Below are 45,852 nucleotides of genomic sequence, written 5' to 3' on the forward strand. Positions count from 1 at the left end.
GAATTACTTCACTGCTGCCGGATATGTCGCAGGTTAAAGGCGGGACGCTTTAGGCAATGCCGACGCCCGCCGGGCTGGGCGGTTGAGATCGACCAGCAGACGCCCGAACTGGTGTTCTTTCAGCATGACAGCGGCACGCTCCTGTTCATCTGCCGCCCGGCGGGCCCGGCCCTTGCTGATGGCGCGCCGCTCGCCCGGAATGGGCCGGAGGTCCTCCGTCAGGCCTTCCGCTGGCGGCATTGACCACAAGGCGCCGCGCCCCCGCTTCCTCTGGTCCAAAATATCCTCGGGGGGAGTCCGGGCCTCGGCCCGGACGGGGGGCAGACAGCCCCCCGCAACTGCGCCGCCAGGCGTCACGAAAAAGCCCGGCACATTGGCCGGGCTCTTCCTGTCTGTCCAGGGGCGCAAATTCAGTGCAGCTTGCTGCCCGCCTGGGTGATCGCCTCGTCGATCAGCTTGTTGGCCTGGGCCGCGCTGATCTCTTTGGCGATGACCTCGCGCGCCACCGCGATGGCGACACTGGCGGCCTGGTCGCGCACCTCGTTCTCTGCCGCAGTCTGGGCCGAGGTGATCTGATCGTCCGCCGCAGCCAGACGCCGCATGATCGAAGCTTCGAGATCGACCTTGGCCTGATCGGCGGCAGAATTGGCCTCGGCCCTGGCGGTTTCGACGATGCGATCCGCCTGCGCCTGCACCTCTTTCTGCTTGCGCTCGTAGCTGGCCAGCAGCGACTGCGCCTCGTCCCGCAGCTTGCGCGCCTCTTCCAGTTCCGAACGGATGCCATCGGCGCGCTTGTCCAGCATGCCCCCCAGCAAGCCGGGAACCTTGAAGTAGACCAGTGTCCCGATGAACAGGATGAACGCCAGCAGCACCACGAAATTGGTGTTGTGCAGCGAAAAGAACGGGCCGGTTGCGGCGGCCGCCGGGCTGGCGGCCAGCGCGGCAAGGGTTGAGATGGTGAAAGTCTTGCGCATATCCCTACCCCTTGACCCGGTCTTCGACAGCGCCGTCGATGGTGCCCTTGTCGGCCTTGAAGCCGAGTGTGGTGACCAGTTCGGCAGCGACGTCCTTGGCCACGGCCCGGATGCCGTCGACGGCCCCGGCGCGAATCTCGGCAATCGCTTTTTCGCCTTCCGCAGTCTTGACGGAAATCTGGGTGTCCGCCTTGGCGATGGCGGCGTTCAGATCGGCCTGGATTTCGGCCTTGGCCTCGGCAGCGATCCGGCCCGCTTCGACGCGGGCATCGGCCAGCGCCTTGTCATAGGCCTGCTCGGCTTCTTCGGCCTTACGCTTCAGATCATTGGCGGCGGCAATGTCGTTGGTGATCGTGCTCGCCCGATGTGCCAGAACTGCACCGATGCGCGGCAGCGCCACCCGGTTCAGGATCAGGTAGATCACGACAAGCGTGACGACCAGCCAGAAGATCTGGTTGGGGAAATGCGCGAAATCGAGCTGCGGCATCCCCGCGCCCGACGCAGCGTGATCCGCAGCCTCTGCCACGGCACCATGCGTTTCAGTAGCCATGTGATCCTCCTGGGAACCCAATGTTACCACGGATGAGGGCCGCTTCAGACCCCCATCCGCGTGTAAGGATGGAGAGCCTGGATCAGACGGCGAACATCAGCAGCAGGGCGACGAGGAAGGCAAAGATGCCCAGGGCCTCGGCGAATGCGATACCGATGAACAGCGTTGCGGTCTGCGAGGCAGCCGCCGACGGGTTGCGCAGGGCGCCGGACAGGAAGTTGCCCGCAACGTTACCCACACCGATTGCGGCTGCGCCGGAACCGATTGCTGCGAGGCCTGCGCCGATATGTGCCAGATCGCCTTCCATGATACTCTCCTTAGTTTGGTAATTGGTGATTTCAGATGATGAGCGCGAACGCCCGGGTTAAGCGGTAGGCTGCGCGCTTGCCACGCACGACCTTAGTGCGACGGGTGCAGCGCATCCTTCAGATACACGCAGGTCAGAATGGTAAAGACGTAGGCCTGGATGAACGACACCAGCACCTCAAGCCCGTACATCGCGGCGACGGCGACCACCGACAGCGGCGCGATGGCGGCGATTGCGGCAAAGCCTGCGAACACCTTGATCACGGCGTGACCGGCCATCATGTTGCCGGCCAGACGCACCGAATGGCTGACGGGCCGCACGAAATAAGAGATCAGTTCGATGATCGCCAGCACCGGACGCAGCGCCAGCGGCGCCGATTTCACCCAGAACAATTCCAGGAAATGCGCACCGTTCTTGACGAACCCAAGGATGGTGACGGTAAAGAACACCGCAAAGGCCAGCACCGCAGTCACCGCGATATGGCTGGTGGTGGTAAAGGCCATCGGCAGCAGGCCAAGGAAATTGGCAAAGACGATGAACATGAACAGCGTCATGACATAGGGGAAATACTTGATCCCGTCCTTGCCGGTCACATCCTCGATCATCTTGTAGACAAAGCCATAGGCCAGTTCCGCAACCGACTGGGTCCGGTTCGGGATCGTGGCGCGTTTCGAGGTGCCGAGGATCAGCAGCACGACAATGGCCAGAACCGTGATCGCCATCCACAGGGTCACATTGGTGATCGTGTACCAGTGGACCTGTTGAATGCCGGCCTCGAAAAGATTGATCGCGACTGAGCCTCCAGCCTCGACCTCCAGCGCCTGCTTGGCAGTGAGAGCGACTTCATGCCCGCTCTCCGTCAGCCCTGTAAGCCCTTCCCCCCCGGAGCCGGGTTCACCCAGAGCCACGACATTATCATACGCCTGAAAGAGCGGTTTCACGATGAACTGATCCATCGGGTGAAAGGCGAGACCGCCCTCTGCCCCGTGTGCCGCCGCTTCGCCCTGCGCTTCCGTCGCCATGTCAGCCCTCTTTATCTCGTTCGGCCTGTTCGGCCATTTGTTTTGCCTGCACCTCTTGCGCGGTGCGCAGCATTGTCTTGATCCCGGCCGCGAAGCCGATGAACGTGAACACGATCAGCCCCCAGGGCAGCGTTCCCGCCAAAATATCCAGCCCGTAACCCAGCACCGCCCCGATCCCGAGACCGGCCACCAGCTCGGTCACCATCCGCCAGGCGATATTGGCCTGGGAATAATGCTCGTCCTTGCGAGGGCCCGGTTCCTGCGCCTTGCGCGCCACCGCCAACCGCTCCTCAAGCTGCGCCATGCGCTCCTTTTGGTCAGGTTCGGCCACCGAAACACCCCTTCGGACATCCGCGCTGTTGCTATGCGCCATCGGGGCCTGAGTCAAGCGGCCGGGAAATCCCGCCCGCCACCAACCAAGCATTTGTTTTCAATTGGTAAACTTAGATGCCCCGTGTCTTCTCCGAGCGCCAAAACCGGGCGTCGGCCCATCGCACCCCCTGCCCGGCTCATTCAACCGTCCAGTTGAACGATTACACGCCCGACCTTGACCGCCCCGGCGTCGCACGGCTTATGGGGGCGATGACACGCGATCTCGATCAGGTCTTTTCGGCCCTTGCCGACCCGACGCGGCGGCGCATCCTCGCCATGCTGCTTGAGGATGACATGGCGGTCACCGATGTTGCTGAGCCGTTCGAGATGTCGCTGGCCGCCGTATCCAAGCATCTGGGTATCCTGACCCGCGCCGGGCTGATCAGCCAGGACAAGCGTGGCCGGATCACCTGGTGCAAGCTGGAGCCGGGCGGGCTGCATGCCGCCTCGGTCTGGATGCAGGGGTTCGGCCAATTCGAGCCGGTAAACCTGGATGATTTCGAACGCTTCCTGGCGGCCGAGCTGACGCTGGACGCCGACCCGGGCCTCGACACAGATGAGAGCGTGATGGAATAATCACGAGTCCCGAAATTGCCCGCGCCTTGCCCGAATGCCGCCCTATTCCGCCGATATCCCGGTCTCATGACCACATCCTCCCCCCTTGCGCCGCATGGCGACCTCAACGGCGCCCCGGCGTCGGCCTCGCAACCTCGCCCAGCGCTTCAATACACTGCGCCAACCACCCCCGCACCGACGTGCCCGACCGAGCAACCGGCAGCGCCGATGTTCGGCAACATCTCGATGCGCGACCACGCAGCCTGTCGATTCGCCCAATACCGCCGCAAGTCCGAGGCCCCGCGCCAGGCGAAGACCGGCCGGGGCACCGACATTCTGGACAGTATTCTGTTGTTGTTTGCGGTCTGCGCCCTGTTGCTGCCAACCACTGTCGGATATGCGTTGGCGACCGCCGCCGCACAGAGCCTGATCGGCCTGCCCTTCGCAGTGCTGATGTTCGTCAGCCCCTTTGCCCTGATGGCGCTGCTGCCGCTGCGCTTGATCCATCTGGCATTGGACGGGCTGTTCGGCATCCGCCTGCGGATAAGCCTGCTGGCGCCGCTGTCGCTGGTCTGTCTGGCGATGTTCCTGATGCTGGGACCGCTGAACATCCGGCCCGCGCTGACGGCCACCGCCATCGCCCCGGTCAGCAGCATGCCATCCTTGTCCTGATCCGAACCCGACCAGTCGCAGCACCGGTAGAAGCGCGCCCCTGCCGGGCGCGCTTGCCGGGCGCCTAGCCCTCATCCTTTAGCAACAGCACCAACGCCACGATGGTCAGCCCGACCCCGCTGAGCACCAGCAGCGGCGGCACCTCGTGGCCCAGCGCGATTTCCCAGACAATCACCCAGGTCGGGGTGAAATAGGTATAGGCCATCACCTTGGCCGAGGGCAGATGCAGGGTGGCGAATTGCAACAGGGTAAAGGTCGTGGCGCTGGCAATGACCGAGACATAGGCCAAGGTGATCCAGACGATCGGCGGCAGCGCCATCCAATCGGTGCTCAGGATATCCGGCCAGGCATAGGCGCTCAGCACCAGCCAGCCCGCCACCAATGTGCCAAAAGTGAACACCACCGGCGGCTCGCCCCGGTTCAGCTTGGCCACCAGCGGCGTATAGATCGCATGCGCCAGACAGCCCCAGAAGAAAATCGCCTCGCCGCGGCCGATCTGCATCTGCAGCAGGGCGTTCAGATCGGCGCGAAAGATCACCCATAGCGCCCCCGCCGCGCCAATCGCCAGCGCCAGCGCCATCCGGGGCGTGGTGATCTGGCGCAGCAGGACCCAGCCCGCCAGCGCCGACATCACCGGGGTCAGGGTGAACACCGCCGAGGTTGACACCGCCGAGGCGGTTTTCAGCCCCTCGAACATCAGCACGAAATAGATTGCGAAAATGCCACCCAGCAGCGGATAGCGCCAGGGCGCGCGCAGAGCACTGCGCGGGATCCCGGTGGTGGCCGCGGCAACGCTGCCGACGATGATCGCTGCAATCAGGAACCGCACCGCATTCATCGCCGAGGGCGAGACATGCGGCGCCGCCAGCGCGCCGAGCGAAAACGACCCCGCCACCAGCACCGAAAAGGCCAGCATCGCGACATGGCCTTGCATCGGCCGCCGGACTCGAGAGGCGCGGGCTCTCACGCCGGATGATCCATCTTGAACCAGTCCTTCAGAAAGGTCAGGAACGCCTGCACCTTGGTGGTGCGGTGCAGATCCATATGGGTGACCAGCCACAATCGGCTCTGCCAATCCGCGATCGCCGGATGCACCTCGATCAACTCGGGGTTATGCGCCGCCAGATCGCGGCGCAGAAAGCCGAGGCCAATCCCCGACAACACCGCCTGTTTCACCGCCAGGTCATCGCCCGACCGGAACACGATCTGCCGTGCCGGCACGCTGTCGCGCAGCCATTTGGAAAACGGCGCCCGGCTGGCCGGGTCATCCGAGCCGACAAAGCGATGCTGCGTCACCTCGGACTCGGTTTCCGGCTGGCCGTGACGGGCGATGTAATCGGGGCTGGCGTAGATCGACCAATCCAGCTGCATGAATTGCTGCACCACATTGTCGGGCTGCTGTGGCGGGCTGCCCGCCCGGATCGCCACATGCGCCTCGCCATATTCCAGCCGGAACAGCCGCGACGAGGTCAGATAGCGCAGGATCACATCCGGATAGGTGGTCTGGAACGCCGCCAGCGCCGGCACCAGCAATTCGCTGAACCCGCTGAGCGTGGTGATCACCAATTCGCCGGTCACCGCATTGCCACGGCCCTTGATCCGCCCCGCCAGCTGACCGAACTGATCGTCGGTGGCCTGCGCCACCCGCAACAGGTCCTGGCCCGCCTCGGTCGGGGTATAGCCCCGGGCATGGCGCTGAAACAGTTTGACCCCCAGCCGGGTTTCCAGCGCATCAACATGGCGAATGACGGTGGCATGGTGCACCCCCAGCGCTTCGGCAGCGCCGGATACCGTGCCCAGCCGGGCGACGTGAAACGCGGTGCGGATCTCATCCCAATTGTCCATGGCCCCTCCACTCTGTGCGCTAGAAAACTCAGAGTCGTATCAATGCCTGTTGCGTGCGAATGTGCAAGGGTCTCGTATCGCCGCCTTTGCGGTCTTTGTCCGCCGGGTGCAACTGATCCTCGACCAGCGCGCGGCGTGATCTCGCCGAGCGGAGCGAGGCGGTGGTGGAGGACGACCGGGGCGATGATCAGATCACCACCTATCGCCCGGCCCTGAACCTGACCGGCAACGGCGCCGGATCGATCCCCGTTGTCGCGGCCTATACCAACGGCCCCGGGTCCCGGCGCCTTGTCGAGGCGATCAATGCCTGGCTGACAGCCAGCCGCTGAGGCGGCCCGTTGCCATGGTCAGACCCCGCCAAGCTTGACTCGCCCGCGACAGGCTTTTACACGCAGCCGCAGCATCCGGAGGAGTCACACCTTCCGGTCTCTGATCAACAGGGATCGCCCCCCACCAGCGTGTTACGCCCGTGGGGGCATTTGCGTATTGTGCGCTTCGATCCTAAATCGGAGCATATGGGAACCGGCGAAAGGGCCATGAAACGTGTTTGAAAACCTATCCGAACGCCTTTCCGGTGTCTTTGACCGGCTGACCAAACAGGGCGCCCTGTCCGACGATGATGTGAAAACCGCGCTGCGCGAGGTCCGGGTGGCACTGCTTGAGGCCGATGTCTCGCTGCCGGTGGCGCGCGACTTCATCAAGGCGGTGCAGGAGAAGGCGACCGGCCAGGCGATCACCAAATCGATCTCACCGGGCCAACAGGTCGTCAAGATCGTGCATGACGAGCTGGTGCATGTGCTGACCGGCGACAGCGATCCCGGCAAGCTCAAGATCGACAATGCCCCGGCACCGATCCTGATGGTCGGGTTGCAAGGCTCGGGCAAGACGACAACCACCGCCAAGCTGGCCAAGCGGCTGAAAGAGCGGGACGGCAAGCGGGTGCTGATGGCCTCGCTCGACGTCAACCGCCCGGCGGCGATGGAACAACTGCAGATCCTTGGCGTGCAGATCGGCGTTGACACCCTGCCGATCGTCAAGGGCGAGGATCCGGTCAAGATCGCCAAACGGGCCAAGACGCAGGCCAGCCTCGGCGGTTATGATGTCTATATGCTCGACACCGCCGGGCGGCTGCATATCGACGCCGAGCTGATCCAGCAGGCCGCCGATGTCCGCGACGTGGTCAACCCACGCGAAACCTTGCTGGTGGTCGACGGGCTGACCGGTCAGGTCGCGGTCGAGGTGGCACAGGAATTCGACGACAAGATCGGTGTCACCGGCGTGGTGCTGACCCGGATGGATGGCGACGGGCGCGGCGGTGCCGCCCTGTCGATGCGCGCCGTCACCGGCAAGCCGATCCGCTTTGTCGGCCTCGGCGAGAAGATGGAGGCGATCGAGACTTTCGAGCCCGAACGCATCGCTGGCCGTATCCTCGGCATGGGCGACATCGTGGCGCTGGTCGAAAAAGCACAGCAGACCATCGAGGCCGAACAGGCCGAACGCATGATGAAACGGTTCGCCAAGGGCCAGTTCAACATGAACGACATGCGCGAACAATTAGGCCAGATGCTCAAGATGGGCGGCATGGAGGGGGTGATGGGCATGCTCCCCGGCATGGGCAAGATGACCAAACAGGTCAAGGACGCCGGGTTCGATGACAGCGCCATCAAGCATCAGATCGCCCTGATCCAGTCGATGACCAAGAAGGAACGGGCCAATCCGGCCCTGCTACAGGCCAGCCGCAAAAAGCGCATCGCCAAGGGCGCCGGGATGGAAGTGCAGGATCTGAACCGTCTGATCAAGATGCACCGCCAGATGGCGGACATGATGAAGAAGATGGGCAAGATGGGCAAAGGCGGGATGCTGAAACAGGCGATGAAGGGGATGATGGGCAAGGATGGCGGCGGCATGCCCGATCCGGCCCAGATGGACCCCAAGGCGCTGGAAGCGGCGGCCAAGCAGATGGGCCGGACGATGCCCGGTGGCAAGATGCCCGGTGGCTTGCCGGGTCTGGGTGGTGGCGGCGCGCTGCCCCCGGGGTTGAGCGGGTTCGGGAAGAAGAAGTGAACCTTGCGGCGGCATATCTCTCGGTGATCGGCCTGTCGGCCTTGCCGGCGCTGGCGCTGGCGCAGGAGGTCGATCCGCGCGCGCTGGAAAGCTGTGCGCGCGACGGCGCGAGCTTTGTGGCGATTGCGAAATGCCTGCCCGAGGAACATGTCGGACTGCAAATGCTCGACACCATCGCGCGCGACAGCTTTTTCGGCGCTGCGGGCACGGATCTCTCTGAGCGCTGCCTCGGGCTGAACGACGGCAAATACACCGGTGCCTGGTCCTGCGCCTCAAGCGCCATCGACGCGGCGGTGCAGCTGGGCCACCGCCTGCCCAAAGGCAGCCGGATCGACGACCCGTTGTTCAACGGCCTGAACCGCCCTGAATTGATGGCCCGCCTGGAGGAGTCCGAAAAGGCGGCCAAAGCGCTGTTTCCCGAAAAGACCCTTTGGGGCGGCAACATGTATCGGGCGCTGAAATGATGCGCCCAGCGCCCCTGAGCTATCCCGAGATCACCACCGAGCGGCTGCGCCTGGTCTGCCCCGCCGCGCCGGATTTCGACGCGACCGTGGCCTATCTGATGCCCGGCGCCCGCCGCTTCATCAACCAAAACCCGGACGAGGATTCAGTCTGGTGGTCGATTGCCACCATCATCGGCCATTGGCACTTGCGCGGCTATGGCCATTTCGCGGTCATCGAAAAGGCGACCGGCATCCATGTCGGGCTGGTCGGCCCCTGGTTCCCCAAGGGCTGGCCAGAGCCGGAACTCAGCTGGCAATTGCTGGAGGGCTCCGGCGGCAAGGGGTATGCCTCCGAAGCCGCGCGCGGGGTGCTTGACTGGCTGTTTCGCGACAAGAGCTGGGCCTCCTGCATTTCTCTGGTGCAAGAGCACGACGCCCGCTCCAGTGCGCTGGTCGAACGGCTCGGCGCACGGGCCGAAGGGGTGTTCCATCACAAGATGACCGGCGACATGCGGATCTGGCGCCACCTGCCCAAGACCAAGGCCGGGCGCAAGTTGCTGGAGGGGTTGGCATGACATCCATTCCCGTGCTGACAACCGAACGCCTGACCCTGCGCGGCCCCGACGCAAGTGATGTCGCGCCGATCACCACCTTTTACGCCTCTGAGCGGTCGCATTTCGTCGGCGGCCCCAAGGATGCCGATGGGGCCTGGCGCCAGCTTGGCACCGAAATCGGCCATTGGACCCTGCGCGGCTATGGCCGCTGGATGGTCGACCTCAGCGCCACCGGGGCGACGGTTGGCATCGTCGGCCTCTGGAACCCGGTCGGCTGGCCCGAGCCGGAAATCGGCTGGGATCTGTTCGACGGGTTCGAAGGCAAGGGCTATGCGACCGAGGCCGCCGCCGCCGCCCGCGCCTATGCCTATGACGTGCTCGGCTGGTCCACCGCGATCAGCCTGGTCGCCCCGGACAACACCGGCTCTGCCGCCGTCGCCAGCCGCCTCGGCGCGGTGCTGGAATCCAGCTTTGACCACGCCAAGCTGGGCCATTTGCAGGTCTGGCGCCACCCCGGCCCGGATGATCTGGAAAACGGCGGAATGGGGGCCTACGCATGACCCCCGTCTTTACCCGCCCCTCCGCCAGCACCGGAGGCGCCGCCAATGCCGCATAAATCCATCCCGGTGATCGAGACCAAACGCCTGGTCCTGCGCGGCCCCGAGGCCGACGATTACCCGAATTTCAAATCGACCTTCACCTCGTATCGGGCGCGGTTCATGGGCGGGCCGCTGAACCCCTATGAGACCTGGATGCTCTATGCCGCCGAGATCGGCCATTGGCAGATCCGCGGCTATGGCATGTGGATGATCCACGACAAGCGCAGCGACAAACCGCTGGGCATGGCCGGCGGCTGGAAACCGGCGCAATGGCCCGAGGCCGAAATCGCCTGGATCATCTGGCCGGAAACCGCAGGGCGCGGCTACGCGTTGGAGGCCACCCATGCCGCCCGACGCTATTTCTATGACACCTTGGGCTGGGCCGGCGCGGTCAGCTACCTCGACCCGAAGAACCTCGATTCGATCCGTCTGGCCGAACGGCTGGGCGCCAAAAAAGACCCCGAGGCGGCGACGGTTGATGGCAATGACATCTGTTACCGGCATCCCGCCCCAGCGGCGCTGCGCAACAGCCAACTGGCCGACGGCATTGCCCTGGAAATCGCCCATTACAGCGATCCGAAATACCAACCGGAGGGATACGCCCTTGACTGACACTTCTGCCAACGACCCGGTCGCCCAGGCCGCCGCGCTGCTGAAAGAGCACCGCCAGAGCATCGACCGGCTGGATGCCATCCTCGTCTATACCCTGGGCGAGCGCTTCAAACACACGCAGGCCGTGGGGAAACTCAAGGCCGAACACCAGCTTCCACCGTCAGATCCCACCCGCGAAGCGGCGCAGATCGCCCGGCTAGAAGATTTGGCCGTCCGGGCCGATTTGGACCCGGAATTCGCCAAGGAATTCCTGAACTTCATCATCGCCGAAGTCATTCGGCATCACCAGAAGCACCAATCCTAGGGCGGGGATCATCCCCCCCGAAACCGCCATTCAAAGGAGAACACCCAATGGCCATGAAAATTCGTCTCGCCCGCGGCGGGTCCAAGAAACGCCCCTTCTACCGCATCGTTGCCGCCGACAGCCGGATGCCGCGCGACGGTCGCTTCATCGAAAAGCTGGGCACCTACAATCCCTTGCTGCCCAAAGACAGCGAAGAGCGGGTGAAAATGGACATCGAGCGGGTGCAATACTGGCTCGGCCAGGGCGCTCAGACCACCGACCGGGTTGCCCGGATGCTGGAAGCCGCCGGCGTGACCGAGAAGAAGACCCGCTCGAACCCGAAAAAAGGTGAGCCGGGCAAGGCCGCACAGGAACGCGCCGCCGCCAAGGCAGCAAAAGCCGCCGCACCTGCCGAAGACGCACCTGCCGAAGAGGCCGCCGCCGAGTAATCGGATCGGTTGCAAAACCGGGGCCGCAGGATCGGGGGACAGCACCGCCCCCCGATTCCGCGCCCCGGAAAGCCTGGCGCCTGCGCGCGCCGGGCGGGATCGCGGCCCCGGCCGCGCTCCGATTTCGACATCCAGAGCCAGCTGACCCATGCGCACCCTGATCCTGATCGCAATCGCCTTTGCCGCAGGCATGGTGTATGAACACAGCCGCGAGGCCGAGCGTTGCGTGGATCGTGCCGGGGTCCTGGCCGACCTGCTCTGCAAGGGGGGAAAATGAGCGAACTGGTCTGCGTCGGCGCCATCGCCGGATCCTTCGGGGTTCGCGGCGAAGTGCGGCTGAAAAGTTTCTGCGCCGAGCCCGAGGCGGTGGCCGACTATGGCCCGCTGACCTCTGAGGATGGCACCAAGAGCTTTACCATCACCTTGACCCGGGTGATCAAAAACGGCTTTGCCGCCCAGATCAGCGGCATCGCGACCAAGGAACAGGCCGACGCGCTGAAAGGCATGCGCCTGTTCGTGCCGCGAGACCGGCTGCCCGCATTGCCGGATGATGAATATTACCACGCCGATCTGATCGGCCTGACGGTGCGCGACACCGGCGGCACCGAGCTCGGCCAGGTCAAGGCGGTGATGAATCACGGCGCCGATGACCTGCTTGAGGTGCAGATGCCCGGCAGCTCGCAGACCTTTTTCCTGCCCTTCACGCTGGCCTGTGTGCCAACCGTCGATCTGGCTGGGGGCCGGATTGTTGCCGACCCGCCCGAGGGGCTGCTCTGATGCGGCTGATCGTGCATGCGGGTTTCCACAAGACCGGAACCAGCAGCATCCAGCAGACCCTGGAGGCCAATCGCGCGACTCTCGCCCCGGCCTACCGGGTGATGCTCAAGGCCGACATGCCCGGCCTGACCGAGGCCGCCCGCGCCTATTCCCAGACCATGGACGAGGTCGAATGGGCCTTGTTCGTCTTTGAAGCGGCGCGGGTGTTCACCGGATTGGAGCGCAGCGATCCGCGCCCGGTCCTGATGTCGAGCGAGGATCTCTCCGGCCATATGCCATTCCGCCACGGGCAGAATGAGTATGCCGCCGCGCCGCGGCTGATGGCCGGGCTGGCCGAAATTGGCCGCGAAAGCGGCGGTGCGTCAGATATCGATTTTCTATTCACCACCCGCGCCGCCGGACCTTGGGTGAAAAGCTGCTATGCCCAGCATCTGCGTGCCACCCGGATCACTGACGACCTGGACAGCTATGCCGCGCGGGCGTTGCCACATGCCGACCTTGACGCGATGGTTGATCGCATCGCCGCCGCCGTGGACCCGGTGTCGGTGCATCGCGCCCGGCTTGAGGATATCGGCGCCAGGCCGCTGGGGCCGCTCGACGCGCTGCTGGATCTGGCCGGGGTCGATCCGGGCTTGCGCGCCAACCTCGCCCGCCTGCCCCCCGCCAATACCGCGATGCCGCCCGAGGTGCTGAACCAGTTGCTGGCGCTGAACCGGTCGGATCAGGATTGGGCCGCGATCCGGGCACAGAAAAAGACTCTGGTCCGGCAGGTGCGAAAGGCCGCGCGGTGATCCCGCGGGTGGTCATCCATGCCGGGTTTCACAAGACCGGCACCTCCAGCATTCAGGCGGCGCTCAAGGCCAATCACCCGCGGCTGGCGGCACATGTGCAAGTCCTGCTGAAACCGCAGCTGACCGCGCTGCTGCACGCCGCACGTGGCTATTCGACCTGGCGCGACCCGCTGACCCTGGCGAAATTTACCAGCCGCGCGGAAACCCTGGTGGCCGGGCTGAGCGGACTGAAACAGCGCCCGCTGATCCTGTCGGCAGAGGAACTTTCCGGCCATATGCCGGGGCGGGCGGGCATCGACGATTACAGCGCCGCGCCGGAGCTGATGGCGGATTTGACCGCCGCGATCCTGCGCCGGTTTCCGCGCGCCGAGATCCGCTTGGTCTATTCGACCCGCAGCGCGGAAAGCTGGCTGCGCTCGGCGCATTGGGAACATGTGAAAAGCTCGTCCCTGACCGACGACCTCGCGACCTTTTCCGCCCGTCTGGCCGGGGCCGCCGATCTGAACGCCGCCGCCGAAACCGTAGCGGCCCGGATCGCGCCGCTGCCGGTCACCTGCCTGCCGCTGGAACGCAGCGATGATCCGGTGGCCGCGCTGCTGCAGCAGGCCGGTGTCGACCCGGCCCTCAGTGCCACGCTGACCCCGGCCAAACACCGCAACGCCGCGCGGCCCGACGCATTGGACGACCTTCTGGAAATCAACCGGACCATCGCCAACCGCGATCAACGGCGCGAATTGAAACAGGCGCGGCTGCGCCGAAAGGCACCCCAAACATGAGCCTGACGAAATCGCATGGACGCAAATCCATCCGCGAAAACCTGAAACCGCAAAGCCTGATGGATGAGCCCACCAATCTGGCCGGGGTCTGGACCGCGCGGATTATCACGTTGTTTCCGCAGGCTTTTCCCGGGGTTCTAGGCGAAAGCCTGACCGGCAAGGCGCTTCAGGACGGGCTCTGGCAGCTCGACGCCATTGATCTGCGCGACTTTGGTCTGGGCAAGCACCGCAACGTCGATGACACCCCCGCTGGCGGCGGCGCCGGCATGGTGCTGCGCGCCGATGTCCTGGGTGCGGCGATCGACGAGGCGCAGTCACGCAGCCGGGGGGCGGCGCCGCTGATTTATCTGTCGCCGCGCGGGGCAAGGTTTGATCAGGCGATGGCCCGCAATCTGGCCCGCGCCGATGGCGTCACGATGATCTGCGGCCGTTTCGAGGGCGTCGATCAGCGGGTGCTGGATCAGTACAACGTGCAAGAGGTCAGCCTCGGCGATTTTGTCCTGACCGGCGGCGAAATCGCGGCACAGGCGATGATCGACGCCACCGTGCGGCTGCTGCCCGGGGTGCTGGGCAATGCCGCCTCGACCGAGGAAGAAAGCTTTGCCGACGGGCTGCTGGAACATCCGCAATTCACCAAACCTGCCGAATGGCAGGGCCGCGCCATCCCGGATGTGCTGATGTCCGGCCATCATGGCGAAATCGCCAAGTGGCGCCAGGCCCAGGCGCAGGCGATCACCGCCGCCCGGCGCCCCGACCTCTGGGCCGCCTATCAGGCGCGGCTGAAGCGAGGCGAATAGACCCGGCTTTACCGATGGCACGGCGCCCGCTAGGCATGACAGCAACATCGTGCAACGGATCGCCACCACATGTTCTATGGAAACTTCAAAGACGGACGCGGCGAAAAATTTATTGCCGCCCTGGCGCTGTTCAAGGACATCTTTGGCGCGGTCTATGCCAATGACAACCTGATTGGCCTGCAACGCAGCACCGGGTTCCTGCAAGATCCGCGCTTCAAGGACGCGATGCGCGCCCATAGCCGCACCAAGCAAGAGGCGTCGCTGGGCTGGCGGCTGCACACCCTGTGCTGGGCCGCCGGTCAGGCGCTGAAGCTGAAGGGGGATTTCGTCGAATGCGGGGTGCTGACCGGGTTCAGCATGGGCGTGGTGTCGGATTATGTCGATTTCGTTCAGACCGGGCGGCGGATGTATCTCTACGACACGTTCGAGGGCATTCCCGAGGCCTATAATTCCGAAGCCCGCTCAAACGCGGCGATCGAAAAGATGAACGCCGCCGGCAAGGAAACCATCTATGACATCGCCCGGCTGCGCTTTGCCGATACGCCCAATGTGCAGCTGGTGCGTGGCATCGTGCCCGACAGCTTTGCCGAGGCCTGCCCGGACCAGATCGCATTCCTGCATATCGACATGAATTCCGCCGCCTCGGAAATCGCCGCGCTTGAGGCGCTGTATGACCGGGTGGTGCCCGGCGGCTACATTGTCTTTGACGATTACGGCTGGACCGGTTACGCGGCGCAAAAACATGCCGAGGATGACTGGCTGGGCGCCCGTGGCCAGCGGGTGCTGGAATTGCCCACCGGTCAGGGACTGGTGGTCAAGCTGGGCTAGGGTCTGACCCCATGGCACGGCGCTTGCGCGCCACCCGACAAAGCACTATACGCAGCCCGTCCGGGGCTTGTTCGAGTCGCCGGACCTGTCTTATTTCGCCAAGGTCTCGGGCTGCTTCGGCCCCGACGGCGGATCGGACAGGCAGATGAACAGACAAGTAGGCATGACCTCCGGCGGGCGCCAAGGCGGACCCGAAAGAAGACCAGGAGCTCTCATTCCCGCACATCTTCGCGGAGCAACCGCGAGCAGCTAGGAGTAAGGTCGAATGGACCTGATCGCACAACTCGAGGCGGAACAAGTCGCCTCCCTCGGGAAGGACATTCCCGATTTCAAGGCCGGCGACACCGTGCGCGTCGGCTTTAAAGTGACCGAAGGCACCCGGTCGCGCGTCCAGAATTACGAAGGCGTCGTCATCAGCCGCAAGAACGGCCATGGCATTGCCGGATCGTTCACGGTGCGCAAGATTTCCTTTGGCGAAGGCGTCGAGCGGGTGTTCCCGCTGCATTCGACCAATATCGACAGCATCGAGGTTGTCCGCCGCGGCCGTGTCCGCCGGGCCAAGCTCTATTACCTGCGTGCGCGTCGCGGCAAATCTGCCCGGATCGCCGAGGTCACCAATTACAAACCGAAAACCACGGCATAAGGAGCGGCGCGATGAAAAAGGATATCCATCCCGAATATCACGTCATCAACGTCAAAATGACCGATGGCACCATCCTCGAAATGCGCTCGACCTGGGGCGCCGAGGGCGATCAGCTGGCACTGGACGTTGACCCGACCGTGCACCCCGCCTGGACTGGTGGCGGCACCCGCCTGACCGATGCCGGTGGCCGGGTTTCGAAGTTCAAGAACAAATACGCCGGCCTCGGCTTCTGAGCCTGCCAACAGCGTATCGAACGAAAGGGCGCGGGAGAATTTCCCGCGCCCTTTTCGCATGCCCGCGCTATTTCGACTGGGACTTGCCCGACACCTTCAGCAGCATCCGCCGCGGCACGAACGGCGTGACGAAGCGCAGGAAAAAGCCGAGCATCGGGCGATCAAACGCCACCAGCTTGCCCGCCATCATCGCGTCATAGCCCTTTTGCGCGGTCACCCTGGCGCTTTTGCCGCCCGCCTTGACCATCATCGTGCCCTCCATGTCGGCGACCTTGGCAAATTCGGTCTCGACATAGCCCGGCGTCAGCACGGTGCAGGTCACGCCCTTGCCGCGCAGCTCTTCGTCCAGCGCCTGGCTGAACGAATTGACGAAGGCCTTGCTGGCGAAATAGACCGCCTGGTTCGGACCGGGCAGGAACCCGGCAGTCGATCCGACGTTGAGGATCCGGCCCGCGCCCGTCGCGACCATATCGCGCGCCACCACATGGGTCAGGCTGATCAGCGCCCGGATGTTGACGTCGTTCATCCCCAGTTCGGCGCTCAACTCGCGCTCGATATGTTGACCATGACCGCCAAAGCCGGCGTTGTTGATCAGGGTATCGACCTTGAGCCCCGCCGTCTTGACCGTCAGGTAGAGCGCCACAGCAGCGCCCTCGACGGCCAGATCGGTGGCAAAGACATGCGCGGCGATGCCATGCGCCGCCTCGAGCTCGGCCTTCAGCGCGTTTAATTCCGCCTCGCGCCGGGCGACAAGGATAAGGTCGCCGCCACGCGCGGCATGAATCCGTGCCATTTCGCGGCCAATGCCTGAGGAGGCGCCGGTGATCAGGGCTGTGTTGGACATGGGGGCTCCACATGATGTCAACGTTTGTTGACACCCAGCTAGTGTGCCCGGACCGCGCTGTCAACACACGTTGACTTTCTTCTACTGCCGCGTAACTAGACGGCGCAATGACACCGATGACCACAGGCGAAAAACTGTTGCAGCAGGCCCGGCTCCAATTCTGGACGCGGGGGTACTCAAATGTGTCGGTGCGGTCGATTTCCGCCGCCGCCGGTGTCGATGTGGCGCTGATCGCGCGCCATTTCGGCAGCAAGCTCGGGCTGTTCACCGCCTCGCTGGACCACGGCTATGATGCGCTGAGCCTGCCTGCGGATCCGGCGCAGCTTGAGGAATATGTGATCGCGCTGTTCAGCCAGACGCCGCGTGGGGCCGCCGCCCCCTCGCTGATCCAGATGATCACCAGCAATGCCCATGACGAGACGGTCGGGCCGATGGTGCGCGATCTGCACCGGACCCGCCTGCAAGAGCCGCTGGAACGGCTGATTGGCCGCGCCGACCGTGCCGCCCTGTTCATGGCGGCGCTGATCGGATTTGCCGTGACCGAAAAGACCCTGCATCTGGCCGCCATCGCCCGTCCCGGCAGCCCCGCCTATGAGACGCAGCTGCGTCAGCTGATCCGCGCCGCGCTGCGCTTTGAAGACTGAGTTGACGATGCCCGACGCCCCCCTGAACCTGATCCTGGCTGTGGTCGCCCTGCTGACCGGGATCGCGCTGCTGCGGCCCCGGCTGCGCAACCGGCGGACCTGGCGGGCGATGGTGACGCCGCTGGCCTCGATCATCGGCAGCGGCTTTCTGATCATTGGTCCGGTGCTGGAAAAATCCTTTGGCTATTTCGCACCGCTGGCGATGCTGGCACTCTGCGCGCTGGCCTGGGCCTATGGCGGCGCGGTCCGGGTCAATATTGCACGCATCGGCGATGGCGACGACCCGCGCCCGGCGCTGGACCAACGGATCGAAACCGTCGCCTCGGCGATGCTGGCCTTCGCCTATATGATCTCGGTCGCCTATTACCTGAACCTGTTTGGCGCCTTCGCGGTCAGCCTGACACCCTGGGATTCCGCCCTGTCGGCACGGATCGTGACCTCGGCGATGTTCGTGATCATCCTGGTGACCGGCTGGACCTCGGGCTTTGCGGCGCTGGAGCGGATGGAATATTCCGCCGTTGCGGTGAAACTGGCGGTGATCGCGGCGCTGCTGGTCGGTCTCAGTTTGTTTGCCTCGGGCAAGGCGGTGTCGGGCGATCTGGTGTTCAACCCGCCCGAACTGACCGGCTGGGCGGCGCTGACCCTGACGATGGGGTTGCTGGTCACCGTGCAGGGCTTTGAAACCAGCCGCTATCTGGGTGCGACCTACCAATCGGCGGTGCGCATCCGGTCGATGCGCTGGGCGCAGTCGTTGTCGAGCGCGATCTACCTGTTCTACATCGTCGCGCTGGCCTATGTGTTTCGCAAGGACCAGCTGCAGTTTTCGGAAACCGCGATTGTCGACATGATGGCGATCGTCGCACCGGTCCTGCCGGCGCTGCTGGTGGTCGCGGCATTGGCGGCGCAATTCAGCGCTGCGGTCGCCGACACCAGCGGCTCTGGCGGTTTGATCGCCGAGCTGACCCGTGGCCGCATCCACCCGGCGCTGGCCTATGCCCTGCTGACCGCCGTCGGGCTGGCACAGACCTGGGCGGTGGATGTGTTCCAGATCATCACCTTTGCCTCACGCGCATTTGCCGCCTATTACGCCCTGCAGGCGGGTCTGGCCGCCCTGGGCGATTGGCGCGACGGGCGGCGCGCACGGGCCATTGCCTTTGGCCTGCTGGCGATTTTTGGCGCGGCGATCGTCGTTTTCGGCCAACCGGTCGAGGGCGAGGCAGGGCAGTAGCGCCACATATCCCGCCCAGCCGCTTGAAACCGGCTTTATTTGCGGCTCAACACAACATATAGTTGCGCGAACGAAAAAGCCCGCCGGTGAGCGTGGCAGGAAAGGGCTCGGGCATGGCTCATATTATCGTCGTGGGGAACGAAAAGGGCGGCGCGGGGAAATCCACCGTCTCAATGCATGTGTCGACCGCGCTGGCGCGGATGGGCCACAAGGTCGCGGTGCTTGACCTCGACATGCGGCAAAAGACCCTCGGGCGCTATATGGACAACCGCACCCGGTTTCTGGCGAAAGAGGGGCTGACACTGCCCTCGCCGGAATTCCACGAATTGCCGGATGCCGACCCGTCCAAGCTGCAGCCGGGCGAAAACCCCTATGATCACCGGATCTCGGCGGCGATTGCCGCGCTGGAACCGACGGCAGATTTCATCCTGATCGATTGCCCCGGCTCGCACACCCGGCTGAGCCAGGTGGCGCATTCGCTGGCCGACACGCTGATCACCCCGCTGAACGACAGCTTTGTTGATTTCGACCTGCTGGCGCATATCGACAATGACGGCGAGCGCATCCTCGGCCCCTCGGTCTATGCCGAAATGGTCTGGTCGGCGCGGCAGCTGCGCGCCCAGGCCGGGCTGAAACCGCTGGATTGGGTGGTGCTGCGCAACCGGCTGGGCGCCCAGGCGATGATCAACAAGATGAAGATGGAAGGCGCGATCACCCGCCTGTCCAAGCGCATCGGCTTTCGCGTCGTGCCTGGCTTTACCGAGCGGGTGATCTTTCGCGAATTGTTCCCGCGCGGGCTGACCCTGCTCGACCTCAAGGATATCGGCGTCAAGGGGATGAACATTTCCAACGTCGCCGCCCGGCAAGAGCTGCGCGATCTGATCTCAGCCCTGAAACTGCCCGGCGTCACCGTCGATTTCTGAGCCGCCGCAGGTATCTGCAACCTGTCCTCGGATTGATTGACCCCCGACAGAGGTAATGACATCATCACCGCATTGGCTGTGGCGTGCCGCCACTGGCCATCACGGTTAGGACCCCCATGGCCAACGCCCTGTATCGGCAGGTTTCTCGCGACCTGCTAGACCGGATTGCCGACGACGGTTTCGAAAAAGGCGCGATGCTGCCGAGCGAGGCCGAACTCTGTGAGGAATACGGCGTCAGCCGCATCACCATCCGCGCCGCCATCGGCCAGCTTGTCGAAAAGGGCCTGCTGGTGCGCCGTCCCGGCGTCGGCACCTTTGTCACCGGCCGCCGCAGCACCGCACGGGAATTCAACCTGGTCGGTTTCCTCGAAGAGGCGCGGCTGTTTGCCAGTGAACCGCTGACCAACACGGTGATCGCCGCCGATGCCGATCTGGCCAAGATCCTCGACCTGCCCGACAACAGCCCGGTGCGCCACATCCGCACTGCGGTGCACCGCGAGGGCGAGCCGCTGACCGTCGCCGATGGCTATTCCGCCGACAGCCCCGACACCCGCCTGTCAGAAGAGGACTACCGCCGTCCCGTCGCCTCGGCCTTTGCCATCGGCATCCGCACCCGGCGCAAGGTGCATCGCGCCGAACAGGTGCTGGAACCCTTTGCCGCCACCGGTGAGGTGGCCCGCCTTCTGGATCTTGACGAAGGGACCCCGATCATCCGCGCCCGGCGGGTCTATTTCACCCTGCGCGACAAGCCGATCTATTATCTTGAGGTGCATTACCACCCGTCGCGCTACAGCTTTAACGTCGATCTGGTGCTGCGCGATGGCAGTGCCGAGATCGGCTTTATCGCCGCCACGCCCGGCACCGGCTAAGGCAGGGGTGACGCGCAGGCAGGAGGAGGTCGGCGCGTCACATTCCCCCAGATTTCTCAGGTCCCGCAGGAGGAGCCATGACCGCCCAACCAATGTCCCACGATCCGCTGGCAAGGGCCGGCAATGCCCTGATCCGGTTCTTTCGCGCCCTTGATGACAGTGACTACGAAACGATGGTGGCACTGCTGGACGGCGAATGGCACCGGCAGGGCAAGGTGCTGAGCGACCGCGCTTCGCTGCTGGCGGCGATGCAGGGCCGCTCGACCACCCGGCGCATTCATCACCTGCTCAGCAATATCGGCGGCACCATCGCCGACGACGGCGAAGTCACCCTGACCGCCTATATGCTGGTGCTGCAACATGACAGCGGCGCGCGGCCTGAGGGCCCGTCACCGATGCAGGGCTTTTCCAGCATCCGCACGCTGACTGCCCGCATCGCGCAAACCGACAAGGGCTGGCAAATCCGCTGGCTGAAAAGCGGGCCGCAGTCGTTTGCGGCCTGAAGGGAGGATCAACAATGCGTTGGTGCAGATTCGATACGGGCGGCAGCCCGCGCTATGGGCTGGTCGAGGGCGACATCATCCGCGAGGTCGCTGGCGATCCGTTTGATGGCTATGACATCACCGGCAGCGTCCACAATCTTGAGGCCGTTCACCTGCTGGTTCCGGTGGAGCCGCGCACCTTTTACTGCGTCGGGCTGAACTATGCCAAACACATCAGGGAAGCGGCGGATCGCAATGGCACGGTGCCCAACCTGCCGACCCAGCCGGATGTCGGCTATCGCGCCAACAATGCGCTGATCGGCCATGGCGCCGACATCGTGATCCCGCAGGATGCGAAAAAGGTGCATTACGAGGGTGAGGTGGTCGCGGTCATCGGCAAGACCACCCGCAAGGTGAGCGAGGCCGAAGCGCTGGATCACGTTCTCGGCTTTACCATCGGCAATGATGTCTCGGAACGGCTTTGGCAGAAAAGCGACCGCACCCTGTGGCGGGCCAAGAATTCCGACACCTTCAAACCGATGGGCCCCTGGATCGACACCGAAGCCCGGCTTGAGGATATGTATACAACCGTGCGGGTAAACGGCGAACAGACCATCCGCTTCAAGACCGACGAGATGATCTTTGGCGTCGCCCGCTTTATCTCGGTGATGAGCCAATACATGACCCTCTGGCCCGGCGATGTGATCTGGATGGGCACCGATGGCACCTCGCCCGATCTCAAACCCGGAGATGTGGTCGAAATCGACATCACCGGCATCGGCACATTGAAAAACCAACTGGTGGCAGAGGCATGAGCATGGGCGAATGGGGCGCGGATTTTGACACCCACAAGACGCAGATCGCCGGGATCCTGACCGCCTGGGGGATGCCCGCCGAAAATGCCGAAAAAACCGCCGAGGTGATGGCCTGGACCGATCTGCACGGCATCGACAGCCACGGAATCTCGATGTTGACGGTCTATCACCGACATCTGGGCAATCGGCGGCTGCGGATGGAGGCGACCCCGGCGATTCAATCCGAAGGACCGGTCAATGCGCTGATTGACGGCGACGGTGGCCTCGGCCATGCGCCCGCTCAAATGGCGATGGCGGCCGCGATAGGCAAGGCCAGCACATTGGGCATCGGCATCGCTGTGGTGCGCAATTCGGCGCATTTCGGCGCCTGCGGCTTTTATGCCAATATGGCGGCCGAGGCCGGGCTGATCGGCATGGTCACCACCTCGGCCAGCCTGATCCAGGTCGCACCGACCGGCGGCGCCGAGGCGCGCTTTGGCACCGATCCTCTGGCCTTTGCGGCCCCCGGCGCACCGGGGCGACCGTTCTTGCTCGACATGGCGACAACGACGGTGGCGGCTGGCCGCATCCGCAACAAGGCGAACGAGGGGCTGGACTGTCCGCCGGGCTGGGTGCTGAGCAAAGACGGCCTGCCCTCCACCGATCCGCTGGAAACCCAGAAAGGTGGCTACCTGACCTCGCTCGGCGGTTCGCCCGAAGGGTCGAGCTACAAGGGCTATGGCCTGTCAGCGATGGTCAATATCCTGGCCGCCGGCCTGTCCGGCGCGACCTTTCCGACCGACCCGCAGCACGCCAAGAAACCGCAGGGCATGGATATCGGCCATTTCTTCCTGGCCATCGACCCCGGCATGTTCCGCCCGGTCGAAGAGTTCCGCGCCGAGGTCGCCGCCTTTTGCGAGGCGCTGTCGGCCACCCCGCCGATTGATCCGGGCCAGCCGGTGATGGTCGCCGGGGATCCTGAACGCCGCCACGCCGCCGAACGCAGCGCCAAGGGCATTCCGGTGGCGCCGGGGCTAAAGGCCAAGCTGCGCGAGATTGCGCAGGAAAGCGGCGCGGCCTGGCATCTGGGCTGACCTGCAAGGATGCAATATGTTAGGCTGTGCGGAACCATCAGAGAGGTTCCGCCGTGGCCCGTCGCATCCTGTTGTTGCTGTTTCTTGTTCTGGCGGCGCTTCCCGCCCGGGCCATCGACCGCGCGGCGGTTGAGCGGCAATTCCAAGCCTGGTTGCAAACCACCATCTGGCCACATGCCCGGGCCAAGGGCGTGTCGCGCGCGACCTTCGATGGCGCCTTTGACAGGGTCCGCCTGAACTGGGACCTGCCCGATCTGGTGCCCCCCGGAACCAAACCGAAAACCCCGAAAGACCAACGCCAGACAGAATTCGGCGCCCCGGCGAAATATTTCAGCCGTGGCGCCCTCGACGGCGCCACCTCGGTCGGTCGGCAAATGGCCAAACGCCATGCCAGGGCGCTGGCCGCCGTCACGCAGAAAACCGGCGTGCCGGGGCGGATCATTCTGGCGATCTGGGGCCGGGAAAGCGGCTATGGCCGCGCCGCGATTCCGCATGACGCGTTTCAGGTGCTGGGCACCAGGGGATTCATGTCGACCCGCGCCGCCTATTTCACCGCCGAACTGATCGCCGCGCTGCAAATCGCGCAGGCAGGCCATGCACCACAGCGGGCGATGAAAAGCTCTTGGGCCGGGGCGCTGGGGCAGCCGCAATTCATGCCCAGCAGCTTTCTTAAATACGCGGTGGACGGCGACGCCGATGGCCATGCCGATATCTGGCGCTCCGAGGCCGATACCATCGCCTCGATCGGCCATTACCTGGTCCGGCATGGCTGGGTAACGGGACGCGACTGGGGGTTTGAGGTGCGGGTGCCCGCAGCCATCTCCTGCACCCTGGAGGGCCCCGATCAGGGCCGCAAGATTGCCGATTGGGCGGCGCTGGGGATCACCCGCGTCTCTGGCAAGCCCTTCCCGGCGCATGAATTGAAAGGACAGGGATTCCTGCTGATGCCCGCCGGACGCCATGGCCCCGCCTTTATCGTCACCCCGAATTTCTATGTGCTGAAGGACTACAACATGAGCGACCTCTACGCCCTGTTCGTCGGCCATGTCGGAGATCGCATCCGCTATGGCGTTGGCGATTTCAGCGGCAGTTGGGCCAGGCTCGACCCGCTCTACCGCTCAGATATCGCCACGATGCAGCGGGCGCTTGAGGGGCTGGGGCATGATGTCGGCGGTGCCGATGGGCTGCCGGGGTTCAAGACCCGGCGTTCGATCGGGCGCTGGCAGGAAAGCCGGGGCCAGAAAGCCAGCTGTTTCCCCGAGGCCAGGATGAAAGCCCAGCTCAAAAACTAGACCGCCCGCACCGGGGAGGGCGCGGGCGGTCAATCCGTCGGCGGTTCTGCTTCAGGCGGCGGTGGCGTGTCTCAGCGCATCCGCAACAAAGGCCGGTTCGAACACCTTGTCGGCATAGACCTGACAGCGGATCATCTTGCGATGTTCCTGCGGTGTGTAATCGGCAATTGCCGTGTGCAGGGTGCCAATGTGATCCCAGATCAGCACGTCCCCCTTGGCCCAATCATGCTGGTATTGGTATTTTTCCTGCAGCTGATGGGCAAAGATGAACTCAAGAATCTTGTCACTCTCCGCGCGATCCATGCCTTCGATATATTCGGCATAGCCGGGGTTGGCATAGAGGATCTCTTCGCCAGTGATCGGATGGATCAGGAACAGCGGATGGCGAACCGCCGGGCGCTTGGCCCGCGCCTCAGCCGACAGCGGCGGCCGTTCCGACCCGGGGCGCGCCCGCATGTTTTCCCAGAACTTGTTGAAGTCATGGACGCAAACTGCATCCTTGAGGCGGGTTTTCAGATCCTCGGGCAGATCCAGATAGGCCTGGCGCATATTGGCAAACAGCGTCGCGCCCAACGGCTTGCCCTCGCGCATCGGCACCTCTTCGGCATGCAGCACATTCACAAAGCCGACGACATCCATATAGGACATATCGGTGTGCCAATCCTGCCCGGCATCGGCGAGGCCGATCGGCTTGCCGTCTTCCTTCATGTTGGACAGGACCATCACCTCGGGCTGGTCCGGATGGGTATACTGGCCGCTGACCGAAACCTGCAGCGTGCCGAACCGTTCGGAGAATTGCTTCAGCGCCGGGGCATCCAGGCTTTGGCGGGGAAAGCAGATCACCCCGTGGCGGCCCAGCGCGCTGACGATATCGCCAAAATCCGCGTCGCTCAGCGGCTGTGACAGGTCCACTTCAGACCCGATGGCGCCCATGATTTGGCCGGTGGGTTCAATCTTCATCGCTTCCTCCCAGAATCGCGCACGGGCTGCCGCCCACAAAGGTTATAACATCATACCCTATTTAGCGTGGATGGGAATAGCCTGCCTGCCGGAAGGTTAGTAGACGCTCTCAGATATCGGCCTCGCGCACCGCGTCGCCCCAGGGTGAGGTGATCTCGCTGCAGCCCATATTGCGCCCAGCCTGGCGCATCACCCCGCCGGTGCAGGCCCAGTTCAGCGGATAGACATTGCGCGGCCGCTCGGTGAGCTTGTGCGCCGCCGCAAGCGCCACCCGCGCCTGCGCCGGAATCGCCTCATCGGCGACCAGCGTGGTGGTCGAATAATCAATCCTGGGGTGATGGAACGCCTGCTCCAACGTCATGCCCCGGTCGCTGACCAGATGCGCCAGCTGTGCCACCGCCCCGACGATCTTGCGCCCGCCCGAGGCGCCAAAACCATAGCCGCCGTCGGCATTGGTCGCGACCATCGGGCAGATGTTCATCAGCGTGGGCACATCGGGCGCCAGCGAATTCGGTTTGCCCGGTTCGGGATCGAACCACATGATGCCGTTGTTCATCATCACCCCGGTCGATTGCGACAGGGTGCAGGCGCCAAAGATCGACAGCAGGGTCTGGGTCCAGGCGACGATGTTGCCATGCCGGTCAACCACCGAGAAATGCGAGGTGCAACTCTCGCGACCCGGAATCTCGCCATCATGGCCCATGGTCGCGATGCGGTGATCATAGGCCCCCTTCAGCGCCGTGGCGATCGCCGACCAGCCTGCGGCATCCGGGCTGCCGCCAGCGGCGGGTTCCGGAAGCCGGGCAAAGATATCGGCAAAGGTCGGGCCTGCCGTCAGCCCCGGCAGCAGGTGAAACCGGGTACCGGCGCGATCAAATCCATAGGGTGTAACCCATTCGGCGGCATAGTTTTCCAGATCGCTGCGCGCCAGCCTGCCGCCCTTGCCCTGCACATCAGCCACGATCCGCGCGCCGATATCGCCCTGGTAAAACGCCTCGCGGCCCTCGGCGGCCAGCGCCGCCAACGTGTCGGCCATGCCGTCCATCGCGATCCGCGGCAGACCGGAATCGGTCCAACCCGCGACCGGGGCATAGACCCCGTCCGCCAGGAACATCGCCGCCAGATCGGAGTCGCTGCCAATGTTGCGCGCTGATGAGGCGATCAGCAGCGAGGCATACCAATCGACCTCCATCCCGTCGCGGGCGATGGCCTGCGCCGGAGCCAGGAGATCGGCCCAGGGCAAGGCGCCAAAGCGGTCATGCGCCGCCGCCGCACCGGCCACCATCCCCGGCACCGCGATAGCCTTGGCGCCGCGCAGGTTGCGATCCCCCTCGACCAGCGGCCAGGGGAACAGATCCGAGGCGACCCCCTGCCCGGTCAGCGGGTAATCCGCCAGATCCAGCCCGGCTGGTGAGCGCATGCCAAAGTTCAGCGCATGGGTCTGACCGGTGGCGGCCTCGTAGAACACCATGCCGCCGCCGCCACCCGGCCCGCTCATCCAGGGTTCAACAACGCCGAGCGCAAAGCCGGTGGCAATCGCCGCGTCAATCGCATTGCCCCCGGCCTTCAACACCTCGGCGCCGACCCGGGCGGCGCGGCTGTTCTGCGCCGCGACAACGCCAAGGTCGGTGTCCACCACCGGCTTGCGGGTGACCATGCTGGTCGAAAAACTCTGGCTCATCGGTTCATCCTCCACTCCCCGCCAATGTTCGGCGGGAAGTGACGGCGGCGCAAGAGCGCAGAATGCGGCGCCAGATCGGCAGCCGTCAGGCGTGCCCGCCTAGCGATAGGGATCGGCAGGGGCGCGGCTGGCCGACAGGGTCTGTTGCGACCGCGTCACGATCAGCTCGATCGCGTCGGCCAGGTGCCGCTCCTCGATGTTGTAGTCGCCACGGGCCACCCGGATCCGATGCGCCTCGATCATCACCTCGGCATGCGAGGATCCCCGCGGCGGTTCGAACCGGTAGCAGGCCAGTTCGATCAGAAACCCCAGCGGATCCTTGAAATAGATCGAATCCATAAAGCCGCGATCCTTGACCCCGGAATGGCCAATGCCGCGCTCCTCCAGCCGCTCGATCACCTGCGAAAAGGTGGCATGGCTGACGTTAAAGGCCAGGTGATGCACGCAGCCAGGATCGGTCGGGGTACGGCCATGCACCGGGCGGCGCTTTTCATTGATAAAGACGGTGATCAGCCGCCCGTCGCCGGGATCGAAATAAAGATGCCCCTCGTCCGGGTTATCGAGATTGGGCTGGTCAAAGATGAAGGGCATACCGAGCACCCCTTCCCAGAAATCAATCGAACTTTGCCGGTCGGCCCCGGTCAGCGTGATGTGATGGACGCCCTGAACCTGAAGCTTGCGCATGATCTGTTCCTTTCGCGTGATCGCCTTTGCAGACCAGATAGCCCCGCTGCGGTTTCCGGCAAACGCCGCCTAGCGCACAACACCCGGGCGCTGGCGCACATGTCCGCGCACCAGGATCAGCGCCGCCGCCAACGGGATCAACGCCAGCAGCGCCGATACCGGGACCGCCCCCGCCGCGCCAAATCGGTCGATCAGCGCACCGCCGACCAACGGCGCAAGCGCCGAGGCCGAAAATGTCGGCAGCGCCAACATACCGACGATGCGCGCGTAGCGATCCGGACCGAACATCGCCAGCGGCATCGCGCCCCGCGTGATCGACCACAGCCCGTTGCCCATGCCATAGGCGATAAAGGCCAGCATCGCAGGAATCCCGAGCCACAGCCCGCCCATGCCGACGACCGCGCAGATCGCATAGGTCAGCATCGTCCAGATCGGGTGATTGCGTCCCCGGCCCAGCACTTCGCCCACCCGCGCGGCGACCTGTGCCGGGCCGATCACCGCGCCCAGGGCGACGGCAGCGGCCAGGCTCATCCCCTGCGCCGACAGGATGGTGATCAGATGGGTCGACCAGAATGCCCCAATGCTGGCTGTCACCATCATCGCGATGCCGAACAACCAGAACCGCGGATCCTGCAGCACCGAAACCGGCGGCGTGCCATCCGCCACCGGTGTCGCGCCGGGGATCGGCTTTACCCCGCGTGGCAGGGCAAACAGGCAAAGCGGCGCCGTCACGAACAGATGGATCGCCGCATAGCTGAGGCAGGCGCCGCGCCAGCCGACCCAATCGATCAGCACGGCCGACAACGGCCAGCACACTGTCGAGGCAAAGCCCCCCCACAGCGTCAACGCCGAGATTGGGCCGCGTGCCTCTGAGCCATAGATCCGGCCCAGCGTCGCAAACCCAGCCTCATAGAGTCCGGCGCCCATGCCCAGCCCCATGAACAGCCATGCGCCAAGGTAAACAGCCGGGTGATGCGCGGTGGCGATCATCGTCAGGCCCAGGGCCAACAGCCCCATACCCCCGGCCATCACCCGACGCCCGCCGCTGGCCTGGATCATCCGTCCGACAAAAACGGCCGCCAGGGCCGAGGTGAGCAGCGCCAGCGAGATGCCCGCCGTCACCAGGCTGACCGACCAGCCGGTTTCGGCTCTGAGCGGGGTCGAGATCACCGCCAACAGGTAATAGGACGTGCCCCAAGAGAATATCTGCACCACACCCAGTGCCGACACCACGCGGAGGCGCTCGCTGATCATCTCAGCGGGCGCAGGACATGCAGCGAACTGCGGCAGGGTCAAGGTCGAGCCGGGCAAAGCCGATAAAATCGCCGCAGCGGTCGCAATAGCCGAATTCGCCCGCCGCAATCCGCCCCAAAGCCGCGCTCAGGGCGCGGCCACGCGCGGCACGACGCGCCTCGGTCCCTGCCGCCATCGCCTGATTTTGCAACGCGTCCATCCGGCTCAACCGTCCGACGCTCTGCTGGTCGAGTTCGACCGGCTTGCGATCGGCGATCGTGGCCTCGGAGGTGGCGCGCAGCTCTTCCTGCTCCTCCAGAAGCTGCGGGCGGTAACGATCGGAAAGCGCGCTGTTTGATGGATCTTGCATTGGGGCCTTTGGGCTGTCGCACCCATGCTAGACCCCGGCCAAATGCGGCACAAGGACCGGCAGCCCGCAAGCGCCGTGGTTTCAGAGACCTGAGAACTCGGCCAGGCGATTTCCCGGCTCAGAACGCCATCGCCGCCTGAACCGCCCGTTTCCAACGGCCATGCTGCTCCTCGCGCAGGGGCGCCGCCATCACCGGTTCAAACCGCCGGTCCAGCGCCCAGGTGGCGGCGAATTCGGCAGCGCCGGGATAGACCCCGGCGCGTTGTCCGGCCAGCCAGGCGGCGCCCATCGCGGTGGTTTCCAGCACCGCCGGACGATCCACCGGTGCGCCGGTGATGTCGGCCAGGAATTGCATCGTCCAGTCCGAAGCGCTCATCCCGCCATCGACACGCAGCGCGGTTTCCCCCGCCCCCGGCCAATCGGCATGCATCGCGTCCAGCAGGTCGCGGGTCTGAAACCCGACGCTTTCCAGCGCCGCGCGTGCCAGTTCGGCAGGCCCGGTGTTGCGCGACAGGCCAAAGATCGCACCACGACATTCGCTATTCCAATAAGGCGCGCCAAGCCCGGTAAAGGCGGGCACCATGACCACCCCCTGGGCGGCATCGGCGGTTTCGGCCAGCGGCTGGGTCTCGCTGGCCTCGCGGATCATCTTGAGCCCGTCGCGCAGCCATTGCACCACCGCCCCGGCGACAAAGATCGACCCCTCCAGAGCATAGCTGACCTGCCCGTCGAGCTGATAGGCCACCGTGGTCAGCAGCCGGTTTTGCGAGCGCACCATGTCGGGCCCGGTGTTCAGCAGCGCGAAGCAGCCGGTGCCATAGGTCGATTTCATCATCCCGGGGCTGAAACAGGCCTGCCCGATCGCCGCCGCCTGCTGATCGCCGGCAATGCCGAGGATCGGGATTTCGCGCCCGAACAGATCCACCCGCGCCATGCCGAAATCCGACGCGCAATCGCGCACCTCGGGCAGCATCGCCATTGGGATGTCGAGCAGGGCACAAAGCGCTTCGGACCAGCGCCCCTCACGAATGTCATAAAGCATGGTGCGCGAGGCGTTGGTGGCATCGGTCAGATGCGCCTTGCCGCCGGTCAAGTTCCAGACCAGCCAGCTGTCAACAGTGCCAAAGGCCAGCTCACCGGCCTCGGCCCGCGCCCGGGCCCCATCGACATTGTCGAGGATCCATTTCAGCTTGGTACCGCTGAAATAGGGGTCGAGCAGCAAACCGGTGCGGGCGGTCACCATGTCCTCATGTCCAGCCGCGCGCAACTCATGGCACAGGGGCGCGGCGCGGCGGTCCTGCCAGACAATCGCATTGTGGATCGGCTGGCCCGTCTTTCGGTCCCAGACCAGGGTGGTTTCGCGCTGATTGGTGATGCCGATACCCGCGATCCGCGCCACGTCGATCCCGGCCTTTTCGATCACCGACCGGCAGGTCGCGGCCGTGGTCGCCCAGAGGTCGGACGGATCATGTTCCACCCAGCCGCTGGCCGGAAAATACTGATCGAATTCCTGCTGGGCCACCGCCGTGACGCCAAAATCGGCGTCAAACAGAATGGCACGGCTCGACGTGGTGCCCTGATCAATGGACAGAATATATGACAACGGAACGGCCCTCCCCCTCAAGATTGCGCTTTTGTCGCGCAAATACCCCGTCCGGGGCAAGCCTGCATGTTATCGGTAACACTCGCCCTGGGTCAGGCCTGGCTGGCGCCCAGGCAGCGGGTCGCAATAACCGAGGTGTCGGTCATATAGCTGCGCCGCCGGGCAAAGCTTTCTGCCCAATCCGGCAACTTTGCACCCGGGGCGAGGTTGAAGAACCGCGAATTCGACCACGCCAGAAGGTCGTCATATTTGGCGACCAGAAGATAGCGGGTGACCCCGTCGCTTGGCGCCAGATGCCACAGGCCAATCACATTGCATTTGGTATCCTGCTCGAACCCGTCCCAGACCGGGATCGTGTCGTTTTCGAAATCCCCGGCCTTGTTCGAGAGCACATGGAACCAGCGGTTGGTGAACATCGCCGGGCCTTCTTCCAGCATTGGCAGGTTCCGTTCGGCGGCCGGGGTCAACGGCTGCCGGGTCAGCGCGACAACCGCCGCCAGCGCGGCAAGCTCGGCGGCGGCGGCATCCAGATCGGCGCCGGTTTCAGCGGACAGGATCAGGTAGACCCTGTTCACACTGCCGCCGATCTGCGGCGTGAAAATGGCAATTGCCTGCGCCGCCCCATTGGCCAGCCTGGCCGATTTTACCGCGGCGCTGACGGGGCCCCAGGCGTTCGGCTCAGTCGTGAGGGTGACGTATTCCTTCATCGGTCAATTCCTTGGTGAAGCCCTGAAACGGCTCGGGCGATGTTTTCATGCTAGACCACTCGTTTTAATTTGAAAGCACTGATGGCGCGCGTCAGGCCAGAGGCCGCGGGATACGCCGTCAGATGATGGTCTCGGCAACTGTCGTCCTGCTGACCCTGCAGGAACCGCAGCTCGACAGGGACAACGAAACCGGCGAACCGAAACCGCCACGGGCCACTGAATGGAGCGTCAGCGAGGACAATAGGACCTAGACCTTCATACAGCGCGAAGGTGTCAAGTTTCACGACGGCAGCAATTTCACCACCGTGGCCAGCTACAACCTGACCGGGCGGGGACTCCCCGAACGCGATGAGCCGGCCAAGACGATGCGGGTACCTGCGCTGGTCTGGCAACGGTCGTTCGTTGGCAGCGTTGTCCACGCCATTGATTGCACCCGGCTCGGATGTCAGCCGTCAGCCTGCTGACTTCTCATTCGCTTGGCAGAAACTCCGCCGGATTAATCCCGCGCTTCTCGGCAGCGGCGCGCACCGCCTCGCGCAGGACCTGGCTGCGCTCAAGCAGGCGCCGGAACCGATCCTCGTCCAGGACCAGTAGCGTTGTGGGCGCAATGGCACGGACATCGGCACGGCGGGCCTTGTTTGTCAGGATCGCCATCTGGCCGAACATCTCTCCGCGTCCCAGGCGCCAAGTCTGGCCCGCGCTCTCCAGTTCGACCGCACCTGACGCAATGAAGAACACGCGCTTGGCGACGCTATCCTTGCGGATGATCACTTCGCCAGCATCGACGTAGCGTGTCGTCAGAGCCCGGATCAGGCGCTTCATCACACCGTCATCGAACCCGGCAAAGAGCGGGAATTGTTGCACCAAGACGGAGCGCTGGATCGCGACATCGAGGCGCGGACGTTCCTCGGCAGCCACCCGGCGCAATCCGAGTTCCTGCATGAGCGTGGTGTAGACCTCGGCGCCGATCAGCCCGTCTTCGCGCATCGCGACATATTCCCGTTCTTCCATTCGCAGGGTGGTGCGGCGAATGAAACGCCGCTCAAGCTCCTCGGCATAGCCCGGGTATTGCAGCCTCAGACCTTCCAGAGCGGTTTCGACAGATTCGATCCGGCGGGACAGCAATTCGTGGAGCAGATCGGCCACCCGCCGCCCATGAATGCGGCGGATACGACCATCGATGAAAGCCCCGAGATCACGCAGGATCAGACGTTTCGACAACAACAGCTCGAACCGGTCCGCCGTCATCCGGGCAAGCGGGGCGGACAGCCCGAGACGGCCATGAAGCAGAACCGCGGCCCGAAAAGCCCGACCATAGACGACGCTCTGGCGCGCGGCTCTTTGGTATCCGCTGCGGCCCTGAGTTCGGGCGCCTTCGATCAGCCTATCGGCGTCAGACAGGACAAATTCAGCCATACGGGCCGAGATCGTGCGTTCCCGCACCCGTGCGAGGATCGTGTCACGCTCGTGCCCGGCCAGCGCGATCAGGCCCAGGACGATCCGGTCGCGGTCGAGAATATCGGCGCTCTCCTCGGCCATCTTTACCGCCAATTCCAGGCGCTCACCAAAGCGCTTGGCCTCGGACCGCACGGTGTCGCGATTGAGGTCGTAATTCTCGGTGGTTCGCGCAACATCTTCGCGAACGGTCTGCAACGCGACGGCAACCACCTGCCGCGACAGAGCTTCGTCAATGGGCGAGAGACGGTCGAGCCCGAGCCGCCCGATGATCCAACGCAGCGTCGCGCCCTGCACGAGCAGCGTAAACAGGACGAAACCAGTGGCGAGGATGCCGACCACGCGCTGGATATCGCTTGGCACGCGGACACTTTCGGTCACCGCGAGCGCCAGCGCGAGCGTCACCGCCCCTCTGAGCCCACCCCAGAGGATCGCCACCCTGTAGGGCCGCTCGACCGGCGGCGAGAGTTTCACCGCCGTGAGAAGCGGCATCAGGACGAACAGAATCGCCGTTCTGGCGATAATGGCGGCGAGGGTGACAACACCGACCAATAGGAAATCGCCCAGTCGGGCCTCTTCGAGCAGCCGGGGGATCAGCAGGGCGGCGAGGATAAAGATGAGCGCACCGGCCCAATGGGCGAGCACGTCCCAGAGTTCGCGCAGGTTGGTCCATGATTGTGGCGGCAGGCGCCCCGGAGCCATCAGGTTGAGGGTCAGGCCGACGGCAACCACGGCAATCACCCCGGATGCGCCAACACTCTGCTCCGCCACGATATAGGCAAGGTAGGGCACTGCCACCGAGATGGAGATCTGCGCCAGCTCATGCCGGCTGAACAGGGCCATCACCCACACCGCAATCCGCCCGGTCAGCCAGCCGGTCACCGCACCGCCTGCGACAAGGATCGGAAACCGGGCCAATGCATCGCCAAGGTCGGGATCCGGCAGGCCCAGCATCACGAATCCCATGAAGAGACCAAACAGGGCAATGGCCGCCGCATCGTTCAGCAGGCTTTCGCCCTCGATGATCCGCGCCAGCCGCCGCGGCGCCGAGATTGAGCGGAAGATCGAGACCACCGCAGACGGATCGGTCGTCGATACGATCGACCCGATCAGCAGACAGGCCGCCAAGGGCAGCGTGCTCGCCCAGGAGAGAGCGTAGCCGACAGAAACCGTGGCAACGACGACGGCAACCACCGCCAGCACCAGAATCGGCACCCAGTCGTCCAGCATGCGCCGCAGGTTCATCCCGAGTGTCGCCTGGAACAACAGCGTCGGCAGAAAGACATAGAGGAAGACATTGGACTTGATCGGCAGGCCAAGGATCGCTTCCGCCACCGGGTTGAGCGCGTCCGTCAGCTCGGTTCTCAGAAAGAAGGTCGCCCCAGCCCCGATCAAAATGCCGAGGGCCGCAAGTATCACGCTATAGGGAAGGCGCACCCGCGCGGCAAAGGGCTCGGCAGCGCCAATGACGAGGAAGAGTGACGCGATTACAGTCGTGATGAGGATTATGTCCATGCCCCCGAAATACCAGAAGTACACGGGACCGCACCCGCGTTATTTGGCCCGAAAGCCAAGAACTTGGGTCTTGGCAGGTTGCCGAAACTTCCCATATCAGGAAGGCTGTCCCCGCATCAGGGCTGTTTCGCCTGATCGCGATGCCCTTTGGCGGCTCGATATATGCCCCGTGGGCCGTCTCTCCGCGTCATGCGGCACGCAAAACCGGGGTGGGACCACAGCGCAAACTCCAAGTATGTTGGATGTCCGGAACCAACCGCGTCCGTCAGCGCCTTGCGGACGGCCCTAGGCGGCGTCTTCATTTAAGCAAGCCAGATCATTGCGCATGCGAGTGACACAAAGGCTCGGAACGATGAGTCTCTCCCAAACCCCTGACAGCGTCCAGCGCCGGACTCGGCAATGCACCGTTCGCCAGTTGCCCGGCTCGGGCGGTAAATCTCGCCACGGCGACGCCGTTCGCGCCAGCCACAGGATTGCATCCAGGAAAGCCGGTTGTCCGTCGCCGTGCCTCCACGGTCGCCCTTTTTGCCAGGAACGAGCGGTTCAATCCGTGCCCATTGCACATCCGTCTGCTCAGGATCGCCTTCGTTTTCAATCTTGAATCAGAACTCAGGCCGATTGGGTATCCCCAAATGAAGACGCCGCCTAAAGTGAAAAAAACGACCGTTTTGACGGAAAGTTACATGCTGCCAGATCCGCCTTTTATCTTTGTGACAGGATTGCCGCGATCACCGACTGTCCGTGTCGTTGGAATCCCAGACCTTGAACAGTTCGCTTGATACCTTTGGAAGCTGATCGACAACACCGATTCCAGCGTTAAATAGGAGCGGAACATCCGGAAGACCAGATATTGCGGGAGATGCAGCAAGGCACGAAACTTGCGCATCGTCAGCGCCGCAAAGATCACCATGATCATCGGCGCCCCCATCAGAAAGGCAAGCACCGCCTGTGCGCTGATCGCGCTTCTCGGGTCGGGCGCCATAAGCAGGAAAATCGCCGCGAAAATCAGGAATGGCAGGGCGATCGCGCGGCGGGCGGTATTGATGAGCATATACGGCATCAACAGCTTGCTGCGAAGGGACAGGTTCCGCATGAGGAAATGCTGCTGGTTGCGTGCCATGACGTGAAAGAGCGAGCGGAACCACCGCATGCGCTGTTCGCGCATATGAGAAAAGGTGCGCGGCACCTCCGAGACAAAGGTTGCGCTCGGGTCGACCACCAGACGGCGGCCGGATTCGCCGATGCGGGTGGCGGCATCGGTATCTTCGCCGTTCATCCCGCCGGCGAAGCCGCCGACCTCGCGCAGCGCCTGCGTGTTATAGGCGACGAACATACCCGGAATCCCGATGATTGCATCGCCTGCACCATAGGCCACTTGATCGAGTCCGACTTTCAGGATCACCTCCAGCTCGCGTGCACCGTCGAAGATGCCACCGCCCGGTACAAGGGCCTGTCCGCCGACAACGGCAACCAGCGGGTTAGAGAAATGTCGCATGACCCGCCACAGCGCGTCGGGCGAGACCTGCGTGTCCGCATCGATGCGCACGATATAATCTGTGTGCGTTTCGGCAATGCCCCTGTTGAGCGCATTTGCCTTGCCCGGCATCGGTTCGGACAGCAGCCGACCCCGGATGTGCCGCGCCCGCAGCAGCGCCTCCCGCACGATCTGCGCGGTCCTGTCGGATGAGTTGTTATCGATCACCAGCAGCGTCAGCTGATTGGTGTATTGCTCTGCGGCAACATCCAGAGAATGGATCGTCTCGGCAATGATATGCGCTTCGTTATGCGCCGGAACGATCACCGTGGCCGGCGGTGCGAAGCGTCCCGGCGGATAGAAGATCGCACGGAGCGCAGCCACCCAGTTCAATATCACGAAGAACAGTGGCAGAAACAGGAAAACGCCGGTGCCGATCCCGCCCAGCAGCGCCAGTTCGCGAAGCGTTACGATGCCCGGCAGCTCCATGCGGGCCACCGACATCGAGATGCCGGCGGACAGAGAAAATGCGAATGAGGCGACAAAATACTGCGTCGGGTGGACGCGCCTGCACACCGGACTGTCGTCGCGCGGCGGCATGTCGCCGTGGCGCAGGATGCGCACCGAGAAGACCAGCATCCCGGCAAGTCCAGAGATCGGCAGCGCCATATGCAGATACAGAAGAATCCCCAGCTGGTCATGGACGAGCGCCGCCATCAGATCGAAGAGCCAAAACGTCAGTGCGGCGGTCAGGCAGAGATCCAAGCCAAAGCAAAGACGCCCGGACAAGCCGCCATCCATGGCGCTGGCATAGCCGAGATAGAAGCTCAGCAGGAACAGCCGGACAGGGATTACATAAGAGCCTTGGTACCTGGTGAGATAGAGATCGCCTTCGGGAAAGGCCCGCTCGAGCAGCGGCACATTGTGCAGCGCATATGTGCCAAGCAGAGCGATGATCAGCGTCACGCAAATCGTCTGCGGCGCGAGCCAGAGCGGAACGGGTCGGGTCAGGCGCAGCGGCGCGCTGTCTGCGGACGCGAACTGCTCACGCGATAGAACCTGGTCGTGCCGCTCAATCGCCACGCTCACCATTCGATCAGCAGCGCCGCGACGCCCCGGCTTGGCACCGGCAGAGCGGCCTGAGGATCGAGCCGTTCCACCGTCACCGGTTGCAGTTCCCTGCCGCCGCCCTGCACGAGGTAGCGATGCGCGGCCCCGTACAGAGCGCTGTCATCCGGCGCTTCATCGGAGATCACCGCGATGCGCGGCCCCGCCGTCGTGTCCGCCCAGGTAACCTGCGTGGTCAGCGGCAACACAAGCCCGAGCAGCGCCGCGCCGTTGCGCGCGGCGGCGAGGGTTAGATCGCCGGGCAGCGCCAGCCCAACCCCATCTCCGCGCGCCAGCCTCTGCACCAGCGCTTCGGCGGCACCGGCCTCATCGCCGGGCGAGGCGAGGCTCAGGACCGTCTCGTCCAGCATCTGCGCCGCCGCGTCGGGCCCGGCCCGGCAGATCCCCTGGTTCGGCGTCGGATCGACCAGCGTCACCTCGATCTCGTTGATCAGCGCCTGGCGTGCGGCGGGCAATGCCACCGGCAGGTCGATGCGCCCGGCGCGGCCGTCGTGGCTCGACGAATGGATCAGCGTCCCGTTCAGCGTCACCCGGAGGTTCCAATCGATCTCGTCACCGAGACGGCTGGTGATCAGCGACAGATCGAGCCTATCGGGCAAGCGCCCCTCCGGCATGTCGGCAAGGCGGTAACCGAGGGTCCAGCGCCGGCTACCCCGGAAACTGGTGGTCTGCGTGTCGGCGCCAAGCACCGAGATCGGCACCGGCCAGTCGCTGCCGTAGATCTCGGGCAGCATCGCCCCGCGCAGTGCTGCCAGCCGGGCAATACCCGCCTGCGAACTCGCGACCCAGATCCCGCCGGCGTCATCCTCGGCCACCGGCACCGCCTCGGCACCGGCCAGCGTCACCGCGCCCTCGGTGACAAGCTCTGCGGGCGCGCCCATCCGCGTGAGATATTGCGCGACCAAGAGAGGCAGCGCGCCGTCGCCGCCGGTATCGGTCTGCGCCAGTTCCAGCGGCTGCGGCAGGATCTCCAGCGCGGTCTCGGCGCCGATATTGCTGGCCTCGTGGCGCAGCATCAGCCGGCTGGCCTCGTTGATCTCTACCGCGACGCCCAGATTGGTCACGTTGCTCGGGCAGATTTGGCCCTGATTGGTTGTCCCATCCCCGGTCAGAGCCACGGTCAGCACCCGCCCGACAAGATCCTCGGGGCGCAGTTCATAGACCAGAGTGCGACGCTCCTCGCCGGGCTCAAGCACCAGCGCCTCGCGTTCGGTGCCGTTGATCGACACTCGCACCAACCCGTCCCCACGCGAGATCATCTGGATATCGAGTACGAGCTGCAACTGACCGCTCAGCACCGGCAGGGCGTGGGGCAACGGAAAGTGGATTTCGGCGGAGCTCGGAAAGCCGGTGAGCCCGACCCACTGGCCCGGATCGGGGCGCAGCACCGGCAACGCACCGGTCCCTGCCGCGATCGGTTGGGGCATGCGCCCCTCGACCGTGTGAAACTGCTCGGAGGAGAGCCCAAGTTTTGCCGCCACGAAGCGGCCGAGATCGGGATTGGAGAGAATGGTGACGACGGTGGCCACGAGAAAGGTCGTGATCGCCAGTGCGATTAACCGGGCAAATTCAGTCATGTGGCGGCCACTTCCGTTTTGACCACACCAGGCAGATTTTCAGGAGTCCAGAGCGCCCGCGCCGGGATCGTCTCGCGGCGGCTGCGCTGCGCGTAATGTCTTGCGATGTCGAGCGTTTCCTCGAGCAGCCGGTCGCGCAGAAGGATCGGATGAAACCCGAGGCTGCGGAACCCGGCATTCGAGACCTGAAGGCCGTTCTCGTCGGCCTCCTTGCGCGGGTTGTCCACATGGGCGACGCTGGCCCCGGTCAGATCCGCCACCAGTGCCGCCAGGTCGCGCACCCGCAGCGATTCCGCCACCTGATTGTAGATCCGCACACGCTCACCGCGCTCGGGCGGATTCGCCACCGCCAGCGCGACGCAGCGTGTGGTGTCCTGGATATTGATAAAGGCGCGGGTCTGGCCGCCGCTGCCATGCACGGTGAGCGGATAGCCCACCGCCGCCTGCATCACGAACCGGTTCAGCACCGTGCCATAGTCGCCGTCGTAATCGAAGCGGTTGATCAGCCGCGGGTCGCGCCTGGTCTCCGGTGTCTGGGTCCCCCAGACGATGCCCTGATGCAGATCCGTGATCCGCAGCCGGTCGTTGCGGGCATAGAACTGGAACATCAGGTGATCCATCGACTTTGTCAGGTGATAGACGCTGCCAGGCTTGGTGGGAAAGACGATGTCGTGCGCGCTCCAGCGGCCGTCGGGCTCTTCGATCTTCACATCGAGATAGCCCTCCGGGATCTCGCCGTTGAACCCGTCGTAGCCATAGACCCCCATCGTGCCGAGATGGACGAGATGGCAGTCGAGCCCGAGATCGGTCAGCGCCACCAGCGTGTTGTGGGTGGCACGGATATTGTTGTCGATCGTGTAGCGCTTGGTCGTTGGGGTCTTCATCGAATAGGGCGCCGCGCGCTGCTCGGCGAAATGCACGATGACATCGGGGCGTTGGCTGTCGAGCAGCGCACGCAGCCCGTCGTAATCCTCAGCGATATCCAGTTGATGAAAGGCGATGTGCCGGCCCGAGATCTTTTCCCAGGTGTTGAGCCGAGTTTCAGCATCTGCGATCGGAGTCAGGCTCGACGTGCCCATCTCGGCGTCGATAGCGCGCCGCGACAGGTTGTCGACGATGGCGATCTCATGTCCCAGCGACGAGAGGTGAAGTGCCGTCGGCCAGCCGCAAAAGCCGTCACCGCCCAAAATCAAGATTTTCTGTACCAAGTTTTTCCCCTTACTCAATAATCGAATCCTGAACGCGGATAGTCAGGTGATCAGGAAATCATGAATTTTTTGGGGCGCTTCTGTGGGTGATGCGGTTAACGAAACCGCAGACGTGCTTACCCACGCCGGACCCATGCAATTAAAAGTGTGGGTCAGAGCACGTGTGGGTCGGAGTCAGCGGGATCACATTGGCCATTTCAGCGGAACCGAGAACATCACCCCGAGCAGACCGCCGTTGTAGGATTTTTGTCCATTTGTAGAATTGTTCGTTTCGTACCCGAGATAGGCTTCCATATCCAACTGCTCGGCGAGCCCCTTCTCTATTCCGAGGCGGACCTGGAAACGCTCATCATAGCGCCCGCCGGCATCGTAATCGCGGGCGAAAAGCGTCATCTTAGCCAGCAGATTCGTGTCTGGATCGAGGCGCTGGTTATAAGCGAGACGCAGCCCGAATTCATTATAACTGAACTTCGCAGCCTCGGCGTCGCGTCGCTCGGCATAAAGTGTCGTGGTGCCCCGTCGGCTCCAGTCTTTCGAGCCCCACATATGCATCGCGTCGAACAGGTATTCGCGCTGGTCGTAACCCTGGAAGGTATTGAGGTCGTTCTGCTCGCGATACCCGATCCGGGCGCGCAGCTGCACAGTCTGGCGCGGCGCGGGGGCAAAGCGCAGGGCGGTGGAGAGCCGCAGCCGGGAAAAGACCTCGCCATCGGGGCCACTGGCATGACGCGCCTGCGCGCCTAGCCTAAGTTGTGTCCAGAACGGATGATCCAGTGGCAACGTGCGCAGGATTTCGGCGTCGAGATAAAGCCGGTTGTTGCTCTTGGCGTCGGGATAACGCTCGTGCGAGAGCCCGAAGGACAGATCCGTCCAGCCCCGGCCGGCAAACTCGAAACGCCGACTTGCCTCCAGCCCATAGACGAAGTGCGTCTCGAGATCGAGTTGCAAACCGGCGCTGTTTGGGCTGTCGACCGCGTCGCGGTCGGCCAACAGGGTCAGACCCGTTTGCCAGCCTTGCTCCGCCCGGAGCACGCCTGTCATACTCAGAATAAAAAGTGGGGTGACAAGAAAATAAGTCCAAAGTCGATATCGCATTCTTTCAATCAAGATTTATTTACGTCCTTGCTTTGAAGCTGGTTGGTGCTCTCAGGTGGTTTTCCCTTTGTGAACTATGGATGTCCCTCCCATTGCAGGGTTTCGCCGATCTGTTCCATCATCATGTCCCAGGCTGCAAACATTGAGAACGGCAGTGCAACGTTTCGTTGTTCAGTTTCGCACCTGCTGAATCGGATTTAGGATGAAATGATCTGGCGCTTAAGTCCAGATTTTGCAGATGTATTCCCAGGTGGTGTGGCCATTGAGACTCTGTTTCCTCCATGCGGCGTTTCAGGTCGCGTCCATGAAGTCGGCGAGCTCCGTGCCAACTGGTCGTGGTTATTGTAATGGAAGCGCGTGACGGTCGCCTCCCTGATCGTCCGGTTTATTCGCTCGACCTGGCGCCTACCGGGAACACAATCCCCCGGGCTGTTTTCTGATCCCCACGGCGCCACGGATGGTTTGGCTTGGTCAGCCGATGCTCACTCCCATTGGCCGCGCAGATCATATCGCAGCGCATCTGCGGCGAATATGCCGTGTTCCGGTTGCGGGGGTGTTCGGCGAACTGGATGTCCTTGTGCGCTGCCCTCCAGGGTCTTTTCCGCAGGAAATGTCCCTGGAGGGGCAGAAACGTGTGGATGCGATAGGGGACGGCCGAACAGGGTGCCGAAACAGTCGCTTATCAGGAAGGCTGTCCCCGCAGCAGGGCCGTTTCGCCTGATCGCGCTGTCCTTTGGCGGCTCGATATATGCCCCGTGGATCGTCTCTCCGCGTCATGCGGCACGCAAAACCGGGGTGGTCTGGCGAGGTGGTTGGCGGCTATTGTCAGGGTGAACCGCGGCCCGCTCGTCTCGTCCGTCCCGCGCATCCTCAGCCCCGTCGGTGCGGCCCAAAGGGTGACTCATGTTCTCAAAGCCCTGTCGAGGCAGGGCTCGTTCAGCAACCTGCTAAGGATGATCGTCTAGCCGCGGTGGCTGGCAGACCGACAAAGGACAGTGCAAAAATGAGTGTGCGTATGTTCATCGGGAGACCTCAACGTGCTGAATCGAGGTTCGAAAGCTTCCGTTAACAATCGGTTAAGCCGCCAATTCTCACCGCCCCCGCCGCTTCACATTCCCACCATGTTGTCCGGGCCGCCCCGCCGTTGAGCGTCCGCGCCCCTTGACCGCCGCGTCTGACGCTTTCTCGACCGCCTGTTGGCGTGCCAGCGGGTCGTCGTGGATGGCGAGGTCGACCGCCTCCAGCCGCTTGACCTCGTCGCGCAGCCGTGCCGCCTCTTCGAATTCCAGGTTCTCGGCGGCCTTGCGCATATCGGTGCGCAGCCCGTCCAGGTGCGCCTGCAGATTGCCACCGAACAGCGGCTTGTCGACCTTGGCTGTCACCCGGTTCATGTCGACATCGCCCTTGTAGAGCCCGGCGAGGATGTCCTCGACGTTCTTTTTGATGGTGGTCGGGGTGATCCCGTGTTCGAGGTTGTAAGCGGTCTGTTTCTCGCGCCGCCGGTCGGTTTCGGCCAGGGCGCGTTCCATCGACCCGGTGATCCGGTCGGCATACATGATCACCCGGCCATCGGCGTTGCGCGCCGCCCGGCCGATGGTCTGGATCAGCGAGGTTTCCGAGCGCAGGAAGCCCTCCTTATCCGCGTCCAGGATCGCCACCAGCCCGCATTCGGGGATATCGAGCCCCTCGCGCAAGAGGTTGATGCCGATCAGCACGTCAAAGGCGCCAAGGCGCAGATCTCGCAGAATTTCGATTCGTTCGATGGTGTCGATATCCGAATGCATGTAGCGGACCTTGATCCCCTGTTCATGCATGTATTCGGTCAGATCCTCGGCCATTCGCTTGGTCAGCGTGGTGACCAGGGTGCGCATGCCGTCGGCGGCGACTTTGCGCACCTCGTCCAGCAGGTCATCGACCTGCATCTCGACCGGGCGGATCTCGATCTGCGGATCCAGCAGCCCGGTGGGGCGGATCACCTGTTCGGTAAAGACGCCGCCGGTCTGCTCCATCTCCCAGTTGCCGGGGGTGGCGCTGACGCTGATGGTTTGCGGGCGCATCGCGTCCCATTCCTCGAACTTCAGCGGCCGGTTGTCCATGCAGGAGGGCAGGCGGAACCCGTGCTCCGCCAGGGTGAACTTGCGTCGATAGTCGCCCTTATACATGCCGCCGATCTGCGGCACGCTGACATGGCTTTCGTCGGCAAAGACAATCGCATTGTCGGGAATGAATTCGAACAGGGTCGGCGGCGGTTCGCCCGGGGCGCGGCCGGTCAGGTAGCGGGAATAGTTTTCGATGCCGTTGCAGACGCCGGTCGCCTCCAGCATCTCCAGGTCGAAATTGGTGCGTTGTTCCAACCGCTGCGCTTCCAGCAGCTTGCCGTCGCCAACCAGCTGATCCAGCCGCTGGCGCAGCTCTTTCTTGATCTCGACAATCGCCTGCTGCATCGTCGGTTTCGGCGTCACATAATGCGAATTGGCATAGACCCTGATCTGCTCGAACGTGTCAGTCTTTTCGCCGGTCAGCGGGTCGAATTCGGTGATGCTTTCCAGATCTTCGCCAAAGAACGATAGCCGCCAGGCCCGATCCTCAAGGTGGGCGGGAAAGATTTCCAGACTGTCGCCGCGCACCCGGAACGAACCGCGCTGAAACGCCTGGTCGTTGCGCTTGTATTGCTGGGCGACCAGATCGGCGATCACCTGTCGTTGGTCATAGCTGCCGCCGGCCTTCAGATCCTGGGTCATCGCGCCATAGGTTTCCACCGAGCCGATGCCATAGATGCAGGACACCGAGGCGACGATGATCACGTCATCGCGTTCCAGCAGCGCCCGTGTCGCCGAATGCCGCATCCGGTCGATCTGTTCGTTGATCTGACTTTCTTTCTCGATGTAGGTGTCGGACCGGGCGACATAGGCCTCGGGCTGGTAATAATCGTAGAAGCTGACGAAATACTCGACGGCGTTGTCGGGGAAAAACCCTTTGAATTCGCCATAAAGCTGTGCCGCCAGGGTCTTGTTCGGGGCCAGGATGATCGCCGGGCGCTGGGTTTCCTCGATCACCTTGGCCATGGTAAAGGTCTTGCCGGTGCCGGTGGCGCCCAGCAGCACCTGATCGCGCTCGCCGGCGTTGATCCCGCCGGCCAGTTCGACGATGGCGGTGGGCTGATCCCCGGCGGCGGTGAAATCGGTCTTCATCACCAGACGCCGCCCCCCTTCCAGCTTTTCGCGGAGGCGCAGATCCGGTGCGGCGGCGTGCATCAGCGGCAGGGCGGTGTCGGTCTCGGGCATAATGATCCTCGGATGATTGTGCATGATGTGTGTGCTTTGCCCTGAATCGCAACCCCGTCACCGATGCCTGCTGACACTTCGCTGTCAGCTGCGGGGCGGCAGATCGGGCGATTGCGCCGGATTTGACCGCGTCCGGGATCATTCCGCCCGAATTCGCCCTTGCCGCAGGGCGGCAAGTTTCGGATAAGACACGGGTTCAAGGAGCCTTGCGATGACCGCACGCATCTACCGACCCGCCAAGACCGCCATGCAATCGGGCACGGCCAAAACCCATGCCTGGGTTCTCGACTACATCCCCGATACCGCCCGTGAGGTTGATCCGCTGATGGGCTGGACCTCATCCGCTGACACCCAGGCGCAGGTTCGGTTGCGGTTCGAAAGCAAAGAGGCCGCGCTGGCCTATGCCCGTGACAAGGGGATCGAGGCAGTGGTCAGCGATCCGCATGAGCGCAAGCCCAACGTTCGCCCCGGTGGCTATGGCGACAATTTCGCCACCAACCGGCGCACTGTCTGGACCCACTGACCCCCCGGTTTCGCTTGCACCCGCCCCGGCGGGCCGATTAAGCACAGCACAGCGGTCCCGTAGCTCAACTGGATAGAGCACCTGACTTCTAATCAGGATGTTGGGGGTTCGAGTCCTCCCGGGATCGCCATTTTTACCTATCTTTGTAAGTGTAGAATATGGCTGCACAAAACGACGTTCTCTGGGGCGCGTCGTGTCAAGACAAATTGCATGACCGGGCCTAAGATTACATCAAGACCCTGATAATTATAAGATATATCGAAACGAAGTCGCGAGGCCCTGATAGGCCCGGATTTCCTGCGTCTGGCCCCGTGGTTGGTTCCCTGGGCACTCTCGAGGCTTTAGCTTCAAAGCAGAACGCCCCCATCGAACATCCAAACCTTCTGCGGACACTACAGGCAGTGTCAGTGGTTCCCTGTGAATTACCGACGGCTGCGCCCTTTGGAATTTCAAATGCGGTATCTGACACGAAGGGTGGTTTCCAGCCCTTCCCCGCGCCGGTCGTAAACGGCGGAAATGCGCAGGGAGCGGGTTTTGCGAAATCGAGGAGGCCGAGCCAAGACAACTGGCGCGACCGGCCCAGAGCGGTCCTTGGGAAAGATACAAGACCGCCTTCTACGTTCTCCGAAGCGGCCATTCGTGAACCGCGCAATATTGTCCGCGTTCCAAGGTCTGCTTCGCGGGAGATTGTTACCGCTCGGAAACGGTTGGCACTCCCACGGTGCCGATAGGAGGATGAATTCCTATCGTGGCCGAGTTTCTTGCAACTCACAACTTCTTGACCCAAAATCCGAAAGAGCGCACGGTTTGGGCGTTGGTTGCATTTGGATGGGTTCCTATCATGCGCTTTTTTGCGATCTTTCTCCTATGTCTTTCGCTAATTCCCAGCCTTTCATCGGCGCAGGATCGCGCCAACACCATCCTTGTTTTGGACGGGTCCGGCTCCATGTGGGGACAGATTGACGGGGTAAACAAGATCGTCATCGGGTAATCCCCCCCGAAAGTAGGGGGCTGCATAAGTAGAATTTTCTCGCCAAGG

General features: G+C 63.7%; 50 protein-coding genes, 1 tRNA gene and 1 pseudogene. 29 read left to right on the top strand and 23 right to left on the bottom strand.

What is annotated here, in order from left to right:
• Positions 1–243: hypothetical protein (locus tag P1U48_RS14895; RefSeq protein WP_301069978.1), on the top strand; the 243-nt coding region annotated here is incomplete at its 5' end.
• Between the two features lie 167 nt (positions 244–410).
• On the opposite strand, the gene P1U48_RS14900 is transcribed toward P1U48_RS14895, so the two are convergent.
• The 5 genes from P1U48_RS14900 to P1U48_RS14920 all read right to left on the bottom strand — a co-directional run bounded on the left by P1U48_RS14900 (position 411) and on the right by P1U48_RS14920 (position 3,184).
• Positions 411–974 (bottom strand): F0F1 ATP synthase subunit B, encoded by a 564-nt coding sequence (locus P1U48_RS14900; protein ID WP_301069979.1) that lies wholly within the window; start codon positions 972–974, stop codon positions 411–413.
• 4 nt (positions 975–978) lie between these two features.
• Positions 979–1,524 carry a F0F1 ATP synthase subunit B' gene (locus P1U48_RS14905; RefSeq protein WP_301069980.1) on the bottom strand — a complete coding sequence of 182 codons (546 nt, stop codon included), beginning with the start codon at positions 1,522–1,524 and terminating at the stop codon, positions 979–981.
• An 82-nt stretch (positions 1,525–1,606) separates the two neighbouring features.
• Positions 1,607–1,831 carry a F0F1 ATP synthase subunit C gene (locus P1U48_RS14910; RefSeq protein ID WP_301069981.1) on the bottom strand — a complete coding sequence of 75 codons (225 nt, stop codon included), beginning with the start codon at positions 1,829–1,831 and terminating at the stop codon, positions 1,607–1,609.
• Between the two features lie 92 nt (positions 1,832–1,923).
• Positions 1,924–2,853: a F0F1 ATP synthase subunit A gene (locus P1U48_RS14915; RefSeq protein WP_301069982.1), complete on the bottom strand. Its 930-nt coding sequence runs from the start codon at positions 2,851–2,853 to the stop codon at positions 1,924–1,926.
• A 1-nt stretch (position 2,854) separates the two neighbouring features.
• Entirely contained in the window at positions 2,855–3,184 is a 330-nt protein-coding gene (locus tag P1U48_RS14920; RefSeq protein ID WP_301069983.1) for an AtpZ/AtpI family protein, read from the bottom strand.
• 251 nt (positions 3,185–3,435) lie between these two features.
• On the opposite strand from P1U48_RS14920, the gene P1U48_RS14925 reads away from it, so the two are divergent.
• Together P1U48_RS14925 and P1U48_RS14930 are read left to right on the top strand one after the other, a co-directional pair.
• A complete protein-coding gene (locus tag P1U48_RS14925; RefSeq protein ID WP_301069984.1) occupies positions 3,436–3,801 on the top strand; it encodes a metalloregulator ArsR/SmtB family transcription factor in 366 nt (121 codons plus the stop codon).
• A 207-nt stretch (positions 3,802–4,008) separates the two neighbouring features.
• A complete protein-coding gene (locus tag P1U48_RS14930) occupies positions 4,009–4,452 on the top strand; it encodes a hypothetical protein (RefSeq protein WP_301069985.1) in 444 nt (147 codons plus the stop codon).
• A 64-nt stretch (positions 4,453–4,516) separates the two neighbouring features.
• Here P1U48_RS14930 and P1U48_RS14935 read toward each other — a convergent pair whose 3' ends face one another.
• Together P1U48_RS14935 and P1U48_RS14940 are read right to left on the bottom strand one after the other, a co-directional pair.
• Positions 4,517–5,386, bottom strand: coding sequence for a DMT family transporter (locus tag P1U48_RS14935; protein ID WP_301069986.1), 870 nt, complete (start codon positions 5,384–5,386; stop codon positions 4,517–4,519).
• A 29-nt stretch (positions 5,387–5,415) separates the two neighbouring features.
• The gene (locus P1U48_RS14940) at positions 5,416–6,297 is read right to left on the bottom strand and encodes a LysR family transcriptional regulator (protein WP_301069987.1); all 882 of its coding nucleotides are present in this window, start codon (positions 6,295–6,297) and stop codon (positions 5,416–5,418) included.
• A 161-nt stretch (positions 6,298–6,458) separates the two neighbouring features.
• On the opposite strand from P1U48_RS14940, the gene P1U48_RS14945 reads away from it, so the two are divergent.
• The 16 genes from P1U48_RS14945 (at position 6,459) to rpmE (ending at position 16,146) form a co-directional block, all read left to right on the top strand.
• Entirely contained in the window at positions 6,459–6,626 is a 168-nt protein-coding gene (locus P1U48_RS14945; protein WP_301069988.1) for a hypothetical protein, read from the top strand.
• Positions 6,627–6,840: 214 nt separating this feature from the next.
• On the top strand, positions 6,841–8,361 hold the full coding sequence (gene ffh, locus P1U48_RS14950; protein WP_301069989.1) for a signal recognition particle protein: 1,521 nt from the start codon (positions 6,841–6,843) through the stop codon (positions 8,359–8,361).
• Positions 8,358–8,825, top strand: a complete 468-nt coding sequence (locus P1U48_RS14955; protein ID WP_301069990.1) for a hypothetical protein — start codon at positions 8,358–8,360, stop codon at positions 8,823–8,825. Before ffh ends, P1U48_RS14955 begins: the two co-directional genes overlap by 4 nt.
• Positions 8,825–9,379, top strand: a complete 555-nt coding sequence (locus P1U48_RS14960; RefSeq protein ID WP_301069991.1) for a GNAT family N-acetyltransferase — start codon at positions 8,825–8,827, stop codon at positions 9,377–9,379. The genes P1U48_RS14955 and P1U48_RS14960 overlap by 1 nt, the downstream gene beginning before the upstream one ends.
• Positions 9,376–9,918, top strand: coding sequence for a GNAT family N-acetyltransferase (locus P1U48_RS14965; protein ID WP_301069992.1), 543 nt, complete (start codon positions 9,376–9,378; stop codon positions 9,916–9,918). Before P1U48_RS14960 ends, P1U48_RS14965 begins: the two co-directional genes overlap by 4 nt.
• Before the next feature lie 45 nt (positions 9,919–9,963).
• Positions 9,964–10,569, top strand: coding sequence for a GNAT family N-acetyltransferase (locus P1U48_RS14970; protein ID WP_301069993.1), 606 nt, complete (start codon positions 9,964–9,966; stop codon positions 10,567–10,569).
• The gene (locus P1U48_RS14975; RefSeq protein ID WP_301069994.1) at positions 10,562–10,873 is read left to right on the top strand and encodes a chorismate mutase; all 312 of its coding nucleotides are present in this window, start codon (positions 10,562–10,564) and stop codon (positions 10,871–10,873) included. Before P1U48_RS14970 ends, P1U48_RS14975 begins: the two co-directional genes overlap by 8 nt.
• A 47-nt stretch (positions 10,874–10,920) precedes the next feature.
• Entirely contained in the window at positions 10,921–11,301 is a 381-nt protein-coding gene (rpsP, locus tag P1U48_RS14980) for a 30S ribosomal protein S16 (protein ID WP_301069995.1), read from the top strand.
• Between the two features lie 148 nt (positions 11,302–11,449).
• Positions 11,450–11,578, top strand: a complete 129-nt coding sequence (locus P1U48_RS14985; RefSeq protein ID WP_301069996.1) for a hypothetical protein — start codon at positions 11,450–11,452, stop codon at positions 11,576–11,578.
• Positions 11,575–12,078 (top strand): ribosome maturation factor RimM, encoded by a 504-nt coding sequence (gene rimM / locus P1U48_RS14990; protein WP_301069997.1) that lies wholly within the window; start codon positions 11,575–11,577, stop codon positions 12,076–12,078. The genes P1U48_RS14985 and rimM overlap by 4 nt, the downstream gene beginning before the upstream one ends.
• On the top strand, positions 12,078–12,869 hold the full coding sequence (locus P1U48_RS14995; RefSeq protein ID WP_301069998.1) for a hypothetical protein: 792 nt from the start codon (positions 12,078–12,080) through the stop codon (positions 12,867–12,869). Before rimM ends, P1U48_RS14995 begins: the two co-directional genes overlap by 1 nt.
• On the top strand, positions 12,866–13,645 hold the full coding sequence (locus P1U48_RS15000; protein ID WP_301069999.1) for a sulfotransferase: 780 nt from the start codon (positions 12,866–12,868) through the stop codon (positions 13,643–13,645). The genes P1U48_RS14995 and P1U48_RS15000 overlap by 4 nt, the downstream gene beginning before the upstream one ends.
• Complete coding sequence (gene trmD / locus P1U48_RS15005) at positions 13,642–14,442, top strand: tRNA (guanosine(37)-N1)-methyltransferase TrmD (RefSeq protein ID WP_301070000.1); 801 nt, start codon at positions 13,642–13,644, stop codon at positions 14,440–14,442. Before P1U48_RS15000 ends, trmD begins: the two co-directional genes overlap by 4 nt.
• A gap of 69 nt (positions 14,443–14,511) precedes the next feature.
• Complete coding sequence (locus P1U48_RS15010; RefSeq protein WP_301070001.1) at positions 14,512–15,270, top strand: TylF/MycF/NovP-related O-methyltransferase; 759 nt, start codon at positions 14,512–14,514, stop codon at positions 15,268–15,270.
• A gap of 265 nt (positions 15,271–15,535) precedes the next feature.
• Positions 15,536–15,913, top strand: a complete 378-nt coding sequence (gene rplS / locus P1U48_RS15015; protein ID WP_301070002.1) for a 50S ribosomal protein L19 — start codon at positions 15,536–15,538, stop codon at positions 15,911–15,913.
• An 11-nt stretch (positions 15,914–15,924) separates the two neighbouring features.
• On the top strand, positions 15,925–16,146 hold the full coding sequence (gene rpmE / locus P1U48_RS15020) for a 50S ribosomal protein L31 (RefSeq protein ID WP_301070003.1): 222 nt from the start codon (positions 15,925–15,927) through the stop codon (positions 16,144–16,146).
• Between the two features lie 67 nt (positions 16,147–16,213).
• Here the strand turns inward: rpmE and P1U48_RS15025 are convergent, their stop codons facing one another.
• The gene (locus P1U48_RS15025) at positions 16,214–16,990 is read right to left on the bottom strand and encodes an SDR family oxidoreductase (protein ID WP_301070004.1); all 777 of its coding nucleotides are present in this window, start codon (positions 16,988–16,990) and stop codon (positions 16,214–16,216) included.
• Positions 16,991–17,106: 116 nt separating this feature from the next.
• Between P1U48_RS15025 and P1U48_RS15030 the strand changes: the two genes are divergently transcribed.
• The 8 genes from P1U48_RS15030 (at position 17,107) to P1U48_RS15065 (ending at position 24,316) form a co-directional block, all read left to right on the top strand.
• Complete coding sequence (locus tag P1U48_RS15030) at positions 17,107–17,634, top strand: TetR/AcrR family transcriptional regulator (RefSeq protein WP_301070005.1); 528 nt, start codon at positions 17,107–17,109, stop codon at positions 17,632–17,634.
• A 7-nt stretch (positions 17,635–17,641) separates the two neighbouring features.
• Positions 17,642–18,862, top strand: coding sequence for a hypothetical protein (locus P1U48_RS15035; RefSeq protein WP_301070006.1), 1,221 nt, complete (start codon positions 17,642–17,644; stop codon positions 18,860–18,862).
• 113 nt (positions 18,863–18,975) lie between these two features.
• Positions 18,976–19,785 carry a division plane positioning ATPase MipZ gene (locus tag P1U48_RS15040; protein WP_301070007.1) on the top strand — a complete coding sequence of 270 codons (810 nt, stop codon included), beginning with the start codon at positions 18,976–18,978 and terminating at the stop codon, positions 19,783–19,785.
• A gap of 116 nt (positions 19,786–19,901) precedes the next feature.
• On the top strand, positions 19,902–20,654 hold the full coding sequence (locus tag P1U48_RS15045; protein WP_301070008.1) for a GntR family transcriptional regulator: 753 nt from the start codon (positions 19,902–19,904) through the stop codon (positions 20,652–20,654).
• Between the two features lie 77 nt (positions 20,655–20,731).
• Positions 20,732–21,157, top strand: a complete 426-nt coding sequence (locus P1U48_RS15050; RefSeq protein ID WP_301070009.1) for a nuclear transport factor 2 family protein — start codon at positions 20,732–20,734, stop codon at positions 21,155–21,157.
• A gap of 14 nt (positions 21,158–21,171) precedes the next feature.
• Positions 21,172–21,951, top strand: a complete 780-nt coding sequence (locus P1U48_RS15055) for a fumarylacetoacetate hydrolase family protein (protein WP_301070010.1) — start codon at positions 21,172–21,174, stop codon at positions 21,949–21,951.
• A complete protein-coding gene (locus tag P1U48_RS15060) occupies positions 21,948–23,024 on the top strand; it encodes an Ldh family oxidoreductase (RefSeq protein ID WP_301070011.1) in 1,077 nt (358 codons plus the stop codon). Before P1U48_RS15055 ends, P1U48_RS15060 begins: the two co-directional genes overlap by 4 nt.
• A 53-nt stretch (positions 23,025–23,077) precedes the next feature.
• Complete coding sequence (locus tag P1U48_RS15065) at positions 23,078–24,316, top strand: lytic murein transglycosylase (RefSeq protein WP_301070012.1); 1,239 nt, start codon at positions 23,078–23,080, stop codon at positions 24,314–24,316.
• Positions 24,317–24,367: 51 nt separating this feature from the next.
• Here P1U48_RS15065 and P1U48_RS15070 read toward each other — a convergent pair whose 3' ends face one another.
• The 14 genes and pseudogenes from P1U48_RS15070 to uvrB all read right to left on the bottom strand — a co-directional run bounded on the left by P1U48_RS15070 (position 24,368) and on the right by uvrB (position 44,290).
• On the bottom strand, positions 24,368–25,276 hold the full coding sequence (locus tag P1U48_RS15070) for a TauD/TfdA family dioxygenase (RefSeq protein WP_301070013.1): 909 nt from the start codon (positions 25,274–25,276) through the stop codon (positions 24,368–24,370).
• Positions 25,277–25,385: 109 nt separating this feature from the next.
• Positions 25,386–26,957: a gamma-glutamyltransferase gene (locus P1U48_RS15075; RefSeq protein WP_301070014.1), complete on the bottom strand. Its 1,572-nt coding sequence runs from the start codon at positions 26,955–26,957 to the stop codon at positions 25,386–25,388.
• Positions 26,958–27,056: 99 nt separating this feature from the next.
• Positions 27,057–27,641, bottom strand: a complete 585-nt coding sequence (locus P1U48_RS15080) for a VOC family protein (protein ID WP_301070015.1) — start codon at positions 27,639–27,641, stop codon at positions 27,057–27,059.
• Positions 27,642–27,710: 69 nt separating this feature from the next.
• Positions 27,711–28,895, bottom strand: coding sequence for an MFS transporter (locus tag P1U48_RS15085; RefSeq protein WP_301070016.1), 1,185 nt, complete (start codon positions 28,893–28,895; stop codon positions 27,711–27,713).
• Position 28,896: 1 nt separating this feature from the next.
• Positions 28,897–29,244, bottom strand: a complete 348-nt coding sequence (locus P1U48_RS15090; RefSeq protein WP_301070017.1) for a TraR/DksA C4-type zinc finger protein — start codon at positions 29,242–29,244, stop codon at positions 28,897–28,899.
• Positions 29,245–29,362: 118 nt separating this feature from the next.
• On the bottom strand, positions 29,363–30,847 hold the full coding sequence (gene glpK, locus P1U48_RS15095) for a glycerol kinase GlpK (RefSeq protein ID WP_301070018.1): 1,485 nt from the start codon (positions 30,845–30,847) through the stop codon (positions 29,363–29,365).
• A 92-nt stretch (positions 30,848–30,939) separates the two neighbouring features.
• On the bottom strand, positions 30,940–31,554 hold the full coding sequence (locus P1U48_RS15100; RefSeq protein ID WP_301070019.1) for a hypothetical protein: 615 nt from the start codon (positions 31,552–31,554) through the stop codon (positions 30,940–30,942).
• 468 nt (positions 31,555–32,022) lie between these two features.
• Entirely contained in the window at positions 32,023–34,524 is a 2,502-nt protein-coding gene (locus P1U48_RS15105) for a cation:proton antiporter (RefSeq protein WP_301070020.1), read from the bottom strand.
• A 360-nt stretch (positions 34,525–34,884) separates the two neighbouring features.
• Positions 34,885–35,024: pseudogene (locus P1U48_RS15110) on the bottom strand (transposase); the annotation flags it as partial.
• A gap of 179 nt (positions 35,025–35,203) precedes the next feature.
• Positions 35,204–37,087 (bottom strand): glycosyltransferase, encoded by a 1,884-nt coding sequence (locus tag P1U48_RS15115; RefSeq protein ID WP_301070021.1) that lies wholly within the window; start codon positions 37,085–37,087, stop codon positions 35,204–35,206.
• The gene (locus tag P1U48_RS15120) at positions 37,084–38,703 is read right to left on the bottom strand and encodes a hypothetical protein (RefSeq protein WP_301070022.1); all 1,620 of its coding nucleotides are present in this window, start codon (positions 38,701–38,703) and stop codon (positions 37,084–37,086) included. The genes P1U48_RS15115 and P1U48_RS15120 overlap by 4 nt, the downstream gene beginning before the upstream one ends.
• Positions 38,700–39,911: an NAD-dependent epimerase/dehydratase family protein gene (locus tag P1U48_RS15125; RefSeq protein WP_301070023.1), complete on the bottom strand. Its 1,212-nt coding sequence runs from the start codon at positions 39,909–39,911 to the stop codon at positions 38,700–38,702. The genes P1U48_RS15120 and P1U48_RS15125 overlap by 4 nt, the downstream gene beginning before the upstream one ends.
• A gap of 183 nt (positions 39,912–40,094) precedes the next feature.
• Entirely contained in the window at positions 40,095–41,006 is a 912-nt protein-coding gene (locus tag P1U48_RS15130) for a hypothetical protein (RefSeq protein ID WP_301070024.1), read from the bottom strand.
• Between the two features lie 1,091 nt (positions 41,007–42,097).
• On the bottom strand, positions 42,098–44,290 hold the full coding sequence (gene uvrB, locus P1U48_RS15135) for an excinuclease ABC subunit UvrB (RefSeq protein ID WP_301070025.1): 2,193 nt from the start codon (positions 44,288–44,290) through the stop codon (positions 42,098–42,100).
• A gap of 211 nt (positions 44,291–44,501) precedes the next feature.
• Here uvrB and P1U48_RS15140 point away from each other — a divergent pair, with 211 nt between their 5' ends.
• Positions 44,502–44,813 carry an ETC complex I subunit gene (locus P1U48_RS15140; protein ID WP_301070026.1) on the top strand — a complete coding sequence of 104 codons (312 nt, stop codon included), beginning with the start codon at positions 44,502–44,504 and terminating at the stop codon, positions 44,811–44,813.
• A gap of 53 nt (positions 44,814–44,866) precedes the next feature.
• Positions 44,867–44,943 (top strand) — tRNA-Arg (locus P1U48_RS15145).
• 638 nt (positions 44,944–45,581) lie between these two features.
• Here the strand turns inward: P1U48_RS15145 and P1U48_RS15150 are convergent.
• Positions 45,582–45,852: hypothetical protein (locus tag P1U48_RS15150; RefSeq protein ID WP_301070027.1), on the bottom strand; the 271-nt coding region annotated here is incomplete at its 5' end.

Origin of the sequence: Pseudooceanicola sp. (genome assembly GCF_029213205.1) — a bacterium.
Taxonomy (GTDB): domain Bacteria; phylum Pseudomonadota; class Alphaproteobacteria; order Rhodobacterales; family Rhodobacteraceae; genus Pseudooceanicola.

What these genes read in the sequence shown, in the direction of transcription:
- P1U48_RS14965 (WP_301069992.1), top strand. Translation starts at nt 9,376, where the DNA reads ATGACATCCATTCCCGTGCTGACAACCGAACGCCTGACCCTGCGCGGC.
- P1U48_RS15100 (WP_301070019.1), bottom strand. Translation starts at nt 31,554, where the DNA reads ATGAAGGAATACGTCACCCTCACGACTGAGCCGAACGCCTGGGGCCCC.
- rplS (WP_301070002.1), top strand. Translation starts at nt 15,536, where the DNA reads ATGGACCTGATCGCACAACTCGAGGCGGAACAAGTCGCCTCCCTCGGG.
- P1U48_RS15085 (WP_301070016.1), bottom strand. Translation starts at nt 28,895, where the DNA reads ATGATCAGCGAGCGCCTCCGCGTGGTGTCGGCACTGGGTGTGGTGCAG.
- P1U48_RS15070 (WP_301070013.1), bottom strand. Translation starts at nt 25,276, where the DNA reads ATGAAGATTGAACCCACCGGCCAAATCATGGGCGCCATCGGGTCTGAA.
- P1U48_RS14910 (WP_301069981.1), bottom strand. Translation starts at nt 1,831, where the DNA reads ATGGAAGGCGATCTGGCACATATCGGCGCAGGCCTCGCAGCAATCGGT.
- P1U48_RS14970 (WP_301069993.1), top strand. Translation starts at nt 9,964, where the DNA reads ATGCCGCATAAATCCATCCCGGTGATCGAGACCAAACGCCTGGTCCTG.
- P1U48_RS14905 (WP_301069980.1), bottom strand. Translation starts at nt 1,524, where the DNA reads ATGGCTACTGAAACGCATGGTGCCGTGGCAGAGGCTGCGGATCACGCT.
- P1U48_RS15120 (WP_301070022.1), bottom strand. Translation starts at nt 38,703, where the DNA reads ATGACTGAATTTGCCCGGTTAATCGCACTGGCGATCACGACCTTTCTC.
- P1U48_RS15105 (WP_301070020.1), bottom strand. Translation starts at nt 34,524, where the DNA reads ATGGACATAATCCTCATCACGACTGTAATCGCGTCACTCTTCCTCGTC.
- P1U48_RS15055 (WP_301070010.1), top strand. Translation starts at nt 21,172, where the DNA reads ATGCGTTGGTGCAGATTCGATACGGGCGGCAGCCCGCGCTATGGGCTG.
- rpmE (WP_301070003.1), top strand. Translation starts at nt 15,925, where the DNA reads ATGAAAAAGGATATCCATCCCGAATATCACGTCATCAACGTCAAAATG.
- P1U48_RS14935 (WP_301069986.1), bottom strand. Translation starts at nt 5,386, where the DNA reads ATGCAAGGCCATGTCGCGATGCTGGCCTTTTCGGTGCTGGTGGCGGGG.
- P1U48_RS14960 (WP_301069991.1), top strand. Translation starts at nt 8,825, where the DNA reads ATGCGCCCAGCGCCCCTGAGCTATCCCGAGATCACCACCGAGCGGCTG.
- P1U48_RS14995 (WP_301069998.1), top strand. Translation starts at nt 12,078, where the DNA reads ATGCGGCTGATCGTGCATGCGGGTTTCCACAAGACCGGAACCAGCAGC.
- P1U48_RS14940 (WP_301069987.1), bottom strand. Translation starts at nt 6,297, where the DNA reads ATGGACAATTGGGATGAGATCCGCACCGCGTTTCACGTCGCCCGGCTG.
- P1U48_RS15080 (WP_301070015.1), bottom strand. Translation starts at nt 27,641, where the DNA reads ATGCGCAAGCTTCAGGTTCAGGGCGTCCATCACATCACGCTGACCGGG.
- P1U48_RS14915 (WP_301069982.1), bottom strand. Translation starts at nt 2,853, where the DNA reads ATGGCGACGGAAGCGCAGGGCGAAGCGGCGGCACACGGGGCAGAGGGC.
- P1U48_RS15130 (WP_301070024.1), bottom strand. Translation starts at nt 41,006, where the DNA reads ATGCGATATCGACTTTGGACTTATTTTCTTGTCACCCCACTTTTTATT.
- uvrB (WP_301070025.1), bottom strand. Translation starts at nt 44,290, where the DNA reads ATGCCCGAGACCGACACCGCCCTGCCGCTGATGCACGCCGCCGCACCG.
- P1U48_RS14985 (WP_301069996.1), top strand. Translation starts at nt 11,450, where the DNA reads ATGCGCACCCTGATCCTGATCGCAATCGCCTTTGCCGCAGGCATGGTG.
- P1U48_RS14925 (WP_301069984.1), top strand. Translation starts at nt 3,436, where the DNA reads ATGACACGCGATCTCGATCAGGTCTTTTCGGCCCTTGCCGACCCGACG.
- trmD (WP_301070000.1), top strand. Translation starts at nt 13,642, where the DNA reads ATGAGCCTGACGAAATCGCATGGACGCAAATCCATCCGCGAAAACCTG.
- P1U48_RS14930 (WP_301069985.1), top strand. Translation starts at nt 4,009, where the DNA reads ATGTTCGGCAACATCTCGATGCGCGACCACGCAGCCTGTCGATTCGCC.
- P1U48_RS15075 (WP_301070014.1), bottom strand. Translation starts at nt 26,957, where the DNA reads ATGAGCCAGAGTTTTTCGACCAGCATGGTCACCCGCAAGCCGGTGGTG.
- P1U48_RS15060 (WP_301070011.1), top strand. Translation starts at nt 21,948, where the DNA reads ATGAGCATGGGCGAATGGGGCGCGGATTTTGACACCCACAAGACGCAG.
- P1U48_RS15090 (WP_301070017.1), bottom strand. Translation starts at nt 29,244, where the DNA reads ATGCAAGATCCATCAAACAGCGCGCTTTCCGATCGTTACCGCCCGCAG.
- P1U48_RS15025 (WP_301070004.1), bottom strand. Translation starts at nt 16,990, where the DNA reads ATGTCCAACACAGCCCTGATCACCGGCGCCTCCTCAGGCATTGGCCGC.
- P1U48_RS15140 (WP_301070026.1), top strand. Translation starts at nt 44,502, where the DNA reads ATGACCGCACGCATCTACCGACCCGCCAAGACCGCCATGCAATCGGGC.
- P1U48_RS15045 (WP_301070008.1), top strand. Translation starts at nt 19,902, where the DNA reads ATGGCCAACGCCCTGTATCGGCAGGTTTCTCGCGACCTGCTAGACCGG.
- P1U48_RS15010 (WP_301070001.1), top strand. Translation starts at nt 14,512, where the DNA reads ATGTTCTATGGAAACTTCAAAGACGGACGCGGCGAAAAATTTATTGCC.
- P1U48_RS15035 (WP_301070006.1), top strand. Translation starts at nt 17,642, where the DNA reads ATGCCCGACGCCCCCCTGAACCTGATCCTGGCTGTGGTCGCCCTGCTG.
- P1U48_RS15050 (WP_301070009.1), top strand. Translation starts at nt 20,732, where the DNA reads ATGACCGCCCAACCAATGTCCCACGATCCGCTGGCAAGGGCCGGCAAT.
- P1U48_RS15040 (WP_301070007.1), top strand. Translation starts at nt 18,976, where the DNA reads ATGGCTCATATTATCGTCGTGGGGAACGAAAAGGGCGGCGCGGGGAAA.
- P1U48_RS15030 (WP_301070005.1), top strand. Translation starts at nt 17,107, where the DNA reads ATGACCACAGGCGAAAAACTGTTGCAGCAGGCCCGGCTCCAATTCTGG.
- rimM (WP_301069997.1), top strand. Translation starts at nt 11,575, where the DNA reads ATGAGCGAACTGGTCTGCGTCGGCGCCATCGCCGGATCCTTCGGGGTT.
- rpsP (WP_301069995.1), top strand. Translation starts at nt 10,921, where the DNA reads ATGGCCATGAAAATTCGTCTCGCCCGCGGCGGGTCCAAGAAACGCCCC.
- P1U48_RS14900 (WP_301069979.1), bottom strand. Translation starts at nt 974, where the DNA reads ATGCGCAAGACTTTCACCATCTCAACCCTTGCCGCGCTGGCCGCCAGC.